Source organism: Sphingomonas abaci, from assembly GCF_014199625.1.
GTDB lineage: Bacteria > Pseudomonadota > Alphaproteobacteria > Sphingomonadales > Sphingomonadaceae > Sphingomonas > Sphingomonas abaci.
Genome location: NZ_JACHNY010000001.1, coordinates 912,070 through 969,740, shown reverse-complemented (window position 1 = coordinate 969,740; position 57,671 = coordinate 912,070). Strand labels below are relative to the sequence as shown.

General features: G+C 65.7%; 48 protein-coding genes, 1 tRNA gene, 1 pseudogene and 1 riboswitch (2 of these 51 only partly in view). Of the genes and pseudogenes, 31 read left to right on the top strand and 19 right to left on the bottom strand.

What is annotated here, in order from left to right:
• Window positions 1-260: pseudogene (locus GGQ96_RS04315) on the top strand (ATP-binding protein); its annotated part reaches 586 nt to the left of the window's first position; the annotation flags it as partial.
• 328 nt (window positions 261-588) lie between these two features.
• Here GGQ96_RS04315 and GGQ96_RS04310 read toward each other — a convergent pair.
• Window positions 589-1,377, bottom strand: coding sequence for an SDR family oxidoreductase (locus GGQ96_RS04310; RefSeq protein ID WP_184111810.1), 789 nt, complete (start codon window positions 1,375-1,377; stop codon window positions 589-591).
• A complete protein-coding gene (locus GGQ96_RS04305) occupies window positions 1,368-1,703 on the bottom strand; it encodes a nuclear transport factor 2 family protein (RefSeq protein WP_184111808.1) in 336 nt (111 codons plus the stop codon). Before GGQ96_RS04305 ends, GGQ96_RS04310 begins: the two co-directional genes overlap by 10 nt.
• Window positions 1,704-1,799: 96 nt before the next feature.
• Between GGQ96_RS04305 and GGQ96_RS04300 the strand changes: the two genes are divergently transcribed.
• The 5 genes from GGQ96_RS04300 to GGQ96_RS04280 all read left to right on the top strand — a co-directional run bounded on the left by GGQ96_RS04300 (window position 1,800) and on the right by GGQ96_RS04280 (window position 6,900).
• A complete protein-coding gene (locus tag GGQ96_RS04300) occupies window positions 1,800-2,702 on the top strand; it encodes a LysR family transcriptional regulator (RefSeq protein ID WP_184111806.1) in 903 nt (300 codons plus the stop codon).
• 269 nt (window positions 2,703-2,971) lie between these two features.
• Window positions 2,972-3,415, top strand: coding sequence for an AbiJ-NTD4 domain-containing protein (locus GGQ96_RS04295; protein WP_184111804.1), 444 nt, complete (start codon window positions 2,972-2,974; stop codon window positions 3,413-3,415).
• An 84-nt stretch (window positions 3,416-3,499) separates the two neighbouring features.
• Window positions 3,500-3,937 (top strand): hypothetical protein, encoded by a 438-nt coding sequence (locus GGQ96_RS04290; RefSeq protein ID WP_184111802.1) that lies wholly within the window; start codon window positions 3,500-3,502, stop codon window positions 3,935-3,937.
• Between the two features lie 54 nt (window positions 3,938-3,991).
• Complete coding sequence (locus tag GGQ96_RS04285; RefSeq protein WP_184111800.1) at window positions 3,992-5,206, top strand: phosphotransferase; 1,215 nt, start codon at window positions 3,992-3,994, stop codon at window positions 5,204-5,206.
• Entirely contained in the window at window positions 5,203-6,900 is a 1,698-nt protein-coding gene (locus GGQ96_RS04280; protein ID WP_184111798.1) for a hypothetical protein, read from the top strand. Before GGQ96_RS04285 ends, GGQ96_RS04280 begins: the two co-directional genes overlap by 4 nt.
• Window positions 6,901-7,563: 663 nt before the next feature.
• On the opposite strand, the gene GGQ96_RS04275 is transcribed toward GGQ96_RS04280, so the two are convergent.
• Both GGQ96_RS04275 and GGQ96_RS04270 read right to left on the bottom strand, forming a co-directional pair.
• Window positions 7,564-7,953, bottom strand: a complete 390-nt coding sequence (locus tag GGQ96_RS04275; RefSeq protein WP_184111796.1) for a PIN domain-containing protein — start codon at window positions 7,951-7,953, stop codon at window positions 7,564-7,566.
• On the bottom strand, window positions 7,946-8,200 hold the full coding sequence (locus GGQ96_RS04270; protein ID WP_343058919.1) for an AbrB/MazE/SpoVT family DNA-binding domain-containing protein: 255 nt from the start codon (window positions 8,198-8,200) through the stop codon (window positions 7,946-7,948). Before GGQ96_RS04270 ends, GGQ96_RS04275 begins: the two co-directional genes overlap by 8 nt.
• Before the next feature lie 304 nt (window positions 8,201-8,504).
• On the opposite strand from GGQ96_RS04270, the gene GGQ96_RS04265 reads away from it, so the two are divergent.
• Window positions 8,505-9,116 (top strand): recombinase family protein, encoded by a 612-nt coding sequence (locus tag GGQ96_RS04265; RefSeq protein WP_425506686.1) that lies wholly within the window; start codon window positions 8,505-8,507, stop codon window positions 9,114-9,116.
• Between the two features lie 745 nt (window positions 9,117-9,861).
• Here GGQ96_RS04265 and GGQ96_RS04260 read toward each other — a convergent pair.
• The gene (locus tag GGQ96_RS04260) at window positions 9,862-13,854 is read right to left on the bottom strand and encodes an nSTAND3 domain-containing NTPase (protein WP_184111792.1); all 3,993 of its coding nucleotides are present in this window, start codon (window positions 13,852-13,854) and stop codon (window positions 9,862-9,864) included.
• 439 nt (window positions 13,855-14,293) lie between these two features.
• On the opposite strand from GGQ96_RS04260, the gene GGQ96_RS04255 reads away from it, so the two are divergent.
• The 6 genes from GGQ96_RS04255 (at window position 14,294) to GGQ96_RS04230 (ending at window position 21,687) form a co-directional block, all read left to right on the top strand.
• Complete coding sequence (locus tag GGQ96_RS04255) at window positions 14,294-15,094, top strand: RNA polymerase sigma factor (RefSeq protein ID WP_184111790.1); 801 nt, start codon at window positions 14,294-14,296, stop codon at window positions 15,092-15,094.
• Window positions 15,091-15,660, top strand: coding sequence for a hypothetical protein (locus GGQ96_RS04250; RefSeq protein ID WP_184111788.1), 570 nt, complete (start codon window positions 15,091-15,093; stop codon window positions 15,658-15,660). The genes GGQ96_RS04255 and GGQ96_RS04250 overlap by 4 nt, the downstream gene beginning before the upstream one ends.
• A complete protein-coding gene (locus tag GGQ96_RS04245) occupies window positions 15,660-19,094 on the top strand; it encodes a UvrD-helicase domain-containing protein (protein ID WP_184111786.1) in 3,435 nt (1,144 codons plus the stop codon). The genes GGQ96_RS04250 and GGQ96_RS04245 overlap by 1 nt, the downstream gene beginning before the upstream one ends.
• A gap of 103 nt (window positions 19,095-19,197) precedes the next feature.
• Window positions 19,198-19,959 carry a multiubiquitin domain-containing protein gene (locus GGQ96_RS04240; protein ID WP_184111784.1) on the top strand — a complete coding sequence of 254 codons (762 nt, stop codon included), beginning with the start codon at window positions 19,198-19,200 and terminating at the stop codon, window positions 19,957-19,959.
• Between the two features lies 1 nt (window position 19,960).
• Complete coding sequence (locus tag GGQ96_RS04235) at window positions 19,961-20,401, top strand: Mov34/MPN/PAD-1 family protein (RefSeq protein WP_184111782.1); 441 nt, start codon at window positions 19,961-19,963, stop codon at window positions 20,399-20,401.
• Window positions 20,401-21,687 carry a hypothetical protein gene (locus GGQ96_RS04230; RefSeq protein WP_184111774.1) on the top strand — a complete coding sequence of 429 codons (1,287 nt, stop codon included), beginning with the start codon at window positions 20,401-20,403 and terminating at the stop codon, window positions 21,685-21,687. The genes GGQ96_RS04235 and GGQ96_RS04230 overlap by 1 nt, the downstream gene beginning before the upstream one ends.
• Window positions 21,688-21,719: 32 nt before the next feature.
• Here GGQ96_RS04230 and GGQ96_RS04225 read toward each other — a convergent pair whose 3' ends face one another.
• From GGQ96_RS04225 to GGQ96_RS04210, 4 genes are all read right to left on the bottom strand, one after another.
• Window positions 21,720-24,884 carry a UvrD-helicase domain-containing protein gene (locus GGQ96_RS04225; RefSeq protein WP_184111772.1) on the bottom strand — a complete coding sequence of 1,055 codons (3,165 nt, stop codon included), beginning with the start codon at window positions 24,882-24,884 and terminating at the stop codon, window positions 21,720-21,722.
• Window positions 24,881-27,571, bottom strand: coding sequence for a PD-(D/E)XK nuclease family protein (locus GGQ96_RS04220; protein WP_184111770.1), 2,691 nt, complete (start codon window positions 27,569-27,571; stop codon window positions 24,881-24,883). The genes GGQ96_RS04225 and GGQ96_RS04220 overlap by 4 nt, the downstream gene beginning before the upstream one ends.
• Window positions 27,572-28,195: 624 nt before the next feature.
• On the bottom strand, window positions 28,196-28,828 hold the full coding sequence (locus GGQ96_RS04215; protein WP_184111768.1) for an HNH endonuclease: 633 nt from the start codon (window positions 28,826-28,828) through the stop codon (window positions 28,196-28,198).
• The gene (locus tag GGQ96_RS04210; protein WP_184111766.1) at window positions 28,825-30,339 is read right to left on the bottom strand and encodes an AAA family ATPase; all 1,515 of its coding nucleotides are present in this window, start codon (window positions 30,337-30,339) and stop codon (window positions 28,825-28,827) included. The genes GGQ96_RS04215 and GGQ96_RS04210 overlap by 4 nt, the downstream gene beginning before the upstream one ends.
• Window positions 30,340-30,549: 210 nt before the next feature.
• Here GGQ96_RS04210 and GGQ96_RS04205 point away from each other — a divergent pair, with 210 nt between their 5' ends.
• Both GGQ96_RS04205 and GGQ96_RS04200 read left to right on the top strand, forming a co-directional pair.
• Window positions 30,550-30,741, top strand: a complete 192-nt coding sequence (locus GGQ96_RS04205) for a hypothetical protein (RefSeq protein WP_184111764.1) — start codon at window positions 30,550-30,552, stop codon at window positions 30,739-30,741.
• Between the two features lie 528 nt (window positions 30,742-31,269).
• Window positions 31,270-33,063 (top strand): hypothetical protein, encoded by a 1,794-nt coding sequence (locus GGQ96_RS04200; RefSeq protein WP_184111762.1) that lies wholly within the window; start codon window positions 31,270-31,272, stop codon window positions 33,061-33,063.
• Here GGQ96_RS04200 and GGQ96_RS04195 read toward each other — a convergent pair.
• The 4 genes from GGQ96_RS04195 to GGQ96_RS04180 are packed head-to-tail and all read right to left on the bottom strand — an operon-like array spanning window position 33,042 to window position 37,306.
• Window positions 33,042-34,031, bottom strand: coding sequence for a TniQ family protein (locus GGQ96_RS04195; RefSeq protein ID WP_184111760.1), 990 nt, complete (start codon window positions 34,029-34,031; stop codon window positions 33,042-33,044). The genes GGQ96_RS04200 and GGQ96_RS04195 overlap by 22 nt on opposite strands.
• Entirely contained in the window at window positions 34,028-34,933 is a 906-nt protein-coding gene (locus GGQ96_RS04190; protein ID WP_184111758.1) for a TniB family NTP-binding protein, read from the bottom strand. Before GGQ96_RS04190 ends, GGQ96_RS04195 begins: the two co-directional genes overlap by 4 nt.
• Window positions 34,930-36,633 (bottom strand): Mu transposase C-terminal domain-containing protein, encoded by a 1,704-nt coding sequence (locus tag GGQ96_RS04185; RefSeq protein ID WP_184111756.1) that lies wholly within the window; start codon window positions 36,631-36,633, stop codon window positions 34,930-34,932. The genes GGQ96_RS04190 and GGQ96_RS04185 overlap by 4 nt, the downstream gene beginning before the upstream one ends.
• Entirely contained in the window at window positions 36,578-37,306 is a 729-nt protein-coding gene (locus GGQ96_RS04180) for a TnsA endonuclease N-terminal domain-containing protein (RefSeq protein ID WP_246360027.1), read from the bottom strand. The genes GGQ96_RS04185 and GGQ96_RS04180 overlap by 56 nt, the downstream gene beginning before the upstream one ends.
• A 36-nt stretch (window positions 37,307-37,342) precedes the next feature.
• On the opposite strand from GGQ96_RS04180, the gene GGQ96_RS04175 reads away from it, so the two are divergent.
• Window positions 37,343-38,092 carry an ATP-binding protein gene (locus tag GGQ96_RS04175; protein WP_343058918.1) on the top strand — a complete coding sequence of 250 codons (750 nt, stop codon included), beginning with the start codon at window positions 37,343-37,345 and terminating at the stop codon, window positions 38,090-38,092.
• A gap of 53 nt (window positions 38,093-38,145) precedes the next feature.
• Window positions 38,146-38,230, top strand: a tRNA-Leu gene (locus GGQ96_RS04170).
• A gap of 60 nt (window positions 38,231-38,290) precedes the next feature.
• Here the strand turns inward: GGQ96_RS04170 and hisD are convergent.
• The 5 genes from hisD to GGQ96_RS04145 form a co-directional block, all read right to left on the bottom strand.
• A complete protein-coding gene (gene hisD / locus GGQ96_RS04165) occupies window positions 38,291-39,586 on the bottom strand; it encodes a histidinol dehydrogenase (protein ID WP_184111753.1) in 1,296 nt (431 codons plus the stop codon).
• Window positions 39,583-40,260 (bottom strand): ATP phosphoribosyltransferase, encoded by a 678-nt coding sequence (gene hisG / locus GGQ96_RS04160; protein WP_184111751.1) that lies wholly within the window; start codon window positions 40,258-40,260, stop codon window positions 39,583-39,585. Before hisG ends, hisD begins: the two co-directional genes overlap by 4 nt.
• 51 nt (window positions 40,261-40,311) lie before the next feature.
• Complete coding sequence (locus GGQ96_RS04155) at window positions 40,312-40,932, bottom strand: glutathione S-transferase family protein (RefSeq protein ID WP_184111749.1); 621 nt, start codon at window positions 40,930-40,932, stop codon at window positions 40,312-40,314.
• Between the two features lie 44 nt (window positions 40,933-40,976).
• Complete coding sequence (locus GGQ96_RS04150; RefSeq protein WP_184111747.1) at window positions 40,977-41,843, bottom strand: dienelactone hydrolase family protein; 867 nt, start codon at window positions 41,841-41,843, stop codon at window positions 40,977-40,979.
• Window positions 41,844-41,926: 83 nt separating this feature from the next.
• On the bottom strand, window positions 41,927-42,607 hold the full coding sequence (locus GGQ96_RS04145) for a cell cycle transcriptional regulator TrcR (RefSeq protein ID WP_184111745.1): 681 nt from the start codon (window positions 42,605-42,607) through the stop codon (window positions 41,927-41,929).
• Between the two features lie 184 nt (window positions 42,608-42,791).
• On the opposite strand from GGQ96_RS04145, the gene GGQ96_RS04140 reads away from it, so the two are divergent.
• Entirely contained in the window at window positions 42,792-43,058 is a 267-nt protein-coding gene (locus tag GGQ96_RS04140; protein ID WP_184111744.1) for a hypothetical protein, read from the top strand.
• A gap of 242 nt (window positions 43,059-43,300) precedes the next feature.
• Here GGQ96_RS04140 and GGQ96_RS04135 read toward each other — a convergent pair whose 3' ends face one another.
• Window positions 43,301-44,305, bottom strand: a complete 1,005-nt coding sequence (locus GGQ96_RS04135) for an NAD(P)H-quinone oxidoreductase (RefSeq protein ID WP_184111742.1) — start codon at window positions 44,303-44,305, stop codon at window positions 43,301-43,303.
• Window positions 44,306-44,379: 74 nt separating this feature from the next.
• On the opposite strand from GGQ96_RS04135, the gene GGQ96_RS04130 reads away from it, so the two are divergent.
• From GGQ96_RS04130 to GGQ96_RS04070, 13 genes are all read left to right on the top strand, one after another.
• The gene (locus GGQ96_RS04130) at window positions 44,380-44,583 is read left to right on the top strand and encodes a DUF1192 domain-containing protein (RefSeq protein WP_184111740.1); all 204 of its coding nucleotides are present in this window, start codon (window positions 44,380-44,382) and stop codon (window positions 44,581-44,583) included.
• Between the two features lie 134 nt (window positions 44,584-44,717).
• Entirely contained in the window at window positions 44,718-47,036 is a 2,319-nt protein-coding gene (clpA, locus tag GGQ96_RS04125; protein WP_184111738.1) for an ATP-dependent Clp protease ATP-binding subunit ClpA, read from the top strand.
• A 100-nt stretch (window positions 47,037-47,136) separates the two neighbouring features.
• Window positions 47,137-48,840: a GGDEF domain-containing protein gene (locus GGQ96_RS04120; protein ID WP_184111736.1), complete on the top strand. Its 1,704-nt coding sequence runs from the start codon at window positions 47,137-47,139 to the stop codon at window positions 48,838-48,840.
• 68 nt (window positions 48,841-48,908) lie between these two features.
• Complete coding sequence (locus tag GGQ96_RS04115; RefSeq protein WP_246360026.1) at window positions 48,909-49,091, top strand: hypothetical protein; 183 nt, start codon at window positions 48,909-48,911, stop codon at window positions 49,089-49,091.
• Window positions 49,092-49,145: 54 nt separating this feature from the next.
• Entirely contained in the window at window positions 49,146-49,409 is a 264-nt protein-coding gene (locus GGQ96_RS04110; protein WP_184111732.1) for an exodeoxyribonuclease VII small subunit, read from the top strand.
• Between the two features lie 7 nt (window positions 49,410-49,416).
• On the top strand, window positions 49,417-50,316 hold the full coding sequence (locus GGQ96_RS04105) for a polyprenyl synthetase family protein (protein ID WP_184111730.1): 900 nt from the start codon (window positions 49,417-49,419) through the stop codon (window positions 50,314-50,316).
• On the top strand, window positions 50,313-50,822 hold the full coding sequence (gene coaD, locus GGQ96_RS04100) for a pantetheine-phosphate adenylyltransferase (protein WP_184111729.1): 510 nt from the start codon (window positions 50,313-50,315) through the stop codon (window positions 50,820-50,822). Before GGQ96_RS04105 ends, coaD begins: the two co-directional genes overlap by 4 nt.
• A gap of 20 nt (window positions 50,823-50,842) precedes the next feature.
• A riboswitch (cobalamin riboswitch) is annotated at window positions 50,843-51,049 on the top strand.
• Window positions 51,050-51,156: 107 nt separating this feature from the next.
• Window positions 51,157-53,034, top strand: coding sequence for a TonB-dependent receptor domain-containing protein (locus GGQ96_RS04095; RefSeq protein WP_184111728.1), 1,878 nt, complete (start codon window positions 51,157-51,159; stop codon window positions 53,032-53,034).
• Between the two features lie 205 nt (window positions 53,035-53,239).
• Window positions 53,240-54,058: an ABC transporter substrate-binding protein gene (locus GGQ96_RS04090; RefSeq protein ID WP_343058916.1), complete on the top strand. Its 819-nt coding sequence runs from the start codon at window positions 53,240-53,242 to the stop codon at window positions 54,056-54,058.
• A complete protein-coding gene (locus tag GGQ96_RS04085) occupies window positions 54,055-55,023 on the top strand; it encodes a FecCD family ABC transporter permease (RefSeq protein ID WP_184111726.1) in 969 nt (322 codons plus the stop codon). Before GGQ96_RS04090 ends, GGQ96_RS04085 begins: the two co-directional genes overlap by 4 nt.
• Complete coding sequence (locus tag GGQ96_RS04080; RefSeq protein WP_184111725.1) at window positions 55,014-55,799, top strand: ABC transporter ATP-binding protein; 786 nt, start codon at window positions 55,014-55,016, stop codon at window positions 55,797-55,799. The genes GGQ96_RS04085 and GGQ96_RS04080 overlap by 10 nt, the downstream gene beginning before the upstream one ends.
• A 38-nt stretch (window positions 55,800-55,837) precedes the next feature.
• Window positions 55,838-57,379: a CoA-acylating methylmalonate-semialdehyde dehydrogenase gene (locus tag GGQ96_RS04075; RefSeq protein WP_184111724.1), complete on the top strand. Its 1,542-nt coding sequence runs from the start codon at window positions 55,838-55,840 to the stop codon at window positions 57,377-57,379.
• Between the two features lie 30 nt (window positions 57,380-57,409).
• Window positions 57,410-57,671, top strand: partial view of a hypothetical protein gene (locus tag GGQ96_RS04070; RefSeq protein WP_184111722.1) — the 5' portion only. 251 nt of this gene lie beyond the right edge of the window; only the first 262 of its 513 coding nucleotides appear in the window; it begins with the start codon at window positions 57,410-57,412; the stop codon falls past the right edge of the window.

The following is a 57,671-nucleotide window of genomic DNA, read 5'->3' as shown; positions in this document are numbered from 1 at the left end:
AGACCGCCAAGCGCGCGTTGGAGATCGCCGCGGCCGGCAGCCACAACCTGCTGCTGTGCGGTCCGCCGGGCGCGGGCAAGTCGCTGATGGCGGCGTGCCTGCCCGGCATCCTGCCGCCGCTGGACGCCGCCGAGGCGCTGGAGGTCTCGATGGTCCAGTCGGTCGCCGGCACACTGGCGAACGGGCGGCTGACCCGCACGCGGCCGTTCCGGGCGCCGCATCACAGCGCGTCGATGGCGGCGCTGACGGGCGGGGGTGTCACTTTTCATTCAAAATGAGACTCGTATCACCTTATTGAGACTAGTCTCAGCTTACTTGCAAAATCGGCTGAGCTTTTGCGGCAGCCGCGCGCGCTTGTCGCTCGGCCTATTGGCCTTTGCCTCGCTGCTGCCTTCGCGAGCGAGCAGCCACCCCGTTGAGTCTTGCAAGACCCACATTCGGCCATTGAGACCGGCCCGCCAGCTTCCCGGAAGCGGACGCTCGTTATGGTCGCCATCAGCAGTCCGCTAAGCATCTCTCGATCTCCCATCTCGCGATTTCCGGCGGCCGCCACACCCGGAGAGTGGGCGGCCGCTCCGCATTGCCCGATCAGACGGTGCGAACCGTCCCGCCGTCGATCACGAATTCGGCGCCGTGGATCGCCGCTGCACGATCGACCGCGAGATAGGCGATAAGGTCGGCGACCTCCTCGGGCTCCGCACCGCGACCGATAGGGATGCCGCCGAGCGCGTCGAGCACCGACTGGCGCGCTTCCTCGATCGTGCCCCCGTTGGCTTTCCGGAGGATTTCGAGAAAGTCTCCGGTCGCCTCCGTCATGATCCAGCCCGGCGAAACCGAATTGACCCGCACGCCCTTGGGCCCGAGCTCCTTCGAGATCGACTTGCTGTACGTCCGGAGCGCCGCCTTCGCGGCGGCGTAGCCGGTGGTGGAGTCGGGCAGCGGCAGGATCGATTGGATGGACGTAACGTGGACGACGGCGCCCATGCCCCGTTCGATCATCTGCGGGATCAGCAGCCGATCGAGCCGGACGGTGGCGAGAAGGTTGAGGTTGAGCTCGGCCAGCCAGTGCTCGTCGGTCAGCGCGGCGAAGCCACCGCCGGGCGAGGACGAGCCGCCGACGACATGGGCGAGGATATCGACGCCGCCCAGCTGCTCGATCGCCGCCTTTGACAGCGCCTCACCGCCCGCTGCGGTCGTCAGGTCCGCCTCGACATAGTCGACGCCTTCGATCTGATTCCGGATGGTGCGCGCGGCGGTGATGACGCGCGCGCCGCCAGCAAGGAAGCGCTCGACGGTGGCGCGGCCGAGCCCCTTGGTGCCGCCGCTGACGAGCACGCGCTTGCCGGCGAACTCGCGCGGATCCGCGGTCATGCCCATACCGTCGTCTCCAGCGTCTTGATGGCGTCCCCGTTCATCGTGAAGCGATAGGTGAAGCGGAGCGGGCTGCCGGGGAATTCGCCGTGCGCCGGCCCTTCAAGCACGATGGCGCCGTCCTCCTCGCGCGCCGCGTCGGGCTCGAAGATCGCCTTCACCGCGATCGCTTCGTCCTTAAGCATCTTGGCGATCGCGGCCTTGCCGACGAAGTCCTTGCCGTTGTCGGTGAAGACCGCATCCGGCGCGAAATGCTTCATCATGCCGTCCAGATCGAGGCGCCGGTTGGCCTCGATATAATCCGCGATCAGTGCTGGCAGGTTCAGTGACATGATCGTCTCCTCGGTTGTGACGAGGACGATTTAGCGATTGCGCGTTCACCCGATAATCGAGACAAATGCGAATGTCGTATTACGGAGATCGGGACAATGACCCGCCATTCTCTCACCGAGCTGGAGGCGGTCCTGGCGATCGTCCGCTGCGGCTCGTTCCGCGCCGCGGCGCTTGATCTCGGCATGTCGACCACGGCGATCAGCAATGCGGTGCAGAAGCTCGAGCGGGAGCTTGCCGTGCGCCTGTTCAACCGCACCACGCGCAGCGTCTCGCTCACCTATGCCGGACGGATCTTCGTCGCGCAGGTCAGGCCGGCGCTCGAGGGCATCCAGAAAGCGATGGACACGGCGCGGTCGCAGCAGGAGGCACCGTCGGGCACGTTGCGGATCAACGCCTTCGCGACGGCGGCGCGCGAGATCATGTCGCCGCTCGTCCTGACCTATCTCGAGCGCTATCCGCAGGTGCATATCGACATCGTCACGGAGGGCCGTCTCGTCGATGTCGTCGCGGCGGGGTTTGATCTGGGCGTGCGTGCCAGGGATCTGGTGCCGAGTGATGCAATCGCTATCCCGCTGGGTCGCGAGCGACGCATCGCCGTCGCTGCGTCGCCGGCGTTTCTCCAAGGCAGGGCTGTTCCTAAAGTGCCGCAGGAGCTACTTGCTTATCCGTGTATCCGCGGGCGGCTTCCCAATGGAGCCCCGCTCCGATGGCGCTTCGCGAAGGACGGCGAGGAGTTGCTGCTCGACGTTGATGGCCCGATCACGCTCGACGAGGCATCCCTCGCCCGGATTGCGGTGCTGAACGGCGTGGGGATCGGCTACTTCATGGAGCCCGACATCCGCGACGATATCGCGGCGGGCCGGCTCGTGCGCATTCTGGAGGATTGGACGCCACCGCTCTCGTCACTTTGCCTCTACTACTCCAACAGACGCAATTCGTCGGCCGCCTTCACGGCCTTCATTGCGCTCGCGCGCGACTTCTCCGCCGGGCGCCTCTGACCCAATTTCCGTCGTTCAGCCCGCCATCCCCGCTCCCCGACTTCTACCATTCATTCATGTTTTGGATTGGGTTTGTAGGCCCACGCCGTTCCCGATGCTTGACAACGAAATCTGGAACGGACACGCGGTCGCGTCGGATCGAGGCGCAGGCGCGGCGTTCGATCGAGATCGATCCCGGCTTCACGCGCCGTTGTCTCGATGAGGTTTAGACGCTCCTCGGCAGCGCCGATGCGATCGTCATCGAGCGCGACATCGACGAGCCGAAGTCAGTGCCCGAGCCGACCAAATTCACGAAGGGAGGCCTCGCGCCCTGGCAGCTCAAGCGGGTGTGTTCTGTCGGCAGCGCAATCCTGGAGCTTTCAAGCACCTCTATGCTAGTGGGGCGCATGACCGGGACAGGCTCATTTTCCGAACGCCACGGCTTTCAGGGCGCCGAGATGGAAATCCGCATCCGCGAAGATGCGCCTGAGGAGATACGTGCCGGCATCGTGATGCTGGGCTATGCCGCGGGTCTCGGCCAGGACAGTATGCGCGCAGCGATCTGCGAAGTACTGCTGAAGCGACCCGATCCCAACAATTGGTCGGGAAGCAATGTCGAGAACGAGGTCGACGGTCTCGTTGACGATGCCCCCTGGTTCAAAATCTATGACATTGCCGAGCGGATTCATGCGGAGATTGCCCGGATCGACTATACCGGCACAAAAGCTGACTAGTTCGCCCGGCGCCTGACCCAGCTCTTCCGGGAGCTTGGCGTTGGCTGGCAGATGGAGAATGGGCGGATCGTAGTCCGCGGCTTGGTGGCCTTCACGCTGGCGACGCGCGACGCTGTGCAGGTGATGCAGCAGGCGGGAAAGCCGACCGCGGCGAACGAAGTCCACGAGGCGCCGAAGGACATCTCAAGACGCCCCGTGGCCGATGTCACCGGCGCGATCCAGCACGCGATGGCGGCCTTGGAATGCGTCGCCCGCGAAGTCGACAACAGTACCGACACGCTCGGCAAGATCATCGGTCGGCTGGGTTTGCCGGGGGCCGCTCCATGCGGCGCTGCACAAACTATGGGGGTTTTCTTCGTAGCAGGGCCGGCATATCGCCGATGGAAGAGATCCGACCTTCGAGGAAGCGGAGCTTGTGGTGACAACGGCCTCGGCGGTCAGCGTTTACCTTTTGTGGCGTCAGGCGCGGGTCACGCCTCCCTAATGGCCGCGGCGCCTCGGATCGGCTGGGCAGAAGATTGAAACGTGCGCGAAGCAGTGACGGCAAACGCGACCTTGGACTTGGATCGGAAGCAGATGGACACGCTGATCAATTATCTTGAGCAAGCCGTCGCAGCGGGCCTCAAACTGGCCAGACGCCCACAGTTCGGCTTCGGGCCCGATCCGTCGGGCCAGGATGAGGCAAAGGAGATCGTCAGCGACTTGCTGCGGCAGGCCATGGCGACCGGCCTGCCCATCGAGCGGCGCACGATAGACTCCTCGCTGCTCGGCGGCGGCAATACGGCCGACATGGTCCGGCATATCGTCCTGCACGCGCCATTCGTGTTCAAAATGGACCGCAACGAGAAGCTCGCCAAAGAGGGAGCCATAATGCGTGATATTCGCGCAAATGCCGCGATGCCCGCGCGTTTCAGGGAGGCGTGGCCTGTCGTCTACGCGATCCGAGAAACCGCGCCTTACGCCTATCTGATGGAGTATTTTCCGGAAGCGGAAGGTTGGATATCGCTTGAGGATCGGCTGTTTCCCAAGGGCGGCGCGCAGACCGGCCCCGCTGAAGCAGTGCGCCTGATGCACGCGGTCCTCGACATTCTGTTCGAGGGATATGATGCAAGCATCGACCACCGTATGCTTCCCAGCATCGGCAAGGACTATGTCGAGCGTATCCGCGAACGGCTCGAAGCTGCGGAAAAGGTCGACGCGGTCTTTCGTTCGCGCAAGCTCTACCGCGGCGACGCGGAGCTCACGCCATGGAAGCAGAGCCTTGAGCGCATTGCCGGCGCGAAGGCGCAGCTCGACGCCATTGCCGCCCCGTTCAGCACGATCGTCCATGGTGATCCCAATCCGGGCAACCTGATGCTTCGGACGAGCCACTCGTCGGTCGAGGTCAAGCTGATCGATCCCAAGGACTGGGGGCGCGGGGACTATCTGTTCGATATCGCCAAGATCACCCATTTCCTAGATGCGACAGGACCTATCGAAAAGCCAGCCGCGGGCGCTACGCTCACGCTCTCCCGCAAAGCGGTCGATGGCGGCGTGCTCGACTATGCCTTTGAGACGCCCGCGGTGACTTCGCAGCTGGTGGCGGCCTGTCTTGAGCGTGTGGGCCAATTCGCCGAGACGCATGGAGACCTTCACTGGCGCGAACGATACGAGCTCGCAATGGCCGCCAATATTCTCGGCCTTCCCGCCACCCGGTTCGCCCACAAAATCAATCCGCGGCCCGACGCGGCGATCGCACTCTATGGCGAGGGACTGACCTGGCTCGATCGCTTCTGCTCCCGCCTCAAATGACCGAAGCGCCGGGCCATCGCGGCTATTATCTGCGAAGCGCGCTGTGGAAAGCAGCTGGCGGGAGTGCGGGCGGCAGCTACTCCCCGAGGACCGGCGCCCGGACCTTGCATCTCGGGCAGGATCATACTTCGCCGCTCGCCGAGATGGTGGCGTTGCACGAGAATTTTCACTGGGCGCTCAATGGGAGCACGACCTTCGGCGTCGGAATGGTGCTGGCCGGTGCGTTGGACCAGGCTGGCGAGCCCGGAATGGACGCGCTGATCGAGCGCATGATCGAAGCGTCGGTCGAGACCCATGAGACCTACGCGACGCTCAGCGGCATCTACGCAGCAAGCCTTTCGATCTACGACCGCAGCTTGCTCGACGAATATCCGGACTATCAGGGCTATTACGACCGGATGGCGGGCCTGCTCGACCTCGAAAACGCCCCCTTTATCAGTTCGGTCTGCGTCGCCGCAGCCGCGCGGGTCGCAATGCAGACGGATCTTTTGGACCGATGGGCGGCAATTCCCTGCGCGGACTGGGCAACGACGGTGTGGGACGAGGCCGAAACGCCCGACGCCCGTTTCGCGCATGTCACCAGCCCAATCGCGCTCGCGGCCGCCCAGCAGGCATTGCGTCAGGCGATCGTGTCGGCCAGCCCGGCAATACAAAGCCTCGCGCGCGGCGGGCTGAGCCGCGACGACAGGATACGGGCCGTCGGGGCGGCGCCCCTGCCCGAGCAGGAGGCGCTGCAAGGGCTGGCGTTCCAGGCCATTGCCGAAGCATGCTTCCCGCCTGGATTAGGCCGGCCGCAATGGCTTGCGCAACGCGCGGCTGCGGCCAAGGCGAGCCAGCAGGTGGTCGATCATGCCGGGCCGAGGTTGCGGATCAAGCTGCTAACCTCGGAAAATCTCGACCAGGATTTCGACGCCACCTTCATGTCGGCGCGCGAGGAACGGCTGATAATTTCATCGTCCAAGCTGCCAGCAGTGCTGCATGAGGCCGGCGTCGAAACGGAGGTGCGGCCGTCATGGTTTGTCGTCGAGGGATATGACTTCGGCCCCCATGTCCAGCTGGTCGCCATTCCATTCGACAAACTGCCGGCTCTCTATGCCCTGAAGGACCCGTTGAGCGATCGGCCACCAGAAGACACGCTGACCGTCCTGCGCCGGTTCGTGGAAACGCCGTCGCTGCCGGTGCCCGGGTTCGTGCACATGCTGGAATTGGCTTCGCCCTCCGAGCTTCCTCTCCAATTGGAGTCTGCAAAGCCAGCGCGGATATTTGTCATGGCCAGTGCCAGCGCGTGCATGAACCCGCAGTGGATGGATGACTGGCTACTGCCATTACGGCGACGCGGAGCGGCGGTGGCGATGTTGATCGACATCGATCCGTTCGACTTCATCCCGTTCTGGGCTAAGAGATTCCGGCAGCAAATGGTGAGGATAAGGCTCGACCGGGGGGATCATGACCTTCCTGACAATATGGGCTTTCTCGCCTTTGTTGGTTCCGATGACCCCGACTTCATGCTCTTCGCGCCATGCAGTGAATCTTTCGCCCGAAGCTTCATAATGATGATCGAACGTGGGAATTATAACATCGACCCCGATGGCTCGCTGAGCGACGCCCAAGACCATCTGGTCCAACTCGCTGTCGGTCACATCATGCGGGAGGAGGGCAAATTTGGCTTCTCCCATTGGTGGCGCAATCAATAGTCGAAATCGCGTGGCGGTGGTGGAGCACCTGCTCCGTCCTAAACCGCGGCGCTTGTCACGAGGGGAATGCGTTCCCTTGACGCCCAGCCCTAGAGGCTGGCCGTACCCCTTCTGGTAGGGTCGTGATCCCACCGGTGAACGAACGTCTGCTTCACGGGACGAGCCGTCCAGAGCGGCCGTTCCGGTCTCCACCAAAAGCTTCAGTTGCGACGGCTTGAAGCGTTAAGATCGGTGTTCGTCTTTTGTGCAAACCGCCAGATTTTCACTCGGAATGCGCATTAGAGTTGCGTTCGCGGCCACCTGAGGCTCCCCGCGCTCGGGTTTGGCACTACAAAGCGGTTTCCCCTTCTAGAAAACACGCAAATCTCTCTCTCTCTCAGATTCGTGCTTTCGAAAACGCAAGAGGCGCTCAATCGGGAAAAATCCATGCCAGAACCCTCAACAAAATGCGCAAATTTAATCTTTTATAAGTTTTTGGCAACGCGAACCGCAATTTTGTAACTTCTATGTGAATTGGGGACGCGTTTTCACCACGTGATCAGGTGCGGAATTATCAAAAACACGAGTCTATCACATCGTCTATATCAGGCGTTCGCGGCCCCGCTCTCGCCAAGGCAAGGAGCGCAACGCGACCGCCGAGTGTCTGCAAGGTGGGCGCTCAGATCATCGACGTATGTCGGTGATGCTAACACCCACGTCAGCGCTCGCGAGGTCCGCGTCAACTGTGAACAGTTCAGTGCTTAGGTCCAAGGCGAGCGCCAAACACGCTCGATCTCCTAACGACAGACCGAGCGGCTTTGTCGCCGGTCGCAGGTCGCCGATGGTCATCGCCTGAGATGGTGACAATGGACGAACGTCTAGGTGCAGGCCGCCAAGAGCTTCCTGAACCTCCTCCAGCGACAAGCCGCGCTCGCGCAGCTTGGACACGACCTCGGCGAGATTGGTCGTATCCATCACGGAACGCGTTAACACTTCGACTACCCTGTCTGCGCCCGGCTCGTCATTGAGCAGACAGAGCAGGGCGGAAGCGTCAAGCACGACCTTGCTACTCACGCTCGGCCTCGCGGCGCCGATCGGCGATCAATTCGTCAGCCAAGGCTGACCCTTCAGGTATGTGCTTGCGCAGGATGGCGCGGGCACGCTCAACTGCTCGGTTGATTGACCGTACTCGAAGCTCGCCATTGTCGACATCGACCAGTACGGTATCGCCCGTGCTGATGCCGAGTTGACGACGCATCGATGCAGGAATCACCAGCTTTCCACCATCCACGATCTTGACCCGCTGCGCTTCCACCTGCACCAAACCTGCTAGCGTGACCTGTCAGGTGACATACGTACCAGAATAGGCGCACAGCTGCCACTATCAGACAATCATAATCTACCGAAGTTTGTAGCGACGAACACGACTGCACCAGAGCTGTTCATCTCGGCGGTGAGTGGCTACGCAGAGTCGGCTCGCTTAGCTAGGCGCGGTAGATCCGGTCCTTGCTATTCGGAGCCCATAGCGGCAGGGGTAGCGCTTAAGGGTGTACCCAAACACGCCGGGCACGAGAGATGAGTAAGTGACAGACAGCAAGGTTAGGGCGGCGAGGGTGTACCTCCGTGTGAGCACGGACGAGCAGGACCTGACGCGGCAGGAGAGTATCGTGGCCGGCGCGCGGGCGGCCGGCTTCTACATCGCGGCGGTGTACCGGGAGAAGGCGTCGGGTGCGCGGCCCGATCGGCCGGAGCTGCTGCGCATGGTGGCGGACCTGCAACCAGGCGAAGTCGTGGTGGCCGAGAAGATAGACCGCATCAGCCGCCTGCCGCTGCCGGAGGCCGAACTGCTAGTTGAGACAATTCGCGGCAGGGGAGCTCGGCTGGCGGTGCCGGGCATCGTCGACCTCAGCGACTTAGTGGCGGACAGCGCGGGCGTGGCGCGCATCGTGCTGGAAGCGGTGCAGGACATGCTGCTGCGCGTGGCGCTGCAGACGGCGCGCGACGATTATGAGACCAGGCGCGAGCGGCAGCGCGAGGGGATCGACATCGCTAAAAGGGCTGGGCGGTACACCGGCCGCAAGCCCGACCTTGCCCATCACCGCCGCATCGTCGGTTTGCGCGAGGCGGGCATGAGCATCGCGAAGACGGCGGAACTAGCCGGATGCAGCATTGCCCACGTCAAGCGGGTGACCGCCCTTCACCGGGCCAGGACGGCTGCGGTAGCGCCGACCTCGTAAAACGAACCTACCCTTTGTGCAGGGCTTTACCTTCACTTTTTTTGATGCCGTGATACTTGCGGTGGAGAACCCAATTTACTCACGACGGTGCCTCACCCTATCCTGGGCCATGCTGTTCAATGAGGCGCAATCCGCTGTCCCGTTTCTCCGTGCCCGACCGGCAGTCTTGGGAAAAAGCAATCGGGAACAGGTTTTGGGAAGCGGTGCGTTCGCCTTTCAATGTAGTAACGTGTCCGCCCGTGCATCCCATTTAAGATTCCTATTCGAGACGGCAGGTGCCGACCACAATACGTCGTTCGCCGAACGGGCTCGGAACGGCAGATTCTGACACAACTTGCCATTCGCTGGGCGCGAAACCGTCTGGCGGCAACGCCCCTACGTAGGTCATTCAGCCTCCGCGAGCCGAGCCCAAAAGCCGCCCCTCGTTCAGGTGATGCCAGTCGACGCGATGGGTGAATTACGGCCCGGCCGCTTTCGGACGCCGAATGGCGTGAGCGGCCCTCCGTTCACGCTCAGATAGTCGGCAGCAATGCGCCCCAATCGGCTTCGAGCCGACCGCTTCAGGAGGCGCTCGCACTTAAAGGGCGCAGCCGCAACAGCGTTCGAAAAGCGACCCGGCTGTCGGCGCCATGCCAGTATTTCTTTCGTGCTGCTCATAGGCCGGCCGGGGGCACGGATCGTACGAACGCACGCCTGTGACAGCAATAGGAGGCGGCGCTCCCCATCAACGATAGTTTCCCGCGGGTCACACGTTAGCAATGCGATCGCTCATCCAATTTCTGACCCAGCGCTGACGTTTGATATTCCCGAGCCCATCCAAGACTGATGCAGGCAAAAGTTCATGCTCTCCGCTGAAGAGGCCACGCGCTGGATGCCCCTCGGGCAACAGATCGAGGATTGCCTGGGCAGCTCCCGGATCTCGATCATGAAGGAAATAGGCACCGAGAACGGCGAGCGAACGATCCACGTTCGAATTAGCCATGCGTTCGCACAGCGCGACAGCTCTCTCGATCGGAGCATGGTGGCAGACAAGCACCACCGCTGACGGCGCTAGCGCCGCGCCAAGCCTGACAATCCGTTCCGGGATGAACGGAGCCAGCAACTCATTCTCAATTGTGGTGGCGAAAACTAAGGCATCAAGCGCGTCGAGCCGAAGCAGACCACGATCGCGGTCGCCGAATAGCGCCCGAATTCTCATGCGAATCGCGGGGGACCCGCAGTCGGCTGCGACCCGCAGACATCCCTGGCTGAGCGCTCGATCCGAGGTGGCCGTCGCTAACTTTATGAGCTGGTCACTGGTCTCGTCGGATAAGGGGGCGTAGGCCGCAAGACCTTCCACTGCCTCCCGCGCGATCGGGTAAGAATCAGGTTCGTTATGGGAAGGGTCAGCGTCCGACCACGTGTCGCCGGTCAGACGCAGCAATACGGGGAAGTGATCGGGATGCGGCTTCGCTGCAATCGCGCGCACCAGTGCCTGACGAACATGTCGGCCAGGATCGCCGGCAAGCGCGAGGACTTCGACGGGGAACGGCGGATCAGTTCGGCTCACCAAGAACTCGATAGCAACGACCCTTGCACTCGCCCGAACGTGCTGACGGGCCTTCGTGATGGCTTCTTCATCCTCGATCTCGACCGCAGCCGAAGCAGCGGCCTCTGCTAGGTCCTTGTCCTCGGTCTCATTCAACCATCGGCGAATCGCCTCGACCGGCATCACGCCCGCCTCAATCAGGAGCGGGACGACCTCCGAGAGGATGCGAGGCCGCGCCGTCTCCGCCGCTTGCCGCAAAATTTCAACCGCTTGATCGCTGAGCATCGCGGCACGCGACCGCCCGAGAAGCAGCACCCGACCGACTTCGCGATAAGCGGGATCCAGCGCCCGAATAAGGCTCGCCATTCCGGCCTTCTGGGGCTTGGAATAGCGGCCGCGCGCGGCGATCAGGTCGCAGAGGAAGGCAACGCGCAGGGCGGCGGTTGGAGAAGACGCGAACGCCTCGGCAAGAAGGTTCTGGTCGACGCCCATGGCGCAGGCGATGGCGGCCTCACTATCGCTTTGATCTGGAATGCCGGCGATCAGCGCTTGCTTGAGCTTCTCTCTGAATTCCGAATGCCAATGTTGACGCAGCGCGTCCCACGCCGCGTCCTCATGTCCGTCCGCCTGAGCTGCAGCGAACATCGCTGACAGCTCCTCGAGAATCGGGGCGGCTGTGGCATCCGCGTCGCGGATTGCGCGCGCCCAGTAATATCCGAACTCGGACGCGCGATTATGTCCAGCGAGCTCCTTCCAATCGCCGGCCGCACGGACGGCTTTGATATAAAGCTCAACGATGATGCCAGATGCATAGCCATCGTCGTCATGGCCGGAGGTATAATACTCCTCGAACCCATAGTCGCACTCACCATCGGCAATGAGGCGCCACCTTTCCGCATTTTTCGCCCGCTGGGCATCATCGCCTGCAAGATCGTCGAGTGCTTCTTCGAACACTGCTTTGAAGGTCGTAAGATCACGTAACGCGCCGGTCACGACCGCCTCGATATTCGAGCCGTGACCCATGCCAACCAGACGGCGCGCGGCATGAAGATAGGCGGGCTCAAGCCCAGTCGCGATGCGGTCGAGTGCCAACGGGAATTTGGCGCCATAGGAACCATGTTCGTCGGAAAGCTGATCGCGAACGAAACGCTCGGCGATCAGAAAGGAGCGTGGATCCTGTGAGATTCGATCATACCATGCGTCTGGGAAGTTGGGTGCCTTCCATCGGTCAATGAAAAAGGCCGCGCCTCGCTGGACGCTGGTCAACAACCAACGGGCCAGTTCCGATGGATTGGAAGCCTCACTGCCTACGTCGCTGGCTAGCTGGAGGAGCTTGGGAAAATCCGCGGATGGGTCGACCAGAGCAGCGTCTAGCCAACCATCGATTGCAGCTTGGGCGGCAGCGGGAACGTCGAAGGTGAACGCACCGCCTTCGACGCCGGCGACGAGCTGGCGCCCTTCGCCGATCAGGCGAGCGGCCGTCTCCATCCCCCACTCGACGTGCGGCTGCGGGAGGGTGGTGAGCGCGGTCAGCAGCGCTGCAAAAGCCGGCTCATATCGAAACAAGTCAGCCTTCAGATGGCTCTCGAAACCCGCCCGTACACTCGGATGCGCGAAGGCGACCGATGTTGTCGGCTGTCGAAGATGGCGCGCGGCGATCATCGTGTCGATCAGCTTGTCGAGACCATTGGCAAGGTCGGGCGCGGCGAGCCGTAAGGACCGCATCAACGCAACGAGCTGCGTGCGATCGAACGATCCCCGTGCCGCCAGCACGCCCCAGATCGCGGCAGATTGGCCCGTTGTGTCGGCATGGGTCAGGAAGCGGTCGACTACGCCCTCGACCGCATCACGATGAGCGAGACCGATCAGGCGATGGAGCCATTGCCCGTCATTCTCGCCGTCCACGCGACCGGACAGGAGGTTGGCGAAAAACAGGTCGAGCTCAAGCGGCTTTTCGAGCACGCGGAGGACGTCGGATCTAAAACTGAGCGCCTTCGCCTGAAGCTTGGGCGGGAGGAGATCCATGCGCTTATCGTAAATCTGGGCGAAACGACCGTTGAGATACCGATCGGCTTCCAGTTCGATCGACCATGGAGCAACGCCACCGACGGCTTGTGCGCCGCGCAGCATGTCGCTTCGCGACGTAACCACGAACTGATTGTCGCTACGGGCGTCGCGCAGCATCCGCGGAAGCTGCTCGGTCCACGTCTCCGAGCCGGTTCGCAGGCTATTCTGCCCCCAAGGATCTTCGAGATAAAAGAGCTTCGGTCCCGTCTGAACGATTTGCCGGATGCTCGAGGGGGCACTGTTCGGATTGACCACGACTATGTCGAGCGCCCCGTTGCGCTTACGCGCCTGATCGCACAGCGCGCGTGCAGCCAGCGTTTTGCCGGTTCCAGATGATCCGGCGATGACCACCGCGTTCTTCTTTTCAAGCTGTCGGAGCATGTCGGGGAAATTGGTGGGCTCCACGAAGGCATCGAGCTCCGCGACGCTCGCAAGAAATCCGCCGTGGGAGCGGACCGTGCCTAGCAGATCATTATAACCCCAGACCCCCGGCGAGGTGCCGCGCATACGCGTCTTGGCTTCCTCACGAAGTGTGTTGAGACATGCTTCCTGCCGATCCTTAGGAACGCGAAGGATAGCGGTCAGTATATGTTCTAACTCATATTGGAGCAGCTTGGGCGTCAGACCGGCATAGATAGCAACTCGCCGTTCGGGCGCGTCGGGCAGGATGTCACGCAATGAGGCCGGGAAGTCGTCTCCTTCCGACTGCTCCTCAAAATCGCCGACTAGCAGACTGCGAGCGACGCCCGACACATCGGCATTCGTCACGAGCAGGTACCGAGCATCGGGATCGGCGAGGTGGTCCTTGGCCGGGGTGCGCCGCTTGCCGTGTTTAAGGAGGCGCTCGAAATCGGCGAGCGACCACGGATCTCCGCCGCGTAACTTTACTTGCATGATGAGCCGGGCGGCAACGCCCAGCTCAGCCCGCGTCTCGATATGTCCGGGATCATCTTCTGTGAGTTCGACCTCGATATCATCGGCATTCGCTGGTTCCAGCGTGATGCGCGACGCGGATTTGGTGACGAAAAGGATTCGCAGCGCTGCCAAAATCGAAACGTCGAGTTGGTAATCGTACCCGGCCAGCGCGGCTGCGGCGCCCGAATCATTACCGAGGGCGGGGCTGGGATTGGCTGGCGCGTTCATCGGCAAACATTAGACTGGAACGAGTGCAAATCGACAGCAATGTGGATGCCATCCATGTTCCTCGTCGGCATAAAGTTTTTGGCGTCCGGCGATCTTCCTGGATTGACGCCCCGCGCCTGATAGGCGTGGTCTGACTGCCGCCCGAGGTTCTATCGTTTGCGGTGACCGCATCGAGCTTGTCCTGGTTATTCGCAAATTTTTTGATCAGTCCTCCTTCGCGGCGTGTCACCACTAATAGGTGCCGCGCCTGATTTGCCGGGCCGTGACGAAGCAGGAACCCAAGTCCGCGAGCGAATATAATCGAGTCCTCGTTTCCGATCGGAAATGCCACCATCGCTTTACCCGCAGGACAGGCATGTAAAGCGGTCGCCACCACAATGGCGAGGTTTGCGGTTGAGTGACGATCCGGGGTGGATCACAGTATCGGACGGGAGGAAAGATGGCCGAGAACGATGGGGACGGCGCCGAGACCATCCCACCGCTGCGCAAGCGCAAGCCGGATCAAACGCTGTACACGCGCCAGCCGGAGACGGAACGGCTGCTGGCAGGCCTTCTTGGGCTCCCCGAACGCGAGGTGCTCGAACGCGCCGCAATCACGCGGCGGAGCGATCCCGGCTGGCTCCGCGGCGAATGCCTCGTCTTCATGATGCGCCGCGCTTCGCGCCGCAGCGACAAGCGTTCCTACCAACGGTGGTGCCGGCTCCTGCTCGCGCGGGTGCGGGCGCAGATGCCGCATGGTCGCAGCGGAACGCCTTTGACCACCGTCGAACTCGCCATGGCCGAATACGGCATCGACCGGTTCGCCAAGCTGCTCGGCCCGGACCTGTCCGGCTATAACGAGTCGCTCGACATCTACGAAGCCGTGTTCGACCTCGCACTCGCACGCCTGCGCACCGATGCACTCAAGACCACCCTGCCGAAGCGGGACGACACCAAGCCGAAGCCCACCTACGTCGAATATGGCTCCGATCCGCGCGTGGATCTCGAAGTGGAGCAGGCCAAGGCTGAGGAAGACCTGTTCGGCATCGCGCGCGGCAATGACGAGGATTTCCGATCGAGAGTGTGGGAAGCGATTGACGCGCTACCGAAGGAACAAAACAGGATTCTCACCATGATGAGGGAAGGCGTGTCGCCAGGAGAGATGGCGAAGATACTCGGGCTTGAGCCCAAGACGCTATACAACCGCAAGATGGCGGCACTGAAGGCCGTGCGGGATGCGATCGGGAGCGCAGGACAATGAGCGCGGAGGAACCAACACTGGATGCCGTGCTCGAGGCCTTCATGATGGACGCACATCAGGACGGCGCGCTTGCGACCTACCTGCAGCGCCATCCGCAATTCTCGCTGGAGCTGATCGACCTTTCACACGAGATGCACCGTGCGCCGGCCGACGAGCCGCCGCCGCTCGACCACGCCGCGCGGACATCGATGGATGCCGTCGTCGCGCGCGTCCTCGAGGCTTGGCCGGTGCGAGAGGGAGTGCGCAACCTGTTCGCGGAACTCAGGCCTGCGGACTACGGTCGGGTTTCTAAAACGATGGGCGTGCCGCGCGGGGTGATCGGAGCCGTGAAGGACGGACTGGCGATCTGGTCCACCATTCCCCGCAAATGGCTGGCCCGCCTGGCCGCGGCGCTTGACGGCACGGTGGACGAACTGCGCGCGAGCATCGGGGGTGCTTCCCCACAGGCGAGCTATAAGTCCGAGACTCGACCTGAGCGGAAGGATCCGGTCCCGTTCGAACAGTTGCTGATCGAGGCACGCGTGGACGACGCGCGACGAGCCGAGATCATGGAGGACGGTGACTGATGGATGCGATCGAGACCTCGCGGCGGGAGGCGGCGGCCCTGCACACCGCCGCTCTTGCCCGAGGTGTCGATCCGTGGAAGCCGCTCGAGTTGGTCCTCGGCGAGGTCGAGCGCGCGGGTTTAGAGGCCGAACCGAGGCAGAAGGGTGCGACCCAGTTGGGAAACGCTCAGGCGAGATTCGACCCGGAGCTTGGCCTCATCCTTTACACGGACGAGGGCACGGACTTCGACCGCGCCTTCCTGATCGCACACGAACTCGGACACGCCTTGCTCGGCGACGGCGACGGCGCATGCGACACCGATCAGGAGCGCTCGTCGGAAGCCGCGCCCGAGGGCGAGGAGCGGGTGGTCGCCCATGGCCCGCGTCAGCGGCGCGAGGTGCAAATGGACCTGTTCGCCCGAGAACTCCTGCTCCCGCGGCCTTTCGTAAAGGACTTGCACCTCGGCAAAGGGATGAGCGGCGATAAGATCGCCGCTAGGATCGGCGCGACAAAGGGGGTCGTGTATCAGCAGATGCTCGACGCCCTGCTCCTTCCGGAAGCCCCCGCCGATTTGGCGCCGCGTCCGCGCAAGCCGTTGAACCAACGCCAGCAGGCGGCGGCGGACCACCGCGGATGCGCCTATATGCTGGAGGCTGGGCCCGGCACCGGCAAGACGCAGACGCTCACCGCGCGGGTGTCGGCGCTGCTCGCCGAAGGCGTCGATCCTCGCCGGATCCTGGTTCTCACCTACTCTAACCGGGCCGCCAGCGAACTAACCGATCGGATCGCTGGTGCGCGTGGCGATGCGCTGGCGGCGATGTGGATCGGCACCTTCCACGGCTTCGGTCTCGACATATTGCACGCGTTCGGCGACCGCATCGGCCGGACCCGCCGGCCGACCCTGCTCGACCGCGCCAGCGCCGTCGCATTGCTCGAGGACGAGCTTCCGCGACTCGGCCTGCGGCATCACCGCGACATGAAGGACCCGACGACCCTCGTGTCAAACATGCTCGATGCGATATCGCGAGCACAGGACGAGCTATGCGACTGCGCGCGCTACGCATCGCTCGCTGCGGCTATGCGTGACGCAGCGGACGAACTCGATGGCGAAGCGCGGGCCGCCGCCGTCGAGCGCGCCGAGCGGGCGGCCGAGATAGCGGTTTTCTACGCGCATTATGAGAAGCTCAAGCTCGCCGGCAACTTCATCGACTTTGGCGACCTCGTCATGTTGGCGGTCGACCTACTCGAGAACGACGCTGCCGCGCAGGCGCATTACCGGGGCAGGTATACCCACGTCCTCGTTGACGAATACCAGGACGTGAACCGCGCCAGCGTCCGCATGCTAAAGGGGCTGAAGCCCGACGGCCAGGGACTCTGGGTCGTCGGTGATGCGCGGCAGTCGATCTACCGCTTCCGCGGGGCCTCTTCTCGCAACATGGCGCTGTTCGCCCGTGACTTCCCCGGTGCCGAACATGGAGACCTGATCGAGAACTATCGCTCGACGGAGGAGGTCGTGCAACTGTTCACCCACCTCGGACAAGGCATGACGCCGGTCCGAGGCGAAGGCGATCCGGAGCCGCAGCCGTTCGAGCCTTTGAAGTCGGTGCGCGGCCCTTCCGGTGTTACGCCCGAGTTAATCGTGGTTCGCGAGAACGCATTTCTCGCTCCCGTTATCGCGGACGAAATCCTCGCCGACGTCGCGGCGGGTGGACGCTACCGAGACCATTGTGTGCTGGTGACCGGCAACGACCGCCTCGCCGTCATCGGGCGCGGTCTCGAAGCGCTCGGCGTTCCGGTGCTCTTTCTTGGCAGCATCTTTGAACGGCCCGAAATCAAGGACCTGCTCTGCCTCTTGTCGCTGACCACCGATCCGTGGGGCGCGGGCCTCGTGCGCGTAGCGTGCATGCCGGAATTCCGTATGGACCTTCAACAGGTGATCGAGACGACGACCGCGCTCAAGAGCCTCGCCGCAGGCGGCTCAAACGCGCTGCTGGACGCCGAGAAGGCCGCCGCGCTCTGTCCGTCGGCGGCGGCTCCGCTGGCGTCGCTTGCACACGCGCTTTCCGAGGTCGGATATGCGAGTAACCCCTGGTATGCGCTGGCTGGGATCCTGCTCGATCGGTCGTCGATCGCAGCGCGCCTCGCGGCGGGAACCTCCGCTGCGGACCGCTCCCAGGCGATCGCGGTCTGGCAGTTCATGAACTTCGTTAAGGCGGTCGGCGCACGCGAGAAACCGGCCATCCCGGCATTACTGCGGCGTGTCCGGCGCCTGCTTCGTTTAGGCGACGACCGCGATTTGCGTCACCTGCCGGCGGCTGCCTCAGGGATCGACGCGGTCCGCCTCCTGACGATCCACGGCGCGAAGGGGCTTGAGTTCCCGTCCGTCCACCTGCCGGGTCTCAACGCTGACACCATGCCCAAAGCCGCTCACTACGGGCGCCCGGCCTGTCCTCCACCGGACGGCATGATCGAATTCGCCCGAGGTTCCGTCACCGAAGAGCTCGCGATCAGCCACGAGGAGGAGCAGGATTGCCTGCTCTACGTCGCAACGTCGAGGGCTCGGGACCGGCTCCGGCTCTACCGCTGCTCCGAAAAGAAAGACCGTAAGCCGCGCGCCGAATCCTCCTACGTCGCGCGCCTCGCAGGTCGGCTTACCTCGCGCGAAGCAGCGCCGTCGCGTGAGCCGTCGGTTCCTGCGGACGCGATTGCCGTCCCCATAAGGGTGCCGGCGACGCTCAGCCTCGCAGGATGGAGAATCGAGACTTACCGCAAGTGTCCTAGGCGTTTCCTCTATATGCAGCTCTTACGCACAGGCGGAGCGACCGACCGCACCATCTACGGGTTGGTGCATGACATCGTAAGGAGGGTATGTCGCGACATCGCCATGGGTCCGACCACGCCGAGTGAGGTGGAGCTCGAGCGTTTGACGCGCGCTGCATGCGACGTTCCGGAGCTTTCCGAGCATGGCTATTACGCCGATTTCGTGCAGCTCGCGGTCGAGCTCGTCGCGTTCTATGGGAGGGAGCGCCGAACCCTAGCCGTCGCCAGCCATGCGACGGTTTCTATCCCCATCGGAGTCGACTTCGTTGAAATCGACACGCACGAGGTCCTCGACGATGATGGCTCAGCCGTCCTGTGGATCGTGAAGACAGGTCACCAGCGTAGCAAAGCGGAGGAAGCGATCGACGTGCGCGCGGCAGTTGTGGGCGCGATGACGCGCATGTCGGGCTCACGGGTCGAAATGCTCAATCTGGCGGACCGGCGCCGGGCCACAGTTTTTCCCAAAAAAGGCGCTGAAGGCCACTTTCAGCGAATTACCGCAGCAGCACTAGCGGGCATCCGAGCCGGATCCTTCCCGAAGCTCGACAACGCTGGCCCCCGTAGCTGTGGGAACTGCCCGGCGCTGATGATCTGCGATGCATTGCCGTCGGGCGCGGCGACGGTGGCTATATAGCCACGGCTTGCGAGCCGACGGGCAGCCAACGCTTTCCGATACAAAACGTGGCTTCGATTGACCGTGCAGGACCCCCGGAAGGGTTCGCATTGGAGCTTCGAAGATGGACTATGAAAAGATCGCGAGCGGCGCCGACGGTCCCATGCGGGACGACGGCGTCGAGCTGAACCACACCACCGACTACCGCCTCAACTATGGCGATGGCGCCCTGACGTTTCGCCAGCTGGTGTTCGCGGACCCGGTGCCCGTCGGGCGCCAGATCCTGGAGTGCGCCGGCGTCCGCGACATCGAGCAGTATGCGCTGATCGCGATCCTGCCGGGCGGCGCCATGGAGGACATCCGCCTCGACGAGCCGGTCGACCTTCGCGGCCGCGGCATCGAGCGCGTCGTGGCCTTCCGCACCGACGTCCTGCAGCGTGCGTTCCTGCTCGGGCGCGACATGCTCTGGGGCCGACCCGACATCAGCGGACATGACCTCTACGCGCTCGCCAACCTGTCGGAGGGCGAGGCGCTCTACATCGACGTGCCGGGCGGGACCGATATCCCGGTCCCGCGCGATGGCATGGTCGATCTGGCCAAGCCTGGCGTGGAGCGTTTCGTGGCCGGCCCGCCGCACCCGCCGGCGGGCTTCGACGTCGCGGTGAGTTACAACGGTATCGTCCGTACCGTGCGGGTGACGCCAGGCGAGACGATCGCGGCGCTGATCGAAACCGTGCGGCCGCAATTCGGCAATCCGGGCGGTGACCTAGTCCTGGTGGATGCGGGGTCGGGACGGGTGCTCGAGCCGACGCATACCATCGCGCAGGAGGGCGTCCAGCCTGGCGCCCACCTGCAGCTGCGGCCCCGCACGGTGCAGGGCGGCTGACATGCCGACACTTCTGCCACGGCATGTGTTTGACGAGACCTTCGACCGCCTCCGCTCCTGCGGAGGCGGTCGTCGCGAATGCCAGGCGCTCTGGGTCGGACCCTGGTCCGATCCGGAGCGCGTGACCCGCGTGGTCCATCCCAAGCACAGCGCCAGCGCCGTCGGGTTCACGCTCGAGGACAGCTGGCTGACATCGTTCTGGAAATCGCTGGCGGATGCCGGAGAAGGCGTCCGTGTCCAGGTGCACACCCACCCTGGCGCCGCCTACCACTCGGCGACCGACGACGCCTTCCCGATCCTCGCGGTACCCGGCTTCCTCAGCCTCGTCATCCCCCGCTTCGCACTCGGCGCAACCGGATTCGACAGCGCGTTCCTCGCGCGCCTCGATGACGACGGGCGTTGGCGCGAAGTGCCTATCAAAGACCATCTGGAGATTGTCTGATGTCACTCAACGAAGCACTTTCGCGCACCCTCCTCCTCATGCGGACCGACCTTGACGCCTCGGTCCCTGACGGAGCCTTGCTCGATGCGCTGACTTCCGTCCGCGTGGTGCTCCACGCGGGCGCCGACGCGATGGCGACGCATTCCGGGCAGACCGCGCTCGTCACCGCAGCACTCACCATGGCGAGGTCGGGCCATGAGGTATGGATCGACTGCGCAGACGTCGACACCATCGGTGCGCAGCCGCCGCTCGAACCCGGCAGCCTGATCGACGCCATCGTCGCCGTCGGCAAGGACTTGCTGCCCGGCTGTTCGATCGCCCGAGGAGCTCCGCCGAATAATGACCTCGCGGTCACGATTGGCACGGTCGCCACGAGCATCGAGTCTACCCGCCGCATCGCGATCGACGCGGGCGATTGGTGGGGGCGGATCGCGCCGCAAAGCGCCGGTTGGTCCGGGTCGGACTGGCCGCTGGGCGGCATCTGCGCCGGTGTGCTGGTCGCCTCGGAGGCATTCCGGATCGCGATGCGGCGGCTCGCCGACCATGCCCGCGCCCGCGACTATTTCGATGAGCTTTATGCGGAAACCGCAGACGCCACCTTCGCCTTGGCGCCGGAGAACACGCCGAAGGCTATTTCGCTCCCGCACTTTGACCTCGTCAGCGGCGGCGCGATCGCGAACGCGGCGCTATTCGCTTTGGCCAGGCTACCGGGGGTGGTCGGCAGCGGCCGGGTGCTCGACGACGATGTCTCGGCGCTAAGTAACCTCAATCGGAACGCGCTGCTGGTGCGCAGCGCGCTGGAGATCGCCAAGGTGACGGACCTCGCACATCGCGCGAAAGGTGTTGCCATCGATCCCGAGCCCGTCCGCTACGTCATGGGCATGCCGGTAGCGCCTATTGTGCTGGTGGGCGTCGACGACATTCCGTCACGCTGGGCCGTGCAGGCAGCAGGACCAAACTGGCTGGGAGTTGGAGCGACCGAAGGCTTTGCCGTGTTGGTCTCGTCGCACTCACCAAGCCAGCCTTGTGTCGGGTGCCTTCACCCCGCCGCAGCGACGCCGACCGGGCCCATCCCGACCGCCGCGTTCGTCTCGCTCCTGTCGGGCCTACTCCTCGTCGCCCGCTGGCTCCGATCGCTCGGGCCCGAGGGGCCGGCCCTCGCCGACCAGCAGGTCTTCATCAACGCATTGCGCCCGGAGGGCTGGACCTTTGGTGCCATGCCCGTCGCGCCCAATTCCGGTTGCCCGGTCGCCTGTACCGCGTCCACGGCGCGCGCAGCGGCCTGAGTGCGGCAGGCGCCGGTCGCGCAAGTCCAAGGTCAGCGGATTTCGATTTGGGTCATGACCGCGGCGATCGGCTGGTGCACCCAATACTCGAAGCGCGTCCTGCCGGTGACGCGCTCGATCGCGCGGGCGTAGACTGAGACCTGACCCGCGAAAGCGCGCAGGCGCTCCTCGTCGAGCGCGACCGAGCCGGGGAAGCTCTTATGGTCGATGATTGCATAGCCGTCGCCGAGATCGACCAGCAGGTCGAGGCGGCCGGACAGCACCTGCAGGCCGTCCTCCGCGTGCACCGGCCACTCGCGGAGCACGGTCGCGCCCGCGAACCGCGTGCCAACAAATGTGTGGAGGCGATCGGCGATGGTCACCAGATCCGCCGGCGCCAGATGGGGCACACCCCAGCGCAGAAGCACGGCCTCCGCCTCGGACGTCCGTACCTCAAGGCCAGCGCCTGGGTCGTCGGAAGCGAGGAATCGATGAATCGCCTCGCCAAGCAGCTGCAGATCCGGATTGCCTACCAGCGGGATGCGCGCTCCGAGCCCATCCGTGCACCTTACGACTACCCCGGCATCCTTCAGGACCGCGTCACTCGGCCGTAGTCGCAGCGGCGGATGCGCGACACGCGCCGTCGTGGGACGGCCGTATTTAATCACGGTCTCCGCTGCATCCTCGGCAGGCTGCAGCACATCGGCGCAGGTCCGTGTCGCGAAGCGCTCGGCGGCGACGGTCACCGCCGCGCCTACGTCGGCGATGAGAGGCGAACCCGCGTCGTCCGTAAGCTCGTCGAGCCACGGCAGGGCGCCACCGGTCGTGGCAAGCACGAGATGGTCGCGCGCGCGCGTCATGCCGACGTAGAGCAGGCGCGTGCGCTCCAACCGTTCGGCGGCGATCGCGGCGATCCCCTGCGGGCTGACCGGAGCGCTCACGTCGAGATCGACGTCTTTTTGCTGCTCGCCATAGGGCCAGGGCCAGTAACGCAGCACCCGTCGAGCAAGTGGAGCGTCCCAATCGGGTGAACCCTCATCCTCGGCAGTCAGCCCGAACGGTGACCCGCGCGCCGGCGCGTCGAGCTCGGTCAAGACCACGACGGGCCATTCGAGGCCCTTTGCACCATGGTAGGTCATGATGTTGACCGCGTCGGGATGCGTGCTCTCGGGCTGGCGTGCATCGTCGCGGTCCGCGATCCATGCGCAGGCGCCGGCCAAGGTGGCGGCCTGACGCTCCGCGCGCTGTTCCTCTTGATAGCCCTCGACCAAACCCCTGAGTGCCTCAAGATTCTGCAGGCGCTGCTCGGCCTCGCCCCAGCGCAGAATGGTGTCGAGGACAGTGTCGGCGTGAAGCAACGCGTCGAGCACTTCGGCTGGCGTCAATTGCGGCGCACGCTCGCGGATCGCCGAAAGCGCTTCGGCGAACGGTAGCTGGGCGACGAGGCCCGCGCGTGCGTCGGCTTGGAAAACGGCGGCGAACCAGCCTTCACCGTCTGTGCCGAGACGGGCAAGCTCCGCGAGCGCGAGCGTGTCGCTGCCGTCGGCGATCCAGCGGAACGCGGAGAGCGCGAACTCGATCTCGGGTTGATCGAGAAGTCCCGAGCGCTCGACGGCGACACGGACGCCGTGCGCCGCGAGCGCTGCCGCGAGATCGCTGACTTGCGCATTACTGCGGCAAAGCACCGCCACGTCGCCGCCGCGCGCACCGCGCGTCGTACCACTCCGTTCGGTGACCGGCCAACCGGCGGGGTCGGCGAGCAGGCCGGCGATCCTGCTAGCGAGCATCGCCGTGCGCTCGTCCTTCCGCTTGCCCGTCATCGGAAGGAAGGAAAGGGCGGCCGGGAATGCGGAATCCTCAGTCCGTGCGCATCCCTCGAAGCAGATCTCCTCCTCGGCCATGCCGACCCGCAGCATGTTCGGGGCAATCGCGGCGTTCACGAAGTCTGCCAGTTGCGGCCGTGTCCGGAAGGAGCGGCGCAGATATGCCACCCCGCCGCCCGATGCTGCGGTAATCGCCGCCGCCGCCGCCGTGGTGAGCGCCGGGTCGGCGTCGCGGAAACCATAGATCGACTGCTTCGGATCACCGACCCACAGATTGCGGCCGGCAATGCGCGAAAGCGCGGTGAAGATGGCGATCTGGATCGGGCTGGAATCCTGAAACTCGTCGACGAAAACGGCACCGATCAGCTCGCGCAGTCGCGGGCCATTCGCGGGGTCGGAGATAATTTCGAGCGCAAGCATTTCCTGGTCGACGAAGTCGAGCAATCCTCGCGCACGCTTGTGCGCTGCATATGCCTCCATGCACCGCGCTGCGCAGTCGAACACAAGTTCGAGATAGCGATCGATGTCGGCTCTCAGCGCGGGATGACGAGGATGGGCAGCCGCGGCGGCGATCACTGCCGTGAACAGGCCCGCGTCTGCCTTGGTAACGCCGAGCTTGGTGAGCCGCGCCCAGTCCGACCAGGGCAGCCTGTCGCCTGACGCCAGCGTCCGCAGGGCCTTCTCCACGACGGGGACGTCCTTGGAGAGCGTCGTGGCCTTCAGACCTGCACGCCCACGCTCGACCTCGACTATGCACGCCTCGAGCGCCAGGCGGAGCGCTTGATCGAGGGCGTCGTCCGTCTCGCCCGCCGCTGCGGGGGGCAAGAGCGCGACAAGGCTCGCCGCCGAGCGCTCGGCGCATTGCGCGAGCCTGTCGGCCGCTATGCCATTAGAGCGCGCAAGGTCCACGGCGCGCCTGACCTCGTCATGCCATCCCCTGATAGTCCTGCCATGCATCGTATAGCTGCGCGCCTGCAGGCCAAAGCGCTCGGCGACCTGCGCGATCGCCGGACCGCTTTCCTCGATCACGGCGCCTACAGCGCGCGAAAACACCGCTGCCTGGCGATCTTCGGCGATAACCTCGGCCACCGGAGACCTCCCGAGTTCGAAGGCGAACTCGGCGATCAGCGATCCGCAGACTGAGTTCACGGTGCCGATGCGCGCCGAAAGCATTGCCGCCGCTAGATCGGCGCGGCCAGCCTCGATCAACCGGGCCCGGATACGTCCCGAGAGCTCCGCCGCGGCGCGCTTTGTGAAGGTTGTCGCGAGGACACGGTGCGGCGGTATGCCGCCCATGACCTCCGCCACAATCTCTTCGACCAGGCGGTAGGTTTTGCCGGTGCCGGCGCTCGCGATGATCGTGTCGACCCTGTTCTGTACGCCAACCTCCGTCATGCGAGCCCCCTGACACGGCACAGCGTTGCATAGTCGCACCACCCGCAGTGCACATCGCGGGTGATGCCCAGTTCGGCGGGAATGCTGTCCTCAACACCCTGGACGCCTGTCGCGAGAATCGTTCCCGCCTCCGCGCCCGCCCGCCACGTCCGCCAACCCGCGAGGATCGCGGCCCAGGTGTCGGGAAAGGAGCGTGCCCCTTCGATGGGTCGCCCAACGAGGCCGCTGCCGACCAACGTCAGGAACTGCCGCTGGTTCAACAGGAAGTAGCCAGCCCGGTAGGGTCCGCCGCCAGAGACCAGCGCGCCGTAGGTCGCGAGCTGGACTGCACGGCCCTTTGCAAGCTCGTCGACCCGCGAACGGTCGCTACGCGTCCACTTCAGGTCCACGATTACGGCGTTTCCGGAGCGGTCACGGGCGACGAGGTCGACCGACCCCTGCATCGCGAGCAGAGTCTCGAAAGTACCGCTGACCTGCTGCTCGGTCGCCTCTACCGTCAGACCGTTCTCCGAGAGGCAGCTGGCGAGACTGGCCATGGCCGCAGGAAGTCGTCGGCGCGCCGAGTTCAGCTCCTCGGCGAACTCCGGGTGTCGGAGCGGCGCTGCCAGCTGGTCGATTCGTCCCTCGAGGAGAGCGGCCGCGTGCTGCTCAGCCTCCGCCAGTCCCGGCGGATCACCAGGCGCGAACACTTCGCGGGCGATCGCGTGAGCGAGATTCCCCAGCAGTTGATTGGCATCGGGAATCGAGCGGACGCGGCCGGGACGGAGCCGAGCCACATGCCGCAGGGCCCACATAAGCTGACAGGAGAAGAGATTCTCCAGCGACGTCGCGGACTCCACCGTGTCGGCAACTCGCGCCGAAAACCCACTGGGCACGGGCCAGGCGAATTGCGCAACGGGCAGTGCTCGTGGCTCGATGGCTCGGCGTCCGATGGTCGTACCCGCGAGTTCGAGTGTCGGCCCGCGCAACGCTGCCTCGAGGGCAACTCGCGACGCGACACGGTCCAGCGCCGGTTTCAGGCGATGGGCGAGTGGATGCGCCATCTCGTCCGCCTCACAACCCGGTCCGCCCGAGACGAAGACGATACGCTCGCGCGCGTTCATGACCGATCGCTCCCAAGCGGCGCTCGCGGCTCGGGCGGCCAGTGTCACGTCGTCGGCGGGACAGCCTGCGGCCGCGAGCTCCTGCCGCTCAGCTTCGGTCCACGGCGAGCGCGAGGCGCCTTCGCGCGTCGTGGAAAAATTCCACCAGACCACCGCGTCCCTCGGCGCCCAAATCGCACCCGGATGGGGGACGCTGCGCCATCGCGCGGCCTCGGCCTGTGAGCCGGGGTTCGGGTGCCCTAGGTCCAACGCTTGGTCTATCACCCGCTCGACCAGGAGACGCGGCACAAGATCTCGGCCAAGCGCTGCGAGCGCCGCGCGCACCTCGCCCGACAATGTTGACGTCGAGGCATAGAGCAGGTCGCCGGTGGCAGCGTAGCGGCGGACCGCCCATGCGGTTACGCGCTCGCAGATGCCGAGCGCCTGGGCGAGCGGCATCCCGGAGGCCGCATCCGCCATTTCCGGCTCAGTCCACTCCCGCCACCGCGCCAGCCTGGGCTCGACGGCGGCAAGGGCGTCGGCGTCGCCTGCGGCGTACTTGCGCTCGGCAGTGCCGATCGCTTCCCAAGCTTCAATCCATTCGGGGCCGCCGCGCCCGGGTGCCTGTTCGAGGGCAGAGGCGAGCCGCCGTGCCGCGCGCGGGGCGATGGGGGAGGCCGGGAAGATCAGCAGTTCCATCAGCGCCTGAGGATCGAAGGGTGCCCAAGACCCTCTGAAGGCCAGCAGCAAGAGCTGAAGGGAACCACGGTGGATCGACGACCGGCTCCGGCCAGCACGCGGTTGACCGATTGCACTCAGCCCGTGGTCGAGGAGGTCTGTATCACCCTCCTGCGCGACCAGCGCCACGTCGCCGTCCTGACCGGCGAACCACTGACCCAGTACTTCGGCCGCGAGGGGCTCGCTTGCCGACGCTGCCAAGGTCACGGAGCCGTCAGCACCGGGCTCGGGTACGATGCCATCGACGATCCACCTCTGCAGGCGGCCGAGCGATGTGGCTGGCGCGGCAGCGGTACTGATCCCCACGTCCTCCACGATGCAACCGAGGGCTCGCAGCCGTTCCACAACGCGACGTAGCGGAGACGGGAGCAGGTGAGCGGAATCGATCAGACGGAGGCGAGTGATCGGCGAGGTGGTCGATCCGCCAAGCTTCGCGAGAATGGCGGCGATGCGATCAGCAAGGCCGGGAGCGAGATCCGTCGCCGATGTGGAGGCGATGGCAAGCTGGGTAAGCCGTTCACCAGACCAGGTTGCGTCGCCACGCCATCCGAGGCCGACGAGCTCGTCGCGCCAGCCAAGGAGGGTTCGCGCCGTAGCCCAGGGATCCATGGCGAGCGAGCGAGACCAGAAGTAGTCGCCTTCGAGCGCTTCAAGAGTCGACTGGAATGCAGCGATCCGTACCACCTGGGGGCGGCGCGGACCGCCCAAGCCCACGGCCGTCTCAAGGATATCGAGAAGACCCACCGGGCCTACGACCGGCTGGCCTAGCGCCCCGGGCCCCTCGCCGCCGTGATCGGGGCTGGAGCCGCCATCTGCCCAAAGGCCAAACACTACGTCCATCTCGATATTCCCTCCCAAGGGAAGCATGTCAGTTCGATACCGCTAGATGCAACCGGCTTCATGTCCGATCTGACTCGGGGCAGTTTGGAGCAAAGCGAGCGCGACCTGATCACCGGTTTCATTGAAGTCTAAGCGAAGCGGGTTACACCGATCGGAAAGCCGCGCTGGATCCTACAGTCTTTTTTGGCGGGTAAGGGTCCGTAACTGGATCTTCCCGAACACGACGGCCCGGTGAACGAATGTCAGCAAGGCGACGCGGCTCGCCCGGAACCTGCCAGAGCACAAACGGCCGGGGTCGGTCGGCCGATGAGACCAGAGGTGCAATCGCTGAACGTCGGCATTTGATAAGATCCGCCGTTCGCCACGTCGCCGGTTAACGGCAGAAATGTCCCAGAATACGCCGTTCCGATCCAGCGCTCGGTATGTGGGATCACGCCGAAAGCTACCTATCAGCCTAGCAAAACCGCAGGTTGGCAATGCGCCTTAGTATCGGTCGTTCGATGCCACCTTCCATAATACCGAAAGCTTCGATCCGTTCAACAGGCCCGATCTGGTTTGGGGGTCTGCAGCGAAGCACACTTACCGATGCTGCACTATCGTTGTGCGCTATAAAAAGAGTGGTTGATATCCCGGAGTGTTTCGAGGCCCGGATTAGTCTGGCTGCGACAACTGATTGGCGATCGAGTTGACGGCGGCGACTGCCATTGGAAGCTCCGAGTCAAAAGCTGCGTTCACCTCCGCTTCAAACCGTGTATCCGCCGCACTGTTCTGCCAGTCAATATATTTTTCGGCGAAGCGCAGAAGCTTGCAGGTATAGATCGTGAAGCTACCTTTCGGCGTCTTGGGTATATAGACGTGCCGGTAGTGGAAGATGTGATCGTTAAACTGGTCGAAATGTGGATGTACGATTTTGAAATCTGCTGATGACGACGGATATGTCTTTCGCCCGCGCGTTTTTAAAACCTCTGTCTCCGACTTGGCGAGATTGCAGTCGGGGCAGGCCGCTGCGAGATTGCGCGGTGTAAACAAGAACCAAGCATATTTCGCGCGGTCAACGATATGCTCGACGTCCCAAGCGCGATGGTTTTCGGTGCCTTGATGTCGATCGCAATAGCAGCAACGCGAGCCTTGCGCCGCGATGTAGAACGATTTGATGCGGCCCTTCAACGCCTTCAGCGCGTCCTCAGACCAATAGTCGCCGGATTTTGACTCACGAGGTAAAGCTTCAAACGCGTCGACCAGATCCTTATCGGCGTCCGCATAGGTGACCGCCGCATTGATCATGACTCGACCTCGGCCTCAGCGGCATTTTGCAATTCGAGAATCAGCTGAGCGACGGGGCTGCTGGCCTGAAGTCGAGGCAGATTCTCGTTGAGAACCTCCATCGCATTGGCGAAGGCGAGGGTGCCAATCTCGCCATCCGCGGCTAGCCGCAATGCCTTGATGATCTCTTCCTTGAGATAGAGATTGTTGTTGCCAGGTTCTTCAAACGCGGTCGCCAGTAGATAGTCGTAGGACTTCCCGGCATAGTCGGCAGCGCTTTCCGCACGTCGTCGTTCCGGATCCAACGACACAACATTCGATGCTTTAGGGTCGATGTCCGACAGGATCAAAGGTGAATGGGTTGCTAGAACAAAGTGACAACCTGTGAAGTTCTCGAACGTTTTTGTTAGTAAGTCGATATATTGCTTCTGCCATTCAGGATGAAGACTAATTTCAGGTTCGTCGATAAAGACAAGGCTGTTGTCGCTGATCGTCGAAGCAAGCCCTAGGAAACCCGTGGCGATGCCTAATTCGCCAGAGCTAGCCAACCGCAAATCCAGTATGGCGCCGTCAGAGATGCGGCGCACTTCGACTGAAGACAGGTGAACGAGTTCGACCCGACGAAGCCGCTGGATCCTGTTAAAGAACTCGTCGTCGGATACGCCCTGGAAATCCGCGCGTAGAACGACCTGTCGCTGCTGATCCATGCGGTCGGCGAATTCTTGCGCGATTTCTCGCACCGCTTCGAATTCGTCGCGATCCTCATGTAGACGCTCGAAGGGGCGGGAGCTGCGGATGGTCGAGCGCGTCTCGAAAAGATCCCCGAAATCGTCGCCCTCGATAAGCCGCTTGAACCGGGTGGTCGCGCCAGGCACGGCGCGGTAGCGCACCTCGATCTGAGGCTGATACCCGAGAAGTTCAAATACCTCCGCGATGCGCATTCGCTTGCGGTCGCTTCCCTTCGAAGCCCCGAAGAGCCCCTCCAGGGCTCGAAACATCGCGGCCGTTGGGGATGCCCGGCCGGTCCGATCGCGCAACCCGAGGTAGGAATAGCGCTGTTCCTCCCAATATGCCGGATCGTCCGGGCGAGAGCGCAGCGATCGCGAAAGGCGAAACTTATCGAAGGGCGTCGTCGTCAGGGCGATAATCTTGCCCGGAAGCGGGAGGCTTTCGGCGGAACATTGAACCCCGTCCAAGGTCGCTTTGATCTCGCGCCTAGCGTTCAGCTCGACCCTACAATGGACGCCGTCGAGCAGATACTCGATCATCGACACGCCAGGGGAATCGAAACGGCCAAAGCGACGACCGCTATCGAGGCGCTCAAGCACGTCAGCCACGCCGGCAAGCAGACGGCTCTTGCCAACGCCATTCCGACCGATCACCACCGAGACCCAGGCGTTGGTATCGCTGAGCGCCACTGGCGCGAACTCGACATCCATAAAACTAGGCGCGTTGGCCTGATGGCCAGCGTCCTTTGCGCGACTAGCATTTTCAAAAGTGCCCGCCGCGCGCAGCAGCCTAAAACCTTGCATCTTGCCTCGCCCCCCCGGTGCTAGCCGCAACATTTCTTCCGTTTTCGTTAGCTGCCGGATCCGGCGCAAACGTCAAGATCAGGTTAGCAAATCTAGACTTCATATATCGAAGATGCCCTGATCTGGCAGAGCGAACCGAATTTAAGGTGGAGCTGCCTGCCCGCAAAGGAATGGGCCGCTTTCAAATGAGGCGGCAAGCCGCCCTTCCTCATGCATTGCGACATCGTTTGGGAAGCGAGTGGCTATCGTCAGACGCCGCCGTGGCGGCGCAAGGGCCATGTGCGGCTGTTTGAGCCGGAATTTCGCGACGAGGATTGGGAACGTCCATGGGCAGAGCGCAACTCGGTCGGTCTGTCCGAAGTCCCCTATGCGCTGCCTGATGTTGACGCAGACCCGGCCTAACTGGAAATCCGCCGCTTGCTCGTGGACATGCCAGACGCGCGTGACGATCACAGGCGCCCACTCAAATTGATCGCCGGTAATCTCGATGATCAGACCGTCATATTCGCGCCAGGCAGGGCCGCTGAGCGATGGCAGCTTTCGAGCTTCACCCTCTAAAACTTGTTAGTCCGCTTCCGGCCCAGCTCCGGTCAGTCTGTGAACTGGTTGGGCGTGGGCTGAACGTCTCCTTCTGGCAGAAGCTGCCGTTCGGCATGTCGCATGCATATGACGGCTTTGTCCCACATCACGCCATTGGGACGGTTGAGGCCGTCCAGTAAGTCGATCCCAATCGGGACGGCCTAGACCGTCCCGATCGCTGTTTCTATTCGCCTGCTCCACGGTGCTCTTGCTCTCGCCAGCCGGCCCGCTATCCGCGGCCTTGTCGCTAAGGCGTTGCCCCGTGATCCAACGGCGCCCGATCCGACACGTTACTCCGGCACGGAGCGGCGCGGCTGATCAAGTCGGGCCGGTGGTCCCAGCTATTGGCTGATGATCTCCTATCGCCCATCATCCGCTTCTATGCTGAATTTGTTTCGACTCCACACGCTGCGACGCATTCGGCTATCGCCGACAGATTCGCAGATCATCGAAGTCGAATGCGAGTTCACCAATGTTTCGTTTTTCGGCGAGCAGAGGTGCGTGTGGCTGCCGATCAATGAAATCGCCGTCGTACCCTTGGGTACTTTAATCACCGACGATGAGTTCAACGAGGTCCCGCTGCCCAGGACGCATCAGCGCGTCAAGGCGTTCAGGACGGACAGGTTGGTAGACTTAGTGGTCAGCCACCCGGCAGCGATCGAGACGCCGAACGGGCGCGTGATGACGGCGCAGTCTAAATCCGAGTTTCCCTGCTACGTTCATCACGAGGGAGCGCTCCCGGTAGCCGTACCCGCCATGGAGTTGACCCGCTTCTACTTGGCGGCCGTCAGCGTCGCCGTCGACAACATCATGCGATTCGACGTCGATCCTGAGGCTGTGTTCGACACTTACTGTGACCTGTCGCGCACGGGTTACCTCGATGCGGCGCGGCGCGAGTTCCGCATCGTCCCTAAGCCAGGGCTGTGCGACCGCGGAGCGGCGCTGCAGATTGCACAGGTCATGACCGATGAGTCCTTACGACTTACTGTGGCGGGGTTGGCGCGTGGAATCAGAAGGCTCGCTGCCTCGGGCAGCGACGCCGAAATGCCGTTTGTCCGCAGCCCTGCTCCGCTCGACCTCAAGTTCGTGATCGCAAATCAGGAGGACGGCAGGTTCTTCAGACAGGAGGGTCACGTGATGGCCGAGCGTGTCATCAGCGACTATCGGAAGCCTGCCTTCGAGCGCCTCGTCGTCGAGCTCCCAGTGGGCTACGATAGGGCGTCCTTCAACGAACCGGGGCGAGTACCGGCGATGGATTCGCGTCCGCCGATCGACCCGGAGGCGACCGAGACCCGCGAGCGCAAGCCGGGTACGCGCTCCTTGAAAATCATTTCGGCGCAAGGCGGCATCGCCCAGACCTTCCCGTTCCTGAACGGCGTTAAGACGCGGTACGAGGAGCGAACCAGGATGCCGCCGCCCCTACCTCGACCACCAGAGCCGCCGCCTACGCCAATCAAGGAGTACTCATCGCTGCCGCGAGGCGGTCGTGAGCTGGTAGCAAGGCTGAACGTCGTCCCGCAAAGCGACCCGGAACCGCAGATTGAGCGGACGACACTCGACAATCAGCAGTTTGCGGAGACAGACCCGACCTTTCAGCCGACGCTCGTGACGGTGGATGTGCGCAGGCTCGACGCCCGCATGGGACGCTTCGTTAGCGCGGGATCAGCCCTTGCCTCTGACGGGTTTGTTGATCTTGCCGGTTCATCGCTGGTCGGAGGCGGCCAACAGGCGTTGCGGGTGTTCGAACTGGCTCGCGCCTGCGGATCGTGGGCATGGTCAACAAGGCGGGGCAGGGGACGTTATGTTGCCTTTCTGCCGTTGTTGGTCGGTCGCCGAATCGTCTGGGCTGTCTCCATCGAGCGTAAGGCAGAGCGCCATCTGCCCATGGGCTTGTTCGTCTCCCGGGAGCCCGTCGCCGAGCTTGATTTCATCGCGAGAACGCTTGCCGCGCTGGCCCGGCGTAATTCGCATTCGAGCGAGGACGGAGGTACGTTTCCCGATCAGGACTATGCGGACGTTCGCTTCGCCTCACTGATCCATTCGGCAAGCCGACAAAAGCGTGTGTCCGCCCTCGCGGCTGACCTGTTCGACCGTGCGGTTGCGCTGGCGAAGCGAGAGGGCGGCTACGACGCCGATGCAGTGTAGAGGTATCGTCTGACGGGTTCTATGTAGGTGAAGGGCAGTTGGTTCGGTTTCGCGTCCCGTGTCGCCCATGACCACCAGATGCCCGCCTCTGCCATGACGCCGACGAACATGTAGGGCCATCCGCGCAACAGGAGGGCTACACCGCGCATCGCCTCGTGGGTGACGGCTGGCGGTAGGAATCGCAACTCCTTCCTGACGCCCTCCTCGTGTCGGATGATCGGCTGCGCGAGCAGGCCATCCAGCGTCCCCAGTAGCCGCCCGCGACGAGGTCCGGCCGCCATGAGCATCAGGAGCCGGTTGAGGAGCGCAAAGAAGGACATTGGATGGAGATCGGGCAGACCGGCCGCTTGCACAGGTGCGCCGTCAAGCACGCGCTGGCAGTGGTGCTGGAGCTGTAGAACCGAAGCGTCGGCGATCAAGCATTCCGCCGTGCGGAGATCCGTGCCGCAATCGTGACACTCGATCATCCCGCCTCGGTGCGGGATCACCGGGGCGGCGCACGACGGGCACCGGTCTACGAGCACTAGGCCGTGCCGGGTACAGCAGGCGAACCCCACCAGCCGCCAAGTCCGGCGATAGTAGGGCTTCGCGTCCTCCGAAAGGCAAGCCGGGCAGAACCACAGGCCGAACCCACGCCTGACCCGATGGTATACGCCCAGTGGCCGGATGAAGCGCGCCAAAGCGCTTCGGTCCACCGCCGGATGGAGCACGCCCTCGAAGGCCTGCAGCGATGTACGGCGGGCGAGTTCGGGATCTGCCGCCGTTCGTATCGTCATGTCGGCGATGATCTGGGGCGGCGCAGACAGGTCGAGATCGCGGGTCCAGAGCTGCACGCCGGGCCACCGATCGGTGCACCAGCTGTGCAGCTTCTGCCCGCTCATCTCGGCCGCCCGCACCATCCATGAAGACAGAAGCTCGTCGGGTTGAGGCTTAGGCCTCACCGTCCAAAGCGACAGCTTGGACGTCACTTCCCCGACTTCACCAGCCCCGTCTTTCTCATGCCGACCTCGCTCCTCTTTGTGAATCTGGTGAAGTCGATCGCGTTCAACGTTTTCATCGTGATCCGTTCCTCGCCGGTCCTAATAGCATGCTCTGCGGCTAACCTTAGGATTTTTAGCGTATCGCCCAGCGTGCCCTCGGAGCGGTCGAAGATCCATTCGCCCATCTTCCGGTCGTCGGCGAGATTAGACGGGTGCTTGAGCAGCAGCATGGGCTCGAGATGATAGAGCAGGTTGCTGCCGCGCTCGTCGTACTTCCATGGCGGTGACGCGAGGATGTCGAACCGCCGACTGAGCTGTCGGCTGGCACTGATGACGGAGAGCAGGTCGGGCATACCGACGAGCACCAGTGACAGGTTGCACTTGGCGCCAACCGACTTGATGAAGTTGCGCAGCACCTCCTTTTCCGTCGGTCGAGCTCGCTGCATGTCCTGCATCTCGTCGATGATCAGCACACGGGTGCCGACGGTGCGGAGCAGCTTCAAGACCGATTGCACCAGCTGCCTCTCGGGCGTGCTATCCTTGCGCGGTTCCATTAGGACGTCCAGAATTTCGCTGCACAGACCTGCCAGCGTCGGGCGCGCCGGCAGGCTGACGTAAATGACCGGCACGACGTTGGCGTCGGAGTCGGGATCGCAGAGGCACGGAAAGGTGTCGCGGAAGCGTTCGGCGATCGTCGATTTGCCGGCCCCGGAGTCGCCGGTGATAATCAGGTTCTCGCGCTCTTCATGCTCCTCCAAGTTGGCGAGCCGCTTCATCCGTTTAAGGGCGAGCTCGACGAAGTCGTGCTGGATAAAGAGCTTGGCCTTAATGGACTTGATTCTCTGCTCGTCGGTCAGGTAGGGAGCCGCGTCGAAGACCTGGTCTATCACGAGCGCTCGATCAACATGGGCGTGCGCTTAAAGACGGGAGCCGGGAGGGGGAGCGTCTCGGGTGCGGGCTGAGGCTGCTCGCCCAGCGCCTGCGTGGTAAGGTGCTCTGCGCGGCGGTCACGCTCGTCGTTCCTTTGGGCAGACTTGCGGGCTTTTCTGGTCGAGCGGTTCTTTTCCATTTCAAGCAGCGCATTGTACGTCCGCGCGATGGTGTCATTGTCCTGTTCCACCTCGTGGGCGGCGTTCCAGGCCTTCGTCATCCTGAGATAAAAGAGCGTGGGCGGGATGGTCGGGTTTTCCGCCATGATCTCGAGGTGCTGCTTCAATTCAGGGTGCCAGACATAGATGCGACGGATGTCGAGCGGATTACGTCGTATGACGAACCGCTCGTTCTCAGAGCGGTTCTGAAAGAACGCAAGATTATCACTGCGATAGTATATGCTGTCCCAACTGAAGCCGTATCGCTTGAGCGCACGAGTCGTCGACGGAAGGAAGTCGATGAACAGCTTGCGGGTATCCTCGACCATACGGGGTGCGGGGATCGCCCGCTTGCTACGCCCGGAGAACGCCTCCTCCCATTTGCGGCCGGGTGACATGTCGAGGGTCGAATGCTTTCTCTGGTGATAGTGGCAGAACCACTCGGCCAAGTGACGTTCGTAGTCGTCGATCGTGAAGGTGGAGGGCGGTGCCTTCGGCTCGTCACGATTGGTGCCGACCCGCCGTGCGATCGCGCCGGGGAGCATGGCGGTCTCCTTCATCACGGTACCGATAATGCGTTCGATGATGCCGCCGTACTGGGGTGAACCCTTTGGCCGCTTCTCGGGTGTTGGGATGCCCCATTCGGCGCAGCCGTCCGCCATCGCCTTCGAACAAAAGTCCGATCCGTTGTCGGTATAGATCGAGTGTGGCAAGCCTGCGAACGGCCAAGGCGTGGTGATCTTAAGGTCGCGCAGCCATTGGTCCTTGGAAGAGACCGCGCGGACCATGGTCAGAGCGACAGTGGTCGCCGACGGCGCCTCGAACGACAAGACGAAGGCGAGACATGTCCGCGAATACTCGTCCAAGGCTATGGTGATCCAGGGGCGGCCGATCGGCTCGCCGGTCAACGGATGAACAAGCTCGATATCGCACAGCGTATGATCGATCTGGATCCGCTCAAGTGGGAACGTCCGTTTGGGCGTGTGTCCGCGTAAAAGGCTCTTTTCCCGCGCAGCTCTCGCGCCCTGTCGGATCGCGAGCCGCTCCGGATAAGGCACCTCCTGCCAGCGTCGCCTGATCGTCGCCTCTGAGATCATGGGCAGCCCTTGCGCGGCAAGCGCGCCTTGGATTGCTTCGCAGAGTTTCTTGATGCTGCCCTTCGGGTACTGTTTGAAGAAACGCTTCCTGGTATTCTCGACCACCCGGTCCTGGTCGGCCGAGGTCCCTCGGACGCCTATACGGGGCTTGCGGTAGGTGATTAACGTGCTGATGCGCGGCCGTTTGCGAAATATGTTGTAACGGCGGAAGAGGGTCGCGCGGCTAACGCCGAAGCGGTTTGTCGCTTCGGCGACTGCGCTCTCGACAAGTCCGGCCTGCGGCAGCTCACGGAAGAAGTTGGCTAGATCTCTCGCTCGCTTGTGCGCGTCGAGTGCGACGATCTCGGCGTTATGTGGACTCGTCGGAACCAAGGTCGTCGAACGGGTTGGGGATGCTTCCGGCATAAATTGGCGACTCCAGCGTGAGCGCCTGTCTCACATCGAAACGAAGCTGCCCGGCGGCGACTAGGGCGAGCATCATCGGCATGGCTCGATTCCAGGTCAGGCCGGACGCTGCGCCGAGACGCTCACAGACCGAGAGTGTTGTTAACCATCCAAGTTCTGAGATCTCGTTAACGATCTCAGCCGCCACGACCACATCAAAACGGGTCGCTGCGTGAGCATGGATGAGGCGGAACTGGTCGAGGCCAACAGCTGTCATCCATTTATCTGTGATTACGTCAAAGTATCTTGCCTGGCGCTGTTCAGCCCAGAGCCGGGCTGCGTCGTGGCGTGCTGCATCGCGCAATTCGTACCGACGCTCATCCTCGTGACGTTTAACCTCGACCAAGAGCTCTGCGATGGGCCCAGATCGCAGCGAAACAAGGAAATCCGGGGTATACACTCGATCCTTGCCGCTTCGCTGTTCAAGGAAGCGGATCGAGAACGGCTCGCGCACGACGCTAAGGACCTGTGGTGTCGCTCCGCAGATTACGAGTAGATCACGCTCGAAGGAAGACTCGAATGCGATCGGCCCTCGCTGTTGCCGGATGGGTAGGAAACCACGTGTGGCGCTTACTGCCGCAGGCGTGCGTTGACGGCGAGACGGCTCGAGCCGGATGTCCGACGCCAGTCTCATTTATGAAGAGCCTGCTCGTCGCCAGTCTCACCTAGCGTGAGTCGAGTCTCAGCTTCAGAGCGCGATTTCAAGCGCCGTAGCCCGTCTGAGTCTCGCCTTGGGCGAAAATTGACAGGGGGACTGAAGGTGCGGCCGGGCGAGGTCAGCCTGGCGCATCTGGGCGTGTTGTTCCTGGACGAGCTACCCGAGTTCAACCGCGCGGTGCTCGACTCGCTGCGCCAGCCGCTGGAGACCGGCACGGTGAGCGTCGCGCGCGCCAACGCGCATGTCACCTTCCCGGCGCGGGTGCAGCTGATCGCGGCGATGAATCCGTGCCGGTGCGGCCATCTCGGCGACGCGTCGCTGGCCTGCGCCCGCGCGCCGCGTTGCGCCGCCGATTACCAGGCCAAGGTGTCGGGACCGCTGCTCGACCGGATCGACCTGCATGTCGAGGTCGCGGCGGTCAGCGCCGCCGACCTGATCCTGCCCCCGCCGGCGGAAGGGTCGGCGGAGGTCGCCGCGCGCGTTGCGGCGGCACGCGCGATCCAGACCCGGCGCTATGCCGGCTCCGCGGCGCGCACCAATGCCGAGGCGGAAGGACCGCTGCTCGACCGCTGGTCGACGCCCGACGATGCGGGCCGCGCGCTGCTGGCCCAGGCGGCCGAGGCGATGCGCCTGACCGCGCGCGGCTATACCCGCATCCTGCGCGTGGCGCGGACGATCGCCGACCTGGGCGGCGCGGAGCAGGTCGGGCGCGCCCATATCGCCGAGGCGCTCGGCTACCGCCGCCGGCCGCCGGTGGGTTGAGGGATCGATCCCCCTTGCAGGAGTGCCCGCACTCGGCTAGCCCACCGGTCGCTGCCCCTGTGGTGAAATTGGTAGACGCGACCGACTCAAAATCGGTTGCCGCAAGGCGTGCTGGTTCGAGTCCGGCCAGGGGCACCACTTCCGACATCGCGGATGGAACCGGGCGGGTGACTGATCGTCGGCGCCCGGTTCGTGTGCCTAGCGGTTCAGGCGCAAGCGCAGCGCGACCGAGCGGGCATGGGCGGGCAGGCCCTCCGCCTCCGCCAACGCGACCGTGGCCGGGCCGAGTTCGGCGAGCGCGCTTTCGTCCAGGCCCAGAAAGCTGGTCCGCTTCATGAAATCCAGCACCGACAGGCCGCTGGTGAAGCGGGCGCGGCGGCCGGTGGGCAGGACATGGTTGGGTCCTGCGACGTAATCGCCGATCGCCTCGGGCGTGTGGCGCCCCAAGAACACGCTGCCGGCATGGCGGACCTGGTCGAACAACGCCTGCGGATCGTCGACCGCCAGTTGCAGATGCTCGGGCGCGAGCCGGTCGACCAGCGGCATCGCCGCGGCCAGCGTCTCGACCCGGATGATCGCGCCGTTCGTCTCCCAGGCCTGGCGCGCCACTGCGCCGGTCGCCAGCGTGTCGAGCTGCCGCTCCACCGCCGCCGCCACCCGGTCGGCATAGTCGCCATTGTCGGTCAGCAGGATCGACTGCGTCACCACGTCATGCTCGGCCTGGCTGAGCAGGTCGGCGGCGATCCATTCGGGATCGTTGCGGGCGTCCGCCACGACGACGATTTCACTGGGCCCGGCGACCATGTCGATGCCGACCACGCCATAGAGCTGGCGCTTGGCCTCCGCCACCCAGGCATTGCCGGGGCCGGTCACCACATCGACGGGGCGGATCGGGCCGGCGCCATAAGCCAGCGCCGCGACCGCCTGCGCGCCGCCGATCCGCCACACCTCGTCCACGCCCGCGAGATGCGCGGCGGCGAGCACCAGCGGGTTGATCTGCCCATCCGGCGTGGGCGTCACCATCGCCAGCCGCTCGACCCCGGCGACCTTGGCGGGGATCGCGTTCATCAGCAGCGACGAGGGATAGGCGGCGCGCCCGCCCGGCACATAGAGGCCGGCGGCATCGACCGGCCGCCAGCGCGCGCCGAGCCGCACGCCCGCCGCATCGCGATAGTCGCTGTCCTGCGGCCGCTGCTTCTCGTGATAGGCGCGGATGCGGGTGGCGGCGAGGTCGAGCGCGGCGCGCAGCTCGGGCTCCAGCGCGGCATAGGCGGCGGCGCAGGTCGCCGCCTCGATCCGCCAGCCGGTCTCGTCGGGATCGTGCCGGTCGAGCTTGATGGTGAAGGCGCGCACGGCCGCCGCGCCCTCGTCCTTCACCGCGCGCAGCATGGTGGCGACGTCGCGGGTGACGTCGGCGGCGCTTTCGCGGCGATCGTCGACCAGGGCGGCGAAGGCGTCGGCGAAGCCGGCGTCGCGCGTGTCCAGCCGGATCATGCCGCCACCGCCGCGTCGGACGGGGTGGCAGGCGCGGCGGCGCGGCGGAACGCCTCGACCAGCGGCACCACATCGGGGCGCGTCTTCATCGCCGCGCGGTTGACGACCAGCCGGCTGGTCACCTCCATGATCCGCTCCACCTCGACCAGTCCGTTCTCCTTGAGCGTCCGACCCGACGATACGAGATCGACGATGCGCGGCGCCAGGCCCAGGGTCGGGGCCAGCTCCATCGCGCCGTTCAGCTTGACGCATTCCGCCTGCACCCCGCGCCGCGCGAAATGGGCATGGGTAAGGTGCGGATATTTGGTCGCGACGCGGACATGGCTCCAGCCGCGCGGATCGTCGGCGGCCGCCATCTCGACCGGCTCGGCGATCGAGAGGCGGCAATGGCCGATGCCGAGATCGACCGGCGCATAGAGTTCGGAATAGTCGAACTCGGCCAACACGTCCGACCCGACGATGCCGAGCTGCGCCGCGCCATGCGCGACGAAGGTGGCGACATCGAAGGCGCGCACCCGGATCAGCGCGATCGCCGGATCGTCGGTGGCGAAGCGCAGTGCGCGGCTGTTCTCGTCCGAGAAACTGGCTTCGGGACGGATCCCGGCCCGGGCGAGAAGCGGCAGCGCTTCGGACAGGATGCGCCCCTTGGGCACGGCGATGACGAGCGGCGGCATGGCGCGGGCTTTAGGCGGCAGGCCGGGCGGGTGCAATCGCTTCGGGGGCCGTCAGCCCGCCGGCGCCAGCAGCGCATCGTCGATCGCGACGGCGCGTTGGAAGGCGGGGCGGGCGTAGAGCCGGGCGAGATAGGCGTCGAACCGCGCGCTCTTGGGCAACATGCCGAACTGGCCGTAGAAATGGATGGCGGAGCCGACATAGACGTCCGCCGCGGTAAACCGGTCGCCGGCGATATGGTCGTGGCGGCCGACCGCTTCCTCCAGCACCCGCATCACCAGGTCGAAATGGCCATAACCAGCCATGCGCTGCTGCTGGTCGCTGGGGGTGACGCCCATCGCCTTGTCGACCACCGCCGATTCGACCGGCCCGGCGGCGAAGAACATCCATCGGTAATAGTCGGCGCGCTCCTCGGCGGTCGGCGCCAGGCCGGCCTCGGGGAACGCCTCCGCCAGATAGGCGCAGATCGCCGCGCCCTCGGTGACGACATGGCCAAGGTGGACGATGGCGGGCACCTTCATCATCGGGTTGATCGCGCGGTACGCGTCGTCCTTCATCGTCGTCGCATAATCGAGCAGCACCGTCTCATAGGGCGCGGCCACCTCCTCCAGCATCCAGCGGACGATCCGCCCGCGCGACATCGGATTGGTGTAGAAGATCAGATCGGCGGCCATGATTCGTCCCCTGTTCGACGCGAACGAAGAAAGAACATTCGCGCCTATCGGTCAAGCCGGGCGTGGAGGAAGGCGAGGGTGCGATCCCAGGCCAGGGTCGCGGCGGCCCTGTCGTACCGCTCGGCCGAGCTGTCGTTGTTGAAGGCATGGTCGACGCCCGGATAGACGAAGGCCTGGACCGGCTTGTTCGCCAGCTTGAGCGCGGTGACCCAAGGCGTGCCGGTCTGCGCGACGCGCGCGTCCTTGCCGGCATAATGGAGCAGCAACGGCGTCTGGATTTGGGCGGCCTCGGCGGGGCTGGGGGCCGGGCCGTAATAGGCGACGCCGGCCTTGAGCCGCGCGCCTGCCACCAGCGCCAGCCGGTTGACGAAGGCACCGCCCCAGCAGAAGCCGACCGCTCCCACCTTCGCGCCGCCCATGGCCTCCGCCTCGATCAGCGCCACCGCCTGGGCCAGGAGCAGGTCGTAATCGGCCTGGCCGATCAGCGTCCGTGCCGCATCCTCGTCGCCCGGCGTGCCGCCCTGCGCGGAAAGGAAGTCGGGGGCGATCGCGACGAAGCCGGCCAGCGCCAGCCGGCGCGTCACGTCGCGGATATGCGGGGTGAGGCCGCGATTCTCGTGGATCACCAGCACCACGCCGCCGCCGGCGCGGGGCGTACGCAGCATCGCGCGATAGAGGGTGAGCGGCTGGCCCGCATAGCGTGCCTGCGTGGTGGTGACGGACAGGCGCGGGTCGGCCGCGTCGGTCAGCGCGGCGGCGGCGGGAGAGGCGGCCAGCCCGGCGATCAGCGCCTCCGCCGCGGCGGCGGAGCCGGCGAGCAGCGTCATCTGCTTCAAGAGGCGGCGGCGGTCGTGATGCTCGTGCGTGAAGGCGTCGTACAGCGCCACGGCGCGATCGCGAATCTCGGTCATCCAGCCTCTCCCGTATCGATCGGGAGAGGCTAACCCATTCGAAACCGGCTGTCAGTCGCGAAGCCTGGCCGGTCAGCCGGCGATCAGTGGCGGTCGTCGAACAGCGCGCGCGCCTGCGCCGCCGGATCGTCGCCGTGCAGCGCGGAATCGGCGTCGCGCGACTGCTGCGTCCGCTCGGCCTGGAGCTGCGCGATCAGCGCCTCGCGATCGCCCTCCAGCCGGTTGTCGGTCGGCTGGCCGTCCGCGCCCGCAGCCTTGCCCGCCTTGGCCACCGCCGCGTCCAGCTCGCGCTGGGTGGTCAGGCCCAGGGTCACCGGGTCCTTGGGGGTGATGTTGGCGATGTTCCAATGGCTGCGATCGCGGATCGCGGCGATGGTGGTGCGGGTGGTGCCGATCAGGTTGCTGATCGCGCCGTCCGAGATTTCCGGATGGTTGCGGATGATCCAGGCGATGCCGTCGGGCTTGTCCTGGCGCTTCGACACGGGCGTGTAGCGCGGCCCCTTGGTGCGGCGGACCTGCTCCGGGCCCTTGGTCATCTTCAACTGATAGTTGGGATTGGCCTGGCCCTTGTCGATCTCGTCCTGGGTCAGTTCGTGCGCGCGGACGGGGTCGCGGCCGGTCAGCTTCGTCGCGGCGGTGTCGTCGGCGATCGCCTGCACCTCCAGGATGTGCAGGCCGCAGAAGGTGGCGATCTGCTCGAAGGAGAGCGCGGTGTTGTCGACCAGCCAGGAAGCGGTCGCATGGGGCATCAGCGGCTGGGCCACGGGGTGAACTCCGTAGAAAATAAAAGGGCCGCCCCTTTCCGGAGCGGCCGCATGATCCCCAGCATCTAATGGCATCGCGGCCGCGGGGCAAGGCATGTGTCGCGGTGAAACACGCCCGGCCACCGCGATGATTGACATGGATCAGTTCCGCCGCGACCCTGTGACGATCACCAGGGGGACGTTCATGGGAAACATGGCAGGCATCGCCGCGCTGATCGCGGCCACGGGGCTGATGGCGGCGCCGACGCTGGCGGCGGAGCGCGCACCGGCCGCCCGGCTGTCGCTCGCGCCCGTCAGCGGGCGGGCGGTCGCGCCGGCCCATCGGGCGAGCCGCGCCGGCCATGGCGCGGCGTCGGGCGCGATCATCAACCTGGGCCTGGTCGCGGCGATCGGCATGGGGGTGCTGCTCGCCACCGCCGGCGGCAGCAAGGACGCGGCCGACAGCAATTAGCGGGCTGGCGATCGGGGCCACAAGGCCGCTCCCGATCCGAAGGGGCATCGCAAAATCCGGCCGCCCGCGCCCGGACACGCCATCCCGGCGGAGGCCGACGGTGGTGAAAGGGTCTCGCAACGGCCCGGCCCTGGCCCGAGCGGCATGGTGGATCGCGCAAAGGTCCCGCCGTCGCTGGAACGGTGCGATGCGGTTCGTGACGATCCGTTCCAAGAGGCGGGAGCGCCGAGCGCCGGTCCGCCTTATTCGCCGACGATCAGCACGATCTTGCCGACATGGTCGCCGCCCTCCATCCGGCGATGCGCCTCGGCCGCCTCGGCGAGCGGGAAGCTGCGGTCGATCACGGGCTTCAGCGCGCCCGCTTCGACATGCGGCCAGACGTGACGCGCCAGTTCGTCGGCCACCATCGCCTTGAACTCGGCGTCGCGGGCGCGCAGCGTCGATCCGGTCAGCGTCAGGCGGCGGCGCATGATCTCGAACAGCGGCACGGTCGCCTCCGCGCCGCGCTGCACCGCGATCGAGACATGGCGGCCGTCCTCGGCCAGGCACTTCAGATTGCGCGGCACGTAATCGCCGCCGACCATGTCCAGCACCACCGCGACGCCGCGCCCGTCGGTGATCGCCTTCACCCGCTCGACGAAATCCTCCGTGCGGTAATCGATCGCATGCGCCGCGCCCAATTGGAGGGCGGCGGCGCATTTCGCCGCGCTGCCGGCGGTGACGATCACGGTCAGGCCGAACACTCGCCCGAGCAGGATCGCCATCGTGCCGATGCCGCTGGTGCCGCCATGGACCAGCACCGTGTCGCCTTCGTCGGCATAGCCACGCTCGAACAGGTTGGTCCACACGGTGAACAAAGTCTCGGGAATCGCCGCCGCCTCGACCATCGACAGCGCTTCGGGCACCGGCAGGCATTGCCCGAACGGCACCGCGACATATTCGGCATAGCCGCCACCCGCGATCAGCGCGCAGACCGGCTGGCCTTCGATCGCGCCGTCGGTATCCGGCCCGACCGCGACGATGGTGCCCGAGACCTCCAGCCCCGGAATGCTCGGCGCGCCCGGCGGCGGCGGGTATTTGCCCTGGCGCTGCATCACGTCGGGCCGGTTGACCCCGGCCGCCGCGACTCGGACCAGCACCTCACCCGGCCCCGCCACCGGCACCGGCCGTTCGACGATGCGCAGCACCTCTGGTCCGCCAGCCGTATCTGGATCGATGCACCGCATGACGTCGGGAAGGGCGCTCATTCGGTCGCATCCTGCAAGAAGGTCGGGGACGCGCCTTATTGACAGCGGCGCGGGTCCGGTCAACGCTGCAGGCCATGGAGTTCGACGACTCTCTGCCCGACCTTGGCCCGCGCCCCGGCGACCGGGTCGACGCGCTGGTCCGCGAGGATATCGACTCGCTGTCTGTCGCCGAGCTGGAATCGCGCATCACCGCGCTGGAGGGCGAGATCGCCCGGTGCCGCGCCCGAATCACCCATGCCGTTAACCATCGCGCAAGTGCGGATGCGCTATTCCGGTGAGACGCGTTGTGGCTCCTGTCCCGCAACACGCGATCGGCAGGAGCGTTTCGGCACCGCTTGATGCGGCGGGGTACCGACACGACATAGGTTGGGACCGGGTCGTGTCGCCACATGGCCCGCACGGAGTATCCTGAATGCCATCCTTCGCCCCCGCGCTTGAGACCACGCTGCACAAGGCGCTTGAGGCCGCCTCCTCGCGCCGTCACGAATATGCGACGCTGGAGCATCTGCTCCTCGCGCTGATCGACGACGAACACGGGTCCAAGGTGATGACCGCGTGCCATGTCGACCTGGGCGAGCTGAAGACCACGGTCGCCCATTATCTCGACACCGAGCTGGACGCGCTCAAGGTCGACGCCGCCACCGACCCGTCCCCGACCAGCGGCTTCCAGCGGGTGGTGCAGCGCGCGATCCTGCACGTCCAGTCGTCGGGGCGCGACGAGGTGACGGGCGCCAACGTGCTGGTCGCCCTGTTCAGCGAACGCGAATCCTATGCCGTCTATTTCCTGCAGCAGCAGGACATGAGCCGCCTGGATGCGGTCAGCTTCATCAGCCACGGCGTCGGCAAGGGCAGCGCCGCGGCGGAGGCCTCCACGCCCAAGGGCGCCGAGGAGGAGAAACCCGCCAAGGGACAGGAGAAGGGCAAGACGGAAAGCGCGCTGAAGCAGTTCACCGTCGATCTCAACGAGAAGGCGAAGGGTGGGAAGGTCGATCCGCTGATCGGTCGTGGGCCGGAGGTGGATCGCACGATCCAGATCCTGTGCCGCCGCTCGAAGAACAACCCGCTCTATGTCGGTGATCCCGGCGTCGGCAAGACCGCCATCGCGGAAGGGCTGGCGCGCAAGATCGTCGAGGGCGAGGTGCCCGACGTGCTGCGCGAGGCGGTGATCTATTCGCTCGATATGGGCGCACTGCTCGCCGGCACCCGCTATCGCGGCGATTTCGAGGAGCGGCTGAAGGCGGTCGTGAACGAGCTGGAGAAGCTGCCGCACGCCGTGCTGTTCATCGACGAGATCCATACGGTGATCGGCGCGGGCGCGACCAGCGGCGGCGCGATGGACGCGTCGAACCTGCTGAAGCCCGCCCTGTCGGGCGGCACGATCCGCTGCATCGGCTCCACCACCTACAAGGAATTCCGCAACCACTTCGAAAAGGATCGCGCGCTGCTCCGCCGATTCCAGAAGATCGACGTGAACGAGCCGACGATCGAGGACACGATCAAGATCCTGGCCGGCCTGCGCTCGGCCTTCGAGGAGCATCATTCGGTCAAGTACACGCCCGACGCGATCAAGTCGGCGGTGGAACTGTCGGCGCGCTACATCAACGACCGCAAGCTGCCCGACAAGGCGATCGACGTGATCGACGAGGTCGGCGCGATGCAGATGCTGGTGCCCGCCGCCAAGCGCAAGAAGACGATCACCGCGCGCGAGATCGAGGCGGTGATCGCCACCATGGCGCGCATCCCGCCCAAGAGCGTCAGCACCGACGACAAGAAGGCGCTGGAATCGCTCGAGACCGACCTGAAGCGGGTGGTGTTCGGCCAGAATTCTGCGATTGAGAAGCTGGCGGCCGCGATCAAGCTGTCGCGGGCCGGCCTGCGCGATCCGGAGAAGCCGATCGGCAACTATCTGTTCACCGGCCCGACCGGCGTGGGCAAGACCGAGGTGGCCAAGCAGCTGTCGACCATCATGGGCATCCCCCTGCAGCGGTTCGACATGTCCGAATATATGGAGCGGCATTCGGTCAGCCGGCTGATCGGTGCGCCCCCGGGCTATGTCGGCTTCGACCAGGGCGGCCTGCTGACCGATGCGGTCGACCAGAACCCGCATTGCGTGCTGCTGCTCGACGAGATCGAGAAGGCGCATCCCGACCTGTTCAACATCCTGTTGCAGGTCATGGATAATGGTCGCCTGACCGACCAGCATGGCAAGACCGTCGATTTCCGCAACGTCATCCTGATCATGACGACCAATGCGGGCGCGGCGGACATGGCGCGCGAGACGCTGGGCTTCGGAATGCTCACCCGCGAAGGCGAGGACGAGCAGGCGGTGCAAAAGATGTTCTCGCCGGAATTCCGCAACCGGCTCGATGCGATCGTTCCGTTCGGCTATCTGCCGACCGAGGTGGTGGCGCGCGTCGTCGACAAGTTCATCCTCCAGCTCGAACTCCAGCTCGCCGATCGCAACGTCCACATCAACCTGGACGACGCCGCGAAGAGCTGGCTGACCGAGAAGGGCTATGACAAGCTCTATGGCGCCCGGCCGATGGGCCGCCTGATCCAGGAGAAGATCAAGCAGCCGCTCGCCGAGGAACTGCTGTTCGGCAAGCTGGTCCATGGCGGCGAGGTGACGGTGCGGATGAAGGACGGCGCGCTGTCCTTCGGCATCGAGCCGGCCGCGCCGCGCAAGCCGCGTCGCAAGGGTGGCAAGACCGAGCCGGTCGGGGCCGAATAAAGCCCGGAGGACCGGCGGGTGATGGGAGGATGGGATGTTTCTATAGGATCATCCATCCTCCAATATCCCTTGGCCGCATTATCTGCGATAGATGTTGGATATGGTGTTAGCCTCGTTCCGACGTCTCGACGGCGCATCGCTCCTTCGAACCATCGTCCTGCTCGCGGTCCTGGCGATCGGCGCCGGCCTGGTCCTGCCGGCGCGCGCCGATTCCGGACGGCAGTTCCGCCCCTGCATCATGGTGGCGCATCCCGGCGACCGGGCGCGGGCGATCTTTGCTTCGGCCGACCGGTTCGACTGCCATAGGGGCCAGCGAAGCTTCCCGGTCGGCACGGTCTGGCTGATATCGCCGCCGCTGCGGACCCGGGCGGATCAGGCCTATGTCGCCCGCTTCGCCAGCAACTGGTCGGTCTCGGTTGCGCTGTATATCCGCTATGCCGATGGCGCGATCCGGCGGGTCGGCTTCACCCATCGCACCGCGCCGCGCTTCCTGGGCGTCGGCGGCCGCTATCTGCTGCCGATCCCGGTGCGGGACGCGGCCCCCGTCCGCCTGTTGTGGCGCGTCCGCCAGTTGACCAATGTCCGCGGCGTGATGCCGGGCGCGGAGGTGCTGGACACGGCGACGCTGGAGCGGCGGACTCTGGGGCTGACGATCGCCTATGCGCTTTGCGCAGGCATCGCGCTGGCGCTGATCGTCGGGCATCTGGCGCTCTATGTGGCGCTGCGCCAGCGCTTCCTGCTGGTCTATGTCGGCATGGTCGCCGTGTCGCTCGCCTTCCTGTTCGTGTCGTCTGGCGCGATGACGATGCTCTGGCCCGATCTGGACGTGCATCTGCGCCAGCGGGCCGCAACGCTGCTGTTCGCCGCCGGCACGATCCTGGTGCTGCTGTTCGGGCGCAGCTTCTTCCCGTCCACCGTCTTCACGCGCGGGCTGCGCCGGGTGAGCAATGCCGCGATCGCCGCGCTGATCCTGAGCACCGGCGCGATCCTGCTGATGCCGCCGCACCGGGCGACCATGCTCGACGATATCGACAGCTGCCTCTACATGCTGGTGATGGCGATGGTCCCGATCGTGGTCCTGCGCGCCACCGCGCAGCGGCAACTGGGGCTGACGCTGTTCGCCGCCGCCTGGGGGATGCCGATCCTGCTGGTCGGGCTGCGCATCATGGTGTCGTTCGGCCTGATGCGCGGCGGCAACGTGTTCGACCTGGTGACGATCGGGATGATGACGATCGAGGCGCTGGTCGCCGCGATCGGCATCGTCTGGCGCATCCACCGGCTGGGCCGCGAACGCGACGAGGCGCGCGCCGAGGAGATCGCCGCCCGGTTGCTGGCCGATGTCGATCCGCTGACCGGCCTGCTCAACCGCCGCGCGTTTCTGGCTCGGGCGATCGGGCGGGAGGCCGACCAGATGCTGCTGCTGGTCGATATCGATCATTTCAAGGCGATCAACGACCAGGTCGGGCATGACAGCGGCGACGAGGTGCTGCGCGGCTTCGCGCAGGCGCTGCGGATGGTCGCGCCGGCCGATGCGCTGGTGGCGCGGCTGGGGGGCGAGGAGTTCGCGCTGCTGCTGCCGATGCCCGCGGCGATGAGCCCGGCGGCGATCCACCGCGCGCTGCGCGAGGTCCGCATGCCTTTCGACCTGAGCGTGACGTGCAGCCTGGGCGCCTGCACCGGCCCGATGGTCAGCGAGCGTGCCTGGCAGGCCATGTACCGCACCGCCGATCGCGCGCTGTACGAGGCCAAGGCGGCAGGACGCGACCGGGTACAGGTCGGGGCGCCGCTGGTGGCGGTGGCATGACGCTTGCCGGCGGTCCCGCCCTGGCCTAGCCTCCCGGCGGGGGGATGATGATGCGCAATCGACGGATAATGTTGGCGATGGTCGCGGCCGGCGCGACCCTGGCGATGGCGGCGCGGCATCCGACCGCCGATATCCGCGTCCTGACCCACCAGACGGGCGATCCCGCGCCGCGCCGCTTTCAGGCGGCGATCGAAGTGGGGCTGGTCGGCGTCCGCCTGCTCTATACCTGGACCGCCCGGCCGGCCGGATAAGCGGGGCCGCGCCAAGTCTTGCCTGCATCAGGTCCGTGCCGCATAGGAACAGTCATGGACACACCCGCCCCATCCGCCCCCGAAACGCCGGTCGAGGACCTGTCGTTCGAAGCCGCGCTGAAGGAACTGGAGCGGATCGTCGGCCGGCTGGAGAGCGGCGACGCGACGCTGGACGAATCGATCCGCCTGTACGAGCGCGGCGACCGGCTGCGCGCCCGCTGCGCCGAGCGTCTCGACGCGGCGCAGGCGCGGATCGAGGCGATCTGGCTGGATGCGGACGGCAAGCCCGCCGGCACGCGCCCCTTTGCCGCGGGCTGAGGCGCCGATGCCCGCTCTGCCCGCGTCGCTGCCGGACGCGATCGCGCTGGTCGCCGAGGCGGTCGATGCCCGCTTCGACACGCTGCTCGCCATCCCCGACGATCCCCGCGCCAATCTCTATGCCTGCATGCGCCATGCCGCGATCGGCGGCGGCAAGCGGCTGCGCCCGCTGCTGACCATCGCAACCGCCGACCTGTTCGGCGTCGACCGCGCCTGCGCCGCGCTGGTCGGCACCGCCATCGAGGCGATCCATGTCTATTCGCTGATCCATGACGATCTGCCCGCGATGGACGACGATGACATGCGCCGGGGCAAGCCGACCGCGCACAAGGTGTATGGCGAAGCGACGGCGATCCTGGCCGGTGACTGCCTCCATGCGCTGGCCTTCGAGGTGCTGGCCGATCCCGGGACGCATCCCGATCCTTTCGTGCGCTCCGAACTGGTGCTCGACCTGGCGCGCGCCGCCGGCCCGTCCGGCATGGCGGGCGGGCAGATGATGGACTTGGAGGCGGAGAAGGCGCGGTTCGACCTCGGCACCGTCACCCGGCTCCAGCAGATGAAGACCGGCGCGCTGATCGGCGCGGCGGTGGAGGCGGGCGCTATCCTGGGGCGGGTGCCGCCGGAGGGGCGGGTGCATCTGCGCGGCTATGCGCACGACCTGGGCCTCGCCTTCCAGATCGCTGACGACCTGCTTGATGCCGAGGGCGACGAGGCGCTGGCCGGCAAGAAGCTGCGCAAGGACGGCGAGGCGGGCAAGGAGACGTTCCTCTCACTGCTTGGCGTCGACCGCGCGCGCGCGCAGTGCACGATGCTGGTCGACCAGGCCGTGCAGCATCTGCGCGGCTATGGTCCGGAGGCGGATCTGCTGCGCGCCATCGCCCGCTATGTGGTGGAGCGCGACCGGTGAGCCGGATCGGCGTCTATCCCGGCACCTTCGATCCGATCACGCTGGGCCATATGGACATCATCCGGCGCGGCGCGAAGCTGGTCGACCGGCTGGTGGTGGGCGTTACGACCAATGCGTCCAAGTCGCCGATGTTCTCGCTGGACGAGCGGATGGCGACGGTGCGGCGCGAGGTGGCGACGATCGGCGGCGCGATCGACGTGGTGCCGTTCGATTCGCTGCTGATGGACTTCGCCACCCGCGAAGGGGCGAGCATGATCGTGCGCGGCCTGCGCGCGGTCGCCGATTTCGAATATGAATATCAGATGGCGGGCATGAATCAGCAGCTCAACCGCCATGTCGAGACCGTCTTCCTGATGGCCGATGTCGCGCTGCAACCGATCGCGTCTCGGCTGGTCAAGGAGATCGCGCTGTTCGGCGGCGACGTGTCGAAGTTCGTCACGCCGTCGGTCTGCGCGGAACTGGTCGCGCGGGTCACCGAGACGGGGCGCGGCCGCCGCGCCGATTGACCGGGCCCGCAGCGGCGGCTAACCGCGCCGCCGTGACGGGTTCCCCCTGACCGGGGATCAAAAGGGAAGCCGGTGAGTGGTGCGTCCACGATCCCGGCGCTGTCCCCGCAACTGTGACCGGCGAGCGGCCGCCCCTTCGCGCCACTGGACCAGAACGAGGTCCGGGAAGGCGGGGCGAGCCGCGGCGACCCGGAAGCCAGGAGACCTGCCCGTCACGGTCGATCCATCGCGCCGGCGGGAGCACCGGGGCGGACGAGGCGAGGTTCCTCGAGCGAACGACGCGCGGCGACGCGTGCGCAATGGTGCGGACGCCGCCGAGAGGGGGATTTCGTCCGTGTTCAAGGTCACCGTTTCCATCCTGGCGCTCGCCATCGCCGCTCCTGCGCTGGCGCAGGCGGCTGCGGGGGAGGACGACCAGATCGTCGTCACCGCCGCCCGCGCGCCCCAGAAGCTGGACGAGGTCGGGCAGGCGATGACCGTCATCGACCGTGCCGAGATCGAGGCGCGACAGACCGTGTCGATCGCCGACCTGCTGTCGACCACGCCGGGCGTGACCGTCACCCGCAATGGCGGCCTGGGCAGCTTGACCAGCCTGCGCATCCGCGGCGCGGAAGCCGAGCAGACCCTGGTCGTGATCGACGGCGTGCGCGTCAATGATCCCTCGTCGCCCGGCGGCGGCTTCGATTTCGCCAACCTCCTGTCTTCGTCGATCGAGCGGATCGAGGTGCTGCGCGGCCCGAATTCGGTGCCCTGGGGCAGCCAGGCGATCGGCGGCGTCGTCAACATCATCACCCAGGCGCCGACCGACCGGTTCCGCGCCCGTGCGCGCGCCGAATATGGCTATGCCAACAGCGCCTTCGCCAGCGCCGGCGTATCGGGCGGCACCGGGCCGCTCGCCCTGTCGCTGACCGGCGGCTATCTGGACAGCGACGGCATCTCCGCCGCCGCCGATGGCCGCGAGCGCGACGGCTATCGCCAATATGGCGCGAACGGCCGTGCGACGCTGGCGCTGACCGACGCGATCGGCATCGATCTGGCGGGCTGGTATGCGCACAGCCGGGTGGGGCTGGATGGCTTCCCGGCGCCCGATTACGTGCTGGCCGATACCGCCGATTACGCGAAGACGCAGGAGGTCTATGGCTATGCCGGCGTCCATGCGAACCTGCTGGACGGCCGCTTCCGCAACCGCGTCGCCTTCACCATCGCCGACATCAACCGCGACAATTACGAGCCCGCCTTCGGCACCGATCCCAGCTTCATCGGCCGGGGCCGGTCGGAACGCTACGAATATCAGGGCGATCTCCGCGCCGCCGGACCGGTCCGCCTGGTCGGCGGCGTCGAGCACGAGACCAGCCGCTACGACGATGGCTTCCTCAAACGTTCGGTCGGCATCACCAGCGTCTATGGGCAGGCGATCGTTCAGCCGATCCGCGCGCTGACCATCACCGGCGGCGTGCGGCATGACGATCACCAGCGCTTCGGTGGCCGCACCACCTTTGGCGCGGACGCGGCGCTGGCGCTCGCCACCGGCACGACGCTGCGCGCCAGCTATGGCGAGGGGTTCAAGGCGCCGACGCTCTACCAGCTCTACAGCGCCTATGGGAACGAGGCGTTGCGGCCGGAGACGGCGCGCAACTACGACCTGGGCGTCGAACAGGCGCTGGTCGGCGGCCGGATGCGGATCGGCGCGACCTGGTTCCACCGCGACACCCGCAACCAGATCAGCTTCCGCAACTGCGCCGATGCCGCCGAATGCGCCGACTATCCCTTCGGCCGCTACGACAATATCCAGCGCACCCGCGCGCAAGGGATCGAATTTGCGATCGCGCTGCGCCCGGTCGATGCGCTGACCGTGTCGGGCAACGTCTCGTACATCGACAGCCGCAACCGGACGCCGGGCGCGGCCTTCGACCTCGACCTCGCGCGCCGGCCCCAGGAGACGGCGGCGGTCAATGTCGACTATCGCCTGCCCTTCGGCCTGTCGGTCGGCGGCACGGTGCAGATGGTCGGCGACAGCTATGACGATGCGGCCAATAGCGTCCGGCTCGACGGCTATGCGCTGGCCAGCCTGCGCGCGGAACTGCCGATCGGCGACCGGCTGTCGGTCTATGGCCGCGTCGACAACCTGTTCGACGCGGATTACCGGGTCATCGCCGGTTATGGCACCTATGGCCGCGCCGCCTATGGCGGCATCCGCGTGGCGCTGGACTGAGGTTCGCTACGGCCGTCCTGGCCCGGCGCCGTCCTTGCGGAAGCCTCCCTATCGCCCGAAACCTTGCACCACCCCGGCGAAGGCCGGGGTCCCGTTACGGAACGATCCTGATGATCTGCAAGCGTCCCCCGACTGGACCCCGGCCTGCGCCGGGGTGGTATGGTGGACCTTGGCATCGCCGCCATGGACGAAGGAGGGCGGTTTCGTGACGCCGGCGTCTCCTAGCCGCGCGCTGCTCCTTGCCCTTTTGTGGCCCGTCCTGCTCGCCGGCTGCGCGCGGCCGCCGCAGGGGGGCGGGGGCATCGTGTCGACCAATCCGTGCGCGGACGCGATGCTGGTGGAGATGGTGCCGGCGACCCGCATCGCCGCGGTCAGCCATTATTCGCAGACGCCGGGCGCCTCCTCCATGCCGCTGGCCCTCGCGCGCCGCTTCCGCGCGACGGCGGGGACGGCGGAGGAGGTGATCGCGCTCCGCCCCGATCTGGTCGTTGCCTCCAGCTTCACCGCGCCCGCGACGCGCGACGCCTGGGCGCGCGCCGGGCTGAAGACGCTCTATCTCGGCATCCCGGCCAGCATCGCCGCCAGCACTGCACAGGTGCGCGAACTGGCGGGCGCGGTTGATGCCAGACCCGCCGGCGAGCGGATCGTCCAGGGCATCGACCAGGCCCTGCGCCGCACCCGGCCGCGCGATGCGCGGCGGCCCCGCGCGCTGCTCTATATCGCGGGCGATCTTGCCAATGGCGGCGGGACGTTGCTGGATGAACTGATGACGCATGTCGGCCTGACCAATGCCGCCGCCGGTTATGGACTGGCTTTCACCGGGCGACTGCCGGCCGAGACCCTGGTCGCGCATCCGCCCGAGCTGGTGATCGCGCCCGACACCGACCGGCTGGCGCGGTTGCGCGAACGGTTGTTGCCGAAGACCAGGGCGGCGGGGATCGACCCGGCGCTGCTCTATTGCGGCGGACCCGCGATCCCGCCGGCGCTCGACCGGCTCGCCGCGATCCGCAGGAACGTGCCATGAGCCAGTCGATGCGCCTTGCCGCGCTCGCGCTGCTGGTGGCGCTGCTGTTCGGCGGCTCGCTGGCCTGCGGCAAGGCGGTGGTGCCATGGTCGGCCTGGTTCTCGGGCGATCCGCGCTGGTGGATCGTCGCCGAGCTGCGCTTGCCGCGCGCGGTGCTGGCGCTCAGCCTGGGCGCGGTGCTGGGCCTGTCGGGGGCGGTGCTCCAGGGCTATCTGCGCAATCCGCTCGCCGATCCGGGGGTGGTCGGCATCTCGGCGGCGGCGGCGCTGGGCGCGGTGGTCGCGATCGTCTTCGCCTCCGCCAGCGGCGTGGGGGTGTTCGCCGCCGCGATCCTGGCGGCCGGCGGCGCGATGGCGCTGCTCGCGGCGCTGACCTGGCGTTCCGATTCCACCGTCACCTTCGTGCTGGCGGGCACGGTGCTGGCGAGCCTGGCGGGGGCGCTCACCGCCTTCACCATCTCGGTCGCGCCCAACCCCTATGCGGTGGCGGAGGCGATGGACTGGCTGATGGGCGCGCTGACCGACCGGAGCTGGCCCGATGTCGCGCTGGCGCTGCCGCCGATGGCGCTCGGCGCACTGCTGCTGGCGCTGACCGGCCGATCGCTGGATGCCTTGGCGCTGGGCGAGCCGGCGGCGCGGTCGCTGGGCGTGCGGCTCGGCGCCGTGCGGCTGCTGGTCGTCGCCGGCACCGGCCTGGCAATCGGCGCAGGCGTGGCGGCGACGGGGGTGATCGGTTTCGTCGGGTTGATCGTGCCGCACCTGCTGCGCCCTGTTTTCGGCCACCGGCCGGGCGCGCTGCTGCTGCCCGCGAGTCTCGGCGGCGCGGCGCTGCTGCTCGCGGGCGACAGCCTGGTTCGGCTTGCCCCCGGTGCGGGCGAGGTGCGGCTGGGCGTCGCCATGGCGCTGATCGGCGCGCCTTTCTTCCTGTGGCTGCTGCTGCGCGCGAGGCATGACGCATGGCACTGATCCTCGATTCCGTCGGCGTGACGCTTGGCGGCCGCCACGTGCTGGCGGACGTGTCGGCGCGGCTGGAGCCGGGCCGCATCACCGCGATCCTGGGGCCGAACGGCGCGGGCAAGAGCAGCCTGGTCAAGGCGATGGCCGCGCTGCTGGCGCATGACGGCAGGGTCGCGCTCGACGACCGCCCGGTCGCGTCGCTCTCGCCGGAGACTCGCGCCCGCCGCATCGGTTATCTGCCGCAGGACGCGACCGTCCACTGGAACATGCGCGTGGCTGAGATCGTCGCGCTCGGCCGCCTGCCGCATCGCCGCGCCCCGTTTGGCGAATCCGATGCGGACCGCACCGCGATCGCAGCGGCGATGGCGGCGACCGGGACCATGGCCTTCGCCGATCGTCTGGTCGGCACGCTGTCGGGCGGCGAGCGGGCGCGGGTGCTGCTGGCGCGCGTGCTGGCGGGCGCGCCGGAGTGGCTGCTGGCGGACGAACCGCTCGCCAGCCTCGACCCGGCGCACCAGATCGACCTGCTCGACCGGCTGCGGGCCGTGGCGGCGTCGGGCGCGGGGGTGGTGGTGGTGCTGCACGACCTGGTTCAGGCGGCACGCGAGGCCGACGACGTGCTGCTGCTCCACCAGGGCCGGGTCGCCGGTTTCGGTCTCGCCGGCGACGTCCTGACGGCGGCGCGACTGGCCGAAACCTTTGGCGTGCGCGTCGTGATGGTCGAGAAGGCAGGCCGTCGCCTGCCGGTGCCGATCGGCCGGATCGGACTTGTATCGGAGGGCTGAACCGGACAAAGCGGCAAAAAAAGAGCAGGAGAGTTTCGATGCGCACGATCGGTCATGTGATCGGCGGGTCTGCCGGCGCCGATGCGGCCGGCGGCGGCCGGATCGCCGAGGTGTTCGACCCGAACAGCGGCCAGGTGCAGGCGCGGGTGACTTTGGGCACCGCCGCCGACCTCGACCGCGCGGTCGCCATCGCGCAAGGCGCGCAGCCCGGCTGGGCCGCCACCAACCCGCAGCGCCGCGCCCGCGTGATGTTCCGCTTCAAGGACCTGGTCGAGGCGAACATGGACGCCCTCGCGCACATGCTCTCCGCCGAACATGGTAAGGTGACCGCCGATTCGAAGGGCGACATCCAGCGCGGGCTGGAGGTGATCGAGTTCGCCTGCGGCATCCCGCACGTGCTGAAGGGTGAATACACGCAGGGCGCCGGCCCCGGCATCGACGTCTATTCGATGCGCCAGCCGCTGGGCATCGGTGCGGGCATCACGCCCTTCAACTTCCCGGCGATGATCCCGATGTGGATGTTCGGCGTCGCGATCGCCTGCGGCAACGCCTTCATCCTCAAGCCGTCGGAGCGCGACCCCTCGGTGCCGGTGCGCCTGGCGGAACTGATGCGCGAAGCCGGCGCGCCGGAAGGCATCCTGCAGGTGGTGCAGGGCGACAAGGAGATGGTCGACGCGATCCTCGACCATCCGGCGATCGGCGCGGTCAGCTTCGTGGGTTCGTCCGACATCGCCCATTATGTCTATCGGCGCGGCGTCGAGGCGGGCAAGCGCGTCCAGGCGATGGGCGGGGCGAAGAACCACGGCATCGTCATGCCCGACGCGGATCTGGACCAGGTGGTCGCCGACCTCGCGGGCGCGGCGTTCGGTTCGGCGGGCGAGCGGTGCATGGCGCTGCCCGTGGTGGTGCCGGTGGGCGAGCGGACGGCGGACGCGCTGCGCGCGAAACTGATCCCGGCGATCGAGGCCCTGCGCGTCGGCGTCTCGACCGATGCGGAGGCGCATTACGGTCCGGTCGTCAACGCCGCGCACAAGGCCAAGGTGGAGCAGTGGATCCAGACCGGCGTCGACGAGGGTGCCGATCTGGTCGTCGATGGGCGCGGCTTCACGCTACAGGGGCATGAGCAGGGCTTCTTCATCGGTCCGTCGCTGTTCGACCGGGTGACGCCGGCGATGCAGAGCTACAAGGAGGAGATCTTCGGCCCCGTCCTCCAGATCGTGCGCGCGCCCGATTTCGAGACGGCGCTGCGCCTGCCCTCCGAGCATCAATATGGCAACGGCGTCGCCATCTTCACGCGCAACGGACATGCCGCGCGCGAGTTCGCGGCGCGCGTCAACGTCGGCATGGTCGGCATCAACGTGCCGATCCCGGTGCCGGTCGCCTATCACAGCTTCGGCGGGTGGAAGCGCTCGGCCTTCGGCGACATCAACCAGCATGGCATGGAGGGCGTGCGCTTCTGGACGCGGACCAAGACCGTGACGCAGCGCTGGCCCGACGGCTCGGTCGACCTGCCACGCGGCGCGGAGGATGGCGGACCCGCGCGGGTGCAGGACGCGTTCGTCATCCCAACCATGGGCTGAGCCATGGATCGTTCCAAGGGAGCTCGACCCATGCGCCATGTCGTAAAAGCCACCAGCCTGATGCTCGCTGCCTGTAGTGGCGGCGGCTCGGGCAACAACCAAAGCGACGAGGTTGCCGTCGCGCAGGTGCAGGAACCGACGCCGGAGAACCTGCTCGACGATCCGCAGAACAGCGCCGTGCCGCTGGGATCGCGCGGCAATGCGATACCCGGTCCCGCGCCGCTGGCCACCATCCCCGCCCGCTTCCAGGGCCGCTGGGGGATGACCGCCGCCGATTGCGACCCCTCGACCG

Coding starts and splice junctions, on each gene's coding strand:
- GGQ96_RS04260 (WP_184111792.1), bottom strand. CDS start 13,854: ATGAACGCGCCAGCCAATCCCAGCCCCGCCCTCGGTAATGATTCGGGC.
- GGQ96_RS04185 (WP_184111756.1), bottom strand. CDS start 36,633: ATGCCGGAAGCATCCCCAACCCGTTCGACGACCTTGGTTCCGACGAGT.
- GGQ96_RS04240 (WP_184111784.1), top strand. CDS start 19,198: ATGGACTATGAAAAGATCGCGAGCGGCGCCGACGGTCCCATGCGGGAC.
- GGQ96_RS04115 (WP_246360026.1), top strand. CDS start 48,909: ATGTTGGCGATGGTCGCGGCCGGCGCGACCCTGGCGATGGCGGCGCGG.
- GGQ96_RS04310 (WP_184111810.1), bottom strand. CDS start 1,377: ATGGGCATGACCGCGGATCCGCGCGAGTTCGCCGGCAAGCGCGTGCTC.
- GGQ96_RS04110 (WP_184111732.1), top strand. CDS start 49,146: ATGGACACACCCGCCCCATCCGCCCCCGAAACGCCGGTCGAGGACCTG.
- GGQ96_RS04205 (WP_184111764.1), top strand. CDS start 30,550: ATGCATTGCGACATCGTTTGGGAAGCGAGTGGCTATCGTCAGACGCCG.
- GGQ96_RS04155 (WP_184111749.1), bottom strand. CDS start 40,932: ATGGCCGCCGATCTGATCTTCTACACCAATCCGATGTCGCGCGGGCGG.
- GGQ96_RS04255 (WP_184111790.1), top strand. CDS start 14,294: ATGGCCGAGAACGATGGGGACGGCGCCGAGACCATCCCACCGCTGCGC.
- GGQ96_RS04225 (WP_184111772.1), bottom strand. CDS start 24,884: ATGACGGAGGTTGGCGTACAGAACAGGGTCGACACGATCATCGCGAGC.
- GGQ96_RS04130 (WP_184111740.1), top strand. CDS start 44,380: ATGGAGTTCGACGACTCTCTGCCCGACCTTGGCCCGCGCCCCGGCGAC.
- GGQ96_RS04140 (WP_184111744.1), top strand. CDS start 42,792: ATGGGAAACATGGCAGGCATCGCCGCGCTGATCGCGGCCACGGGGCTG.
- hisG (WP_184111751.1), bottom strand. CDS start 40,260: ATGCCGCCGCTCGTCATCGCCGTGCCCAAGGGGCGCATCCTGTCCGAA.
- GGQ96_RS04120 (WP_184111736.1), top strand. CDS start 47,137: ATGGTGTTAGCCTCGTTCCGACGTCTCGACGGCGCATCGCTCCTTCGA.
- GGQ96_RS04150 (WP_184111747.1), bottom strand. CDS start 41,843: ATGACCGAGATTCGCGATCGCGCCGTGGCGCTGTACGACGCCTTCACG.
- GGQ96_RS04135 (WP_184111742.1), bottom strand. CDS start 44,305: ATGAGCGCCCTTCCCGACGTCATGCGGTGCATCGATCCAGATACGGCT.
- GGQ96_RS04235 (WP_184111782.1), top strand. CDS start 19,961: ATGCCGACACTTCTGCCACGGCATGTGTTTGACGAGACCTTCGACCGC.
- GGQ96_RS04245 (WP_184111786.1), top strand. CDS start 15,660: ATGGATGCGATCGAGACCTCGCGGCGGGAGGCGGCGGCCCTGCACACC.
- GGQ96_RS04180 (WP_246360027.1), bottom strand. CDS start 37,306: ATGAGACTGGCGTCGGACATCCGGCTCGAGCCGTCTCGCCGTCAACGC.
- GGQ96_RS04250 (WP_184111788.1), top strand. CDS start 15,091: ATGAGCGCGGAGGAACCAACACTGGATGCCGTGCTCGAGGCCTTCATG.
- hisD (WP_184111753.1), bottom strand. CDS start 39,586: ATGATCCGGCTGGACACGCGCGACGCCGGCTTCGCCGACGCCTTCGCC.
- GGQ96_RS04285 (WP_184111800.1), top strand. CDS start 3,992: ATGGACACGCTGATCAATTATCTTGAGCAAGCCGTCGCAGCGGGCCTC.
- GGQ96_RS04085 (WP_184111726.1), top strand. CDS start 54,055: ATGAGCCAGTCGATGCGCCTTGCCGCGCTCGCGCTGCTGGTGGCGCTG.
- GGQ96_RS04280 (WP_184111798.1), top strand. CDS start 5,203: ATGACCGAAGCGCCGGGCCATCGCGGCTATTATCTGCGAAGCGCGCTG.
- GGQ96_RS04300 (WP_184111806.1), top strand. CDS start 1,800: ATGACCCGCCATTCTCTCACCGAGCTGGAGGCGGTCCTGGCGATCGTC.
- GGQ96_RS04080 (WP_184111725.1), top strand. CDS start 55,014: ATGGCACTGATCCTCGATTCCGTCGGCGTGACGCTTGGCGGCCGCCAC.
- clpA (WP_184111738.1), top strand. CDS start 44,718: ATGCCATCCTTCGCCCCCGCGCTTGAGACCACGCTGCACAAGGCGCTT.
- GGQ96_RS04075 (WP_184111724.1), top strand. CDS start 55,838: ATGCGCACGATCGGTCATGTGATCGGCGGGTCTGCCGGCGCCGATGCG.
- GGQ96_RS04230 (WP_184111774.1), top strand. CDS start 20,401: ATGTCACTCAACGAAGCACTTTCGCGCACCCTCCTCCTCATGCGGACC.
- GGQ96_RS04105 (WP_184111730.1), top strand. CDS start 49,417: ATGCCCGCTCTGCCCGCGTCGCTGCCGGACGCGATCGCGCTGGTCGCC.
- GGQ96_RS04200 (WP_184111762.1), top strand. CDS start 31,270: ATGATCTCCTATCGCCCATCATCCGCTTCTATGCTGAATTTGTTTCGA.
- GGQ96_RS04305 (WP_184111808.1), bottom strand. CDS start 1,703: ATGTCACTGAACCTGCCAGCACTGATCGCGGATTATATCGAGGCCAAC.
- GGQ96_RS04220 (WP_184111770.1), bottom strand. CDS start 27,571: ATGCTTCCCTTGGGAGGGAATATCGAGATGGACGTAGTGTTTGGCCTT.
- GGQ96_RS04215 (WP_184111768.1), bottom strand. CDS start 28,828: ATGATCAATGCGGCGGTCACCTATGCGGACGCCGATAAGGATCTGGTC.
- GGQ96_RS04210 (WP_184111766.1), bottom strand. CDS start 30,339: ATGCAAGGTTTTAGGCTGCTGCGCGCGGCGGGCACTTTTGAAAATGCT.